The following is a 55,814-nucleotide window of genomic DNA, read 5'->3' as shown; positions in this document are numbered from 1 at the left end:
AACGTCTCGGCCCACGTCGACACCTTCGCGCGCGACCACCTCCCGCCGCCCGAAGAGTGGCCTGAACTCCGGTTCGACCTGCCGGAGCTGCACTACCCCGATCGGCTGAACTGCGCCGCCGAGCTGCTGGACCACGCCGCCCCGGGCCGCCCTGTCTTCCACACCCCTGCCGGGCCTTCGTGGACGTACGGCGATCTGCGCGCCCGCGTCGACCGCATCGCCCATGTCCTGACGGGGGACCTCGGCATCCTCCCCGGCAACCGCGTCCTGCTGCGCGGCCCGACCACTCCCTGGCTCGTGGCCTGCTGGCTGGCGGTGCTGAAGGCGGGCGGGGTCGCGGTCACGGTGCTGGCCCAGCAGCGGCCGCACGAGCTGGAAGTCATCTGTGACATGGCGCTGATCCGGCACGCCCTGTGCGACATACGGGCCGTCGACGACCTCGCCAAGGCCGAGATACCGGGCCTGCGGATCACGACATACGGCGGCGACGCCCCCGACGACCTGCTGCACCGCCCGGCGCCCGGCACCCCGTATCCCACCGTCGCCACCGCGGCCGACGATGTCGCGCTGATCGCGTTCACCTCGGGCACGACCGGCCGACCCAAGGGCTGCATGCACTTCCACCGGGATGTGCTCGCCATAGCCGACACCTTCGCCAAGCATGTGCTGCACACCCGCGCGGACGACGTCTTCGCGGGCAGTCCCCCGCTCGGCTTCACCTTCGGGCTCGGCGGGCTTGTGGTCTTCCCGATGCGGGCCGGCGCCAGTGCGCTCCTGCTCGAACAGGCCCATCCCCGGCAGCTGTTGGCGGCGGTCGCCGAGCACCGGGTCTCCGTGCTGTTCACCGCGCCGACGGCCTACCGCGCGATGCTCGACGAACTCGACGCCCACGACACCTCGTCCCTGCGCCGCTGTGTCTCGGCCGGCGAGAACCTGCCCGCCGCCACCTGGCAGGCCTGGCACGAGCGGACCGGGCTGCGGATCATCAACGGCATCGGCGCCACCGAGCTGCTGCACATCTTCATCTCCGCGGCCGACGAGCAGATCAGGCCCGGCACGACGGGCGTGCCCGTACCCGGCTGGCAGGCGCGCGTGCAGGACGAGAGCGGACGGCCCGTGCCGGACGGCCGGCCGGGGCTGCTCGCGGTGCGCGGGCCCGTCGGCTGCCGCTACCTCAGCGACCCGCGCCAGCGTGTCTATGTGCGGGACGGCTGGAACGTCACCGGTGACACATACGTCCGCGAGAGCGACGGCTACTTCCGCTATGTCGCCCGCGCGGACGACATGATCATCTCGGCCGGGTACAACATCGCCGGGCCAGAGGTGGAGGACGCCCTGCTGCGCCATCCGGACGTGGTGGAGGCGGCCGTCGTGGGACGGCCCGACGAGGCGCGCGGGCAGGTCGTCGTGGCGTACGTCGTCCTCACCGAGGGCGCCGGGCGGGATGCCGAATCGCTGCGCGCCTTCGTCAAGTCCGAGCTGGCGCCGTACAAGTGTCCCCGCGAGATCGTCTTCCTGGACGCCCTGCCCCGCACGGCGACCGGCAAGCTGCAGCGCTTCAGACTCCGCACCGAAGGTGACCAGCACTGATGCCGAAGACCTAAGATGATCAACGTGTCCGACCAGCATGCACCACGGTCTCTCATCGTCACGCTCTACGGCGCGTACGGCCGCTTCGCGCCGGGCCCCGTGCCCGTCGCCGAACTGATCCGGCTGCTGGCCGCGGTCGGCGTGGACGCACCCTCGGTGCGCTCGTCGGTCTCCCGCCTCAAACGCCGTGGGCTGCTGCTGCCGGCCCGTACGGCGCAGGGCGCGGCCGGGTACGAACTGTCGCCGGGCGCCCGCCAGTTGCTCGACGACGGCGACCGGCGCATCTACGCCACCGCACCGCCCGAGGACGAGGGCTGGGTGCTCGCCGTGTTCTCGGTGCCGGAGTCGGAGCGGCAGAAGCGGCATGTGCTGCGCTCGCGGCTGGCGGGGCTGGGGTTCGGCACGGCGGCACCCGGGGTGTGGATCGCTCCCGCCCGGCTGTACGAGGAGACCCGGCACACCCTCGAACGGCTGCACCTCGACCCGTACGTCGACCTGTTCCGCGGCGAGCACCTCGGGTTCGCGGCGACCGAGGAGGCGGTGGCCCGCTGGTGGGACCTGGCCGCGATCGCCAAGGAGCACGAGGCGTTCCTCGACCGGCACGCGCCCGTGCTGCACGAGTGGGAGCACCGGGCGGACACCCCTCCCGAGGAGGCGTACCGCGACTACCTCCTCGCCCTCGACTCCTGGCGCCACCTCCCCTACACCGATCCCGGCCTGCCCGCCCGCCTCCTCCCCGAGGACTGGCCCGGCGCCCGCTCGGCCGCGGTCTTCCGGGAGCTGCATGCGCGGCTGAGGGACGCGGGGGCCGGGTTCGCGGGCGTGTGACCACCACGGCCGAGGCGGGCCGCGGGGCTCGGCGAGCAACCGTCCGGCGCACCGGGCCGCCGAGCGCGGGCAGGACGACCGACGCCCGTCTCCTCGGCGCACGTCAGAGGGCCCGAGGGGCGCCGAGTGAGGGTCCTCCACTTCGGTGCTCGCGCGCAACGGCGTGCTCAGTCCGGTCCCGGTCGTCGCGCCGTACGTGATGAGGGGCGGCCGGCCTCGAGGCGGTGCACCCGCCCCGGTGCGCCCTCAGGTCTCCAGCGTCAGACGGGGCTTGGGGGCGTCCGTGCGGCCGGTCCGGGGGCGGCGGCTGCCCGCCCGGTAGGGGGCCGGCCAGACGGCGCCGGGGCCTTCGTAGCCCTGCTCGGCTGCCGCGTGCAGGGTCCAGTGCGGGTCGTAGAGGTGGGGGCGGGCGAGGGCGCAGAGGTCCGTACGCCCGGCCAGGATCAGGGAGTTGACGTCGTCCCAGGAGGAGATCGCGCCGACCGCGATCACCGGGAGGCCGGTGGTGTGGCGGATGCGGTCGGCGTACGGCGTCTGGTACGAGCGCCCGAACTCCGGGTGGTCGTCGGCCACGACCTGCCCGGTCGAGACGTCGATGGCGTCGACGCCGTGCGCGGCGAAGGCGCGGGCGATCTCGACGGCGTCCTCGGCGGTCGTACCGCCCTCGGCCCAGTCGGTGGCCGAGATACGGACGGTCATGGGTTTCTCCTCGGGCCACACACCCCGTACCGCGTCGAAGACCTCCAGCGGGAAGCGGAGTCGTTTCTCCAGCGAGCCGCCGTAGGCGTCGGTGCGGCGGTTGGTGAGCGGGGAGAGGAAGCCGGAGAGCAGATAGCCGTGGGCGCAGTGGAGTTCGAGGAGGTCGAAGCCCGCGCGGGCGGCCCGCCAGGCGGCGGAGGTGAACTGCTCGCGGATATCGGTGAGTTGGGCGCGGGTCAGCTCACGCGGGGTCTGGCTGCCCGGCTTGTACGGCAGCGGGGATGCGGCCACCAGGGGCCAGTTGCCGTCGGGCAGTGGTTCGTCCATGCCCTCCCACATCAGCCTGGTCGAGCCCTTGCGGCCGGAGTGGCCGAGCTGCACGCCGATCGCGGTGCCCGGCGACTGGGCGTGCACGAACTCGGTGATCCGCTTCCAGGACTCGGCCTGCCGTCCGGTGTAGAGGCCGGCGCAACCGGGGGTGATCCGGCCCTCCGCGCTGACGCACACCATCTCGGTCATCACCAGGCCGGCGCCGCCGAGCGCCCGTGCGCCCAGATGGACGAGGTGGAAGTCGCCGGGGACGCCGTCGGCCGCCGAGTACATGTCCATGGGCGAGACGACGACCCGGTTGCGCAGGGTCAGACCGCGCAGCCGGAACGGGGTGAACATGGGCGGCGTACCGGGCGGGCAGCCGAACTCGCGCTCCACGGCTCCGGTGAAGCGGGCGTCGCGCAGCCGCAGGTTGTCGTGGGTGACACGGCGGCTGCGGGTGAGCAGGTTGAAGGCGAACTGGCGGGGCGGCTGGTCGAGGTACAGCCCCAGGTTCTCGAACCACTCCAGGCTGGCGCGGGCCGCACGCTGGGTGGAGGCGACGACGGGTTTGCGTTCCTTCTCGTAGGCCGCGAGCGCCTCGGCCGGTGTGGGCTGTTCCTCCAGGCAGGCGGCGAGTGCGAGGGCGTCCTCGACGGCCAGCTTGGTGCCGGAGCCGATGGAGAAGTGGGCGGTGTGGGCGGCGTCGCCGAGCAGGACCACGTTGCCGTGGGACCAGCGCTCGTTGACGACCGTGCGGAAGGTGGTCCACACCGACTTGTTGGAGCGGAGGGGGCGGCCGCGGAGCGCCTCCGCGAAGATCTTGGCGCAGCGTTCGACGGACTCCGTCTCGTCGAGCTCCTCGAAACCGGCGGCGCGCCACACGTCCTCGTGCATCTCCACGATCACGGTGGAGGCGTCGGGGGCGTACGGGTAGCCGTGCAGCTGCATTACGCCGTGCTCGGTCTCGGCGATGTCGAAGCGGAAGGCGTCGAAGGCGAAGTCCGCGGCGAGCCAGATGTAGCGGCAGCGGTGGGTGGCCACCTGCGGGCGGAACACATCGGCGTAGGCCTCGCGGGTGGTGCTGTTGACTCCGTCGGCGGCGATGACCAGGTCGTACGACTGCGCCAGCCAGTCGGGGTACGGGGCTTCCGAACGAAAGCGCAGCTCGACGCCCAGGTCCCGGCAGCGGTCGTGCAGTATCTCCAGGAGGCGTTTCCTGCCGAGCGCGGCGAAACCGTGTCCTGAGGAGGTCTGGCGGTTGTTTCGGTGGACGATGTGGATGTCGTCCCAGCGGACGAAGTGCTTCTGGAGGGCCTCGTAGACGACGGGGTCGGCGTGTTCGATGCCGCCGAGGGTTTCGTCGGAGAGGACCACTCCGAAGCCGAAGGTGTCGTCGGGGGCGTTGCGTTCCCACACGGTGATGTCGCGCTGCGGGTCGAGCCGTTTCAGCAGGGCGGCGGCGTACAGTCCGCCGGGGCCTCCGCCGATGATCGCGACACGCATGGCAGCCTCACCTCCCCTGCCACTTCGGCGGCCGCTTCTCGGTGAACGCCGCATGGAACTCCGCGTAGTCCTCACCGTTCATCAGCAGCGCCTGGGTCGAGGCGTCCAGTTCGACCGATGCCGCGAGTGGCATGTCCAGCTCGGCTGTGAGCAGGGCCTTCGTCTGGGCATACGCCAGCGCCGGGCCGTCGGCCAGGCGGCGGGCGAGTTCCCGGGCTGCCTCGTCCGCGCGGCCCTCGTCGGTCAGTTCGCTGATCAGGCCGATGCGTTCCGCCTCGGGGGCGCGGACCGGTTCGCCCAGCATCAGCAGGCGGGTGGCGTGGCCAAGGCCCACGACCCTCGGCAGCAGATATGCCGCACCCATGTCGCCGCCGGACAGGCCCACCCTGGTGAACAAAAACGCGAACCGGGCGGACGGGTCAGCGACGCGGAAGTCCGCCGCCAGGGCGAGGACCGCCCCGGCGCCCGCCGCCACCCCGTGCACCGCCGCGATCACCGGGAACGGGCACTCCCGTATCGCCCGTACGGTCTGGCCGGTCATCCGGTTGAAGTCGAGGAGCTGGGCGGTGTCCATGGACAGGGTCGCGCCGATGATCTCGTCGACGTCGCCGCCCGAGCAGAAGCCGCGGCCCTCGCCGGCCAGGACCAGCGCCCGTACGGACCGCTCGCGGGAGAGTTCGGCGAGCAGGTCGCGCAGGTCGGCGTAGGCCCCGAAGGTCAGCGCGTTGAGTTTCTCGGGGCGGGCGAGGGTGACCGTGGCGACCCCGTCGGCGTGCTCCACGCGCAGATGCCGCCAGTCGGAGGTGCGGGCGGCGGAGCCGGTGAAGGGACTCATGACGTGCGGCCTCCTCGGGGGGCGGGCACTGCCTCACTGAGCTCTACCCTTCGAAGCTATCACCCATCCGTGACTGTCGTCACGAGGGCGCGATAGAGCTGTCCTGATCTGACCCGGCCCGGTCACATCCGTCACGGCTCGTCGACAGAGCGGCTACGACGGGAGCGGCGCCGCGAGGCAAGCCGTTGCTACGGGTATGCCGCCCGTCAGCGGGGCCGAAGGTCCCGCACGGTGCCCGTCGGGCCGCTCGCCGGGCGGCGCCGTACCATTCGTAAAAGTTGAAAGCAGGACAGCCTGCTCATGAACGGACCCGCCTTGTACGACCGCCCCTCGTCGTCCGCCGCCTCCTGGCGCATCGCACTGCCGCACTCCGCCGCGGCCGTGCCCGTGGCCCGTGCACTCGTGCGCACGGCGCTGGCCGAGCTGGAGCACGGGGCCGACTGCGACACCGCGGAACTGCTCACGGCGGAGCTGGTCGCGAACGCCGTGGAGCACACCGTCGTCGGGGACTCCCCCATAGAGCTCGTGGTGGAGCTGCTGCCGAGCGGCTGCCAGGTCGAGGTGCACGACCCGGACCCGGTGCCGCCGTTCGATCTCACCTGGCCGGGCGCGGAGATGCCCGACTGCTGGCAGGAGCACGGGCGCGGACTGCTGCTGATCCGCGCGCTCAGCTCGTCCTGCGGTCACCGGCCGACGGAGTCGGGCAAGGCCGTGTGGTTCCGGCTGCCGGTGGTGCCCCGGCAGCGGCGTTCCGCCTGAGCACCGGGCCGGGTGTCACGCCAGGGTCGCGACCAGGACCGCCTTGATGGTGTGCATCCGGTTCTCGGCCTCGTCGAAGACCACGGAGTGCTCCGACTCGAACACCTCGTCGGTGACCTCCAGCTCCGTCAGACCGTGCCGCTCGTGGACCTCGCGGCCGACACGTGTGCCGAGGTCGTGGAAGGCCGGCAGACAGTGCATGAACTTCACGTCGGGGTTGCCGGTGGCGCGCAGCACGTCCATGGTCACGGCATAGGGGCCGAGCAGCGCTATGCGCTCGTCCCAGACCTCCTTGGGCTCCCCCATCGACACCCAGACGTCGGTGGCGACGAAGTCGGCGTGGCGCACACCCTCCTTCACGTCCTCGGTGAGCGTGACCTGGCCGCCGGAGGCGGCGGCGAGCTGCTGGGCCACCTCGACGATCGTCTCGTCCGGCCACAGCACCCGGGGCGCGACGATACGGACGTCCATACCGAGCAGGGCGCCCGTGACCAGGTAGGAGTTGCCCATGTTGTAGCGGGAGTCGCCGAGGTAGGCGAAGACCGTCTCGTTGAGCGGCTTGTCGCTGTGCTCGGTCATGGTGAGCACGTCGGCCAGCATCTGCGTGGGGTGCCACTCGTCGGTGAGGCCGTTGTAGACGGGGACCCCGGCGTATGCGGCCAGCTCCTCGACGACACCCTGACCGTGCCCGCGGTACTCGATCGCGTCGTACATCCGCCCCAGCACCCGGGCCGTGTCCTTCACCGACTCCTTGTGCCCGATCTGCGAGCCCGCCGGGTCGAGGTAGGTCGTCGAGGCGCCCTGGTCGGCGGCGGCCACCTCGAACGCGCAGCGCGTACGCGTCGAGGTCTTCTCGAAGATCAACGCGATGTTCCGGCCCCGCAGGTACTGCGTCTCGGTCCCGGCCTTCTTGGCGGCCTTCAGCTCGGCGGCCAGCTCGATCAGGCCGAGGAACTCCTGCTGGGAGAAGTCGAGCTCCTTGAGGAAGTGGCGGCCGGCGAGGGCGGTCGGGAGTGTCGCCATGGGGGCGCTCCAGGAAGTGCGGGGACGTATATCGCTGGAAGTCTATACGACGAATTGCATTTCTATACGGCACCCCGTTCGACGGGACAGCTCATACAGCGCGGGCCGCCCCTGCCCCGGCCCAGTTCGCTGCCGGGGATCTCGATGACCTCGATGCCCTGCTTGCGCAGATGGGTGTTGGTGGTGGCGTTGCGTTCGTAGGCGACGACGACGCCGGGCTCGACGGCGAGGACGTTGCAGCCGTCGTCCCACTGCTCGCGCTCGGCGGCATGCACGTCCTGGGTGGCGGTCAGGACCCGGATCTCGCTCAGACCGAGGGCGGCGGCGATCGCGCGGTGCATGTGCTCCGGCGGATGGTCGGTGACCTTGAGCTCCTTGTCGCCCGCGCCCGGCTCGATGGTGTACGAGCGGAGCATGCCGAGGCCCGCGTACTGGGTGAAGGTGTCGCCGTCGACCATCGTCATCACGGTGTCGAGGTGCATGAAGGCGCGGCGCTTCGGCATGTCGAGGGCCACGATCGACTGCGCGGAGCCCGCCTCGAACAGCTTGTGGGCCAGCATCTCGACCGCCTGCGGGGTGGTGCGCTCGCTCATGCCGATCAGGACGGCGCCGTTGCCGATGACCAGGACGTCCCCGCCCTCGATCGTGGACGGGTAGTCGGCCTGCCCCTCGGACCAGACGTGGAACGTTTCGTCGCGGAAGAGGGGGTGGTGCCGGTAGATCGCCTCGAAGTGCACCGTCTCGCGCTGGCGGGCAGGCCAGCGCATGGCGTTGACGGCGACACCGTCGTAGATCCAGGCGGAGGTGTCGCGGGTGAAGAGGTGGTTGGGGAGCGGCGCGAGGAGGAAGTCGTCGAGGTCCATGACATGGAAGCGGACGGAGGTGGGCTCCGTGTGGGCGTCCAGGAACTCGCGTTTGGTCATGCCGCCGACCAGGGCCTCCGCCAGCTCCTGCGCGGGGAGGGTCTCGAAGGCGGCTCTGAGGTGGTCGGTGGCGAGGACTCCGTACTCCTTCTCGTCGAAGACCCGGTCCAGGACGAGCGTTCTGGCCGCCGGGATCTCCAGGGCCTCGGTGAGCAGGTCGCCGAAGAGGTGGACGGCGACCCCGCGGTCGCGCAGGACGTCGGCGAAACCGTCGTGCTCGGCGCGGGCGCGGCGCACCCAGAGCACGTCGTCGAAGAGGAGGGCGTCCTTGTTGCTGGGGGTGAGCCTTTTCAGCTCTAGATCCGGCCGGTGGAGTATGACGCGGCGCAGCCGCCCAGCCTCGGAGTCGACATGCATTCCCATGCCTCCATCCTGACCACCGGGGGGCTTCTTGACCCATCGGTCGACGGTTTCTTCGCCTTCTTGTTCTCGTCCCCTTGACGATAAGCGCCTGCGGTGATTATCGTCGAACGGACGAGAACCGAGGGGGTTCGATGGCCGACATCACACGGCGTCTGGGCTGGCGCCATCTGCGGGGGGCGCCGACGGCGCACATCCGGCACCAGCGCGCGGGGAAGCTGCTGCACGACGGCCCGGGGCTCAGCTTCTGGTTCCGTGCGCTGACCGCGGCGCTCTCCGAAGTCCCGGTCGACGACCGGGAGCTGGCGATGACCTTCCATGCCCGTACCTCCGACTTCCAGGACGTGGCGGTGCAGGCCACCGTGACGTACCGGATCAGTGACCCGGCGCTCGCCGCCGCCCGGCTGGACTTCTCCGTCGACCCGGACACGGGGGTGTGGCGGGGTGCGCCGCTGGAGCAGCTGGGGACGCTGCTGACGGAGACGGCCCAGCAGCATGCGCTGGACGTCCTCGCTCGTACGTCACTGGCGTCGGCGCTGGTGGACGGGGTGGCGGCGGTGCGGGAGCGGGTCGCGGCCGGGCTGGGCGCCGAGCCGCGGCTGCCGGCGACCGGCATCGAGGTGGTCGCCGTCCGGGTGGTGGCGCTGCGTCCCGAGCCGGAGGTGGAGCGGGCCCTGCGCACGCCCGCCCGAGAGCAGATCCAGCAGGAGGCGGACCGGGCGACGTACGAGCGGCGGGCCGTGGCCGTCGAGCGGGAGCGGGCGATCGCCGAGAACGAACTGGCCAGCCAGATCGAACTCGCCCGCCGCGAGGAGCAGTTGGTCGAGCAACGCGGCACGAACGCCCGCCGGGAGGCCGAGGAACACGCGGCGGCGGACGCGGTACGGGCCGAGGCGGAGGCGGCGCGGACGGTGAAGCTGGCTCAGGCGGAGGCGGACCGCTCGCTTCGGCTGGCCGACGCGGAGGCCACGCGGTCCGTGCAGCTCGCGGACGCCGAGGCACGGCGTACCGAGCGGCTGGCGGAGGCGGAGGCGGCGCGGACGGTGCGGATGGCCGATGCCGAGGCGGTACGGTCCGTCCGGCTTGCGCGGGCCGAGGCCGAAGGGGCACGCGAGGTCGGGGAGGCGCGGGCTCAGGCGCAGGCGGCCTGGCTGCGGGTGCACGGAGAAGTGGACGTCGCGACCTTGCACGCCCTCGCCGGGACCCGGCTGGCGGAGAACCTGCCGAACATCGACAGCGTGACCATCTCGCCGGACGTACTGACGGGACTGCTCGCCCGGCTCGGCAACGGGGAACGGGCATGAAGACGGGAGCCGGACGGGCCGGCTTCCCCGACGCGAGGCCGCTCGACCTGCCATCGACCGCCTCGCCCAGGTTCCGCGACGCGAGCCCGGACGGGGGTCAGCCGCCGCCCGCCCCCCGGCCGACGGGGGCGCTCTCCTGGCCCGCCCGCGACGCGAGCCCGAGCGGGAGGCAGCCGGCGTCCGGCGCCCGGTCGGCAGGGGCCCTCCCCCGACCCGCCCCCAACACGGACCCGAATGCCGCGCAAGCACCATCCACCGCCCGGCCGACAGGAACCCTCCCCCGACCCGCCCGCGACGCGAGCACGAGCGGGAAGCAGCCGGCGTCCAGCGCCCGGCCGACAGGGGCCCTCCCCCGACCCGCCCGCGACGCGAGCCCGAGCGGCGGGCAGCCAGCGTCTGGCGCCCAGCCGACAGGGGCCCTCCCCCGACCCGCCCGCGACGCGAGCCCGAGCGGCGGGCAGCCAGCGTCTGGCGCCCGGTCGGCAGGGGCGCTCCCCCGACCCGCCCGCAGGGCGGACATGAGCGGCGGGCGGCCGGCGTCCACCGCCGGGCCGACAGGAATCCTCCCCCGACCCGCCCCCAACACGGACCCGAATGCCGCGCAAGCACCATCCACCGCCCGACCGACAGGAACCCTCCCCCGACCCGCCCGCGACGCGAGCCCGGGCGGCGGGCAGGCGGCGTCCGGCGCCCGGTTGACGGGGGCGCTCGCCCTGCCGGTCCTCTGCGTGGAGCGCGCCGCATGAGTCTCGCCCCGCGTGTGGTCCTCGTCCACCGGACCACGGAGTACGAGGAGCTGGTGGCCCACCACGGTACCCACGGACAGGCCGCCTTCTTCCTCTCCTCCCGGGGCCGGGACATCGCGGAGGTCGCCGAGCGGCACCGCCGCACCCGGCGTGCGCTCGCCGAGGTGACCGCGGCCATTCCGCTGACCTGGCGTCAGTCGCTGGTCGAGAGGGCCGACTTGGACCGTTTCCTGTTCGCGCCGGAGGACGTCGTGGTGGTCGTCGGGCAGGACGGGCTGGTGGCGAACGTCGCCAAGTACCTCGCCGGGCAGCCGGTGGTGGGCATCGACACGGACCCCGGGCGCAACCCGGGCGTCCTGGTGCGGCACGGGCCCGCGGACGCGGCGGCACTGCTGGCGACGGCCCGCACGAGCGCCGTGGACGAACTCACCATGGTCGAGGCCGTCGCCGACGACACACAGCGGATCGTCGCGCTCAACGAGATCTACCTGGGCGCCGCCGGACATCAGACGGCCAGGTACCGCCTGGGCCTCGAGGACGACGGGGGTGTCGTCGAGGCCCAGGCTTCGTCCGGGGTGCTGGTGGGGACGGGGACCGGCGCGACGGGATGGATCCGCTCGGTGTGGCAGGAGCGGGGCGCCGCCCAGAGGGCCCTGTCGCTGCCCCGCCCGACCGACGACCGGCTGCTGTGGTTCGTACGGGAGGCGTGGCCGTCACCGGCCACCGGGACGTCGCTGGTCGCGGGCGAGCTCGTGGACGCGGCCCGGCTCACCCTCACCGTCGAGTCCGAGCGGCTGATCGCCTTCGGCGACGGGATGGAGCAGGACGCGCTGCAGCTGACCTGGGGCCAGTCGGTGCGCGTGGGCGTGGCGGGCACCTCACTGCGCCTGGTCGGATAGCGGAACCTGCGTGGGTTCCTGAAGGGTGTCGAAGGTCGCGAGCAGATCGGGGTCGTCGAGCGTGCAGTGAGCCGCCACGCCCTTGTCTCGGAGCCACTCGTCCAGCTCCTCGACCGTGAGCCGGTGATCTCCACGCCTGCCCCGCCCCCCTCGAACTCCCCTGATTCGTCAGGTTGTTCAAGTTGGGCGGGGCAGCGCATGTGACACAAGGTTTCCTTGGCCCCTGTGTGAACACGGCTCACGATTGACTCAAAGCCGCGGGTCCACCGGCTCCGACTCCAGCGCCAGCACCCCGAACACGGCCTCGTGCACCCGCCACAGCGGCTCGCCCTCCGCCAGCCGGTCCAGGGCCTCCAGGCCCAGGGCGTACTCGCGGATCGCCAGCGACCGCTTGTGGTTCAGGAAGCGGCCGCGCAGCCGGACGAGGTTGTCGGGGCGCGTGTACTCCGGACCGTAGATGATCCGCAGGTACTCACGGCCCCGGCACTTGATGCCGGGCTGCACGAGCCGCCCCTCGGTGCTGCGCACCAGCGCGCCCAGCGGCTTGACGACCATGCCCTCGCCGCCGCGACCGGTCATCTCCAGCCACCAGTCGACGCCGGCCCGCACCGACTCCGGGTCACCGGTGTCGACGTAGAGCCGTCGGGTGGTCTGCAGCAGACCGCCGGAGTCGTGCTCGACGAGCCGGTCGAGCAGGGTGAGCTGCTCGTCGTGCGGCAGTCCGGCGAGGCTGCGGCCCTGGACGGCCAGGATCTGGAAGGGCGCGAGTCGTACGCCGTCCAGGCCCTCGGTCGTCCAGCAGTAGCGGCGGTACGCCTCCGTGAACGCGGCCGCGTTCGACGCCCGTTCCCGCTGGCGGGCCAGCAGGTCGGCCACCTCGACGCCCCGGGACGCGGCACCCTCCAGCGCGGCGAGCGCACCGGGGAACACCGCCCCGGAGGCGGCGCCGACGGCCGCGTACTGCGACCGCAGCAGCCCGGAGGCCTTCAGCGACCACGGCATCAGCTCGGCGTCGAGCAGCAGCCAGTCCGTGTCGAGTTCCTCCCACAGGCCGGCCTCGCCGATCGCCGTCCGCACGCGTCCGAGGATCTCCTCCGTCACCGACCCGTCGTCGAAGAACGGCCGTCCGGTACGGGTGTACAGCGCGCCCGTCGGACCGTCGACCCCGAACCGCTTGCGCGCCGCCTCCGCGTCCCGGCACACCAGGGCGACCGCCCGCGAGCCCATGTGCTTCTCCTCGCACACGACTCGCGCCACCCCGTCGGCGGCGTACTGGGCGAAGGCCTCGGCCGGGTGCTCCAGGTAGCCGTCGACGTGGCTGGTCGCCGCCGGCGCCATGGTCGGCGGGAGGTACGGCAGCAGCCGCGGGTCGACGGCGAAACGGCTCATGACCTCCAGGGCCGCGGCCGCGTTCTCCTCGCGGACGGCGACCCGGCCCGAGTGCCGGGTCTCCACGACCCGCCGCCCGTACACGTCGTTCAGGTCCAGCGGCCGGCCGTCGTGCCCGCCGGGTGCCTCGGTCCGCAGCGGGCGCGTCGGCTCGTACCAGACCTGCTCCGCCGGTACGTCGACCAGCTCACGCTCCGGCCAGCGCAGCGCGGTGAGCTTGCCGCCGAAGACGGCGCCGGTGTCCAGGCAGATGGTGTTGTTGAGCCAGGTCGCCTCGGGGACCGGTGTGTGGCCGTAGACGACCGCGGCCCGGCCCCGGTAGTCCTCCGCCCACGGATAGCGCACCGGCAGCCCGAACTCGTCGGTCTCGCCGGTGGTGTCGCCGTACAGCGCGTGCGAGCGGACCCGGCCGGAGGTGCGGCCGTGGTACTTCTCGGGCAGACCGGCGTGGCAGACCACCAGCCGGCCGCCGTCGAGGACGTAGTGGCTGACCAGCCCGTCGATGAACTCCCTCACCTGCGCGCGGAACTCGTCGCTCTCGCCCTCCATCTGCTCGATGGTCTCGGCCAGGCCGTGGGTGTGCTGGACCTTGCGTCCCTTGAGATACCGGCCGTACTTGTTCTCGTGGTTGCCGGGTACGCACAGCGCGTTGCCGGACGTGACCATGGACATCACGCGGCGCAGCACGCCCGGGCTGTCCGGGCCGCGGTCGACGAGGTCGCCGACGAAGACGGCCGTACGGCCCTCGGCGTGCACGCCGTCGACGTAGCCCAGCTTGCCGAGCAGCGACTCCAGTTCCGAGGCGCAGCCGTGGATGTCGCCGATGATGTCGAAGGGGCCGGTGAGGTGGGTCAGGTCGTTGAAGCGCTTCTCGGTGACGACGGTGGCGCTCTCGATGTCCTCGACCCCGCGCAGGACGTGCACCTTGCGGAAGCCCTCGCGCTCCAAGTGCCGTACGGAACGGCGGAGTTCACGGATGTGCCGCTGGATCACCCGGCGTGGCATGTCGGCCCGGTCGGTGCGGGCCGCGTTGCGCTCGGCGCACACCTCCTCCGGGACGTCCAGCACGATGGCGATGGGCAGTACGTCGTACTGCCTGGCCAGGTCGATCAGCTGACGACGGGCGTCCTGCTGCACGCTGGTCGCGTCGACGACGGTACGGCGGCCGGCCGCCAGGCGCTTGCCGGCGATGTAGTGCAGGACGTCGAAGGCGTCCTTCGTCGCGCTCTGGTCGTTCTCGTCGTCGGAGACCAGGCCGCGGCAGAAGTCGGAGGAGATCACCTCGGTCGGCTTGAAGTGCCGGCGGGCGAAGGTGGACTTGCCGGAGCCGGAGGCGCCGACGAGGACGACGAGGGAGAGGTCGGTGACGGGCAGGACGCGCCCCTTGGTCCGGTTCTCGGTCATGCCGCCTTCGCCTCCTTCTCGGTCCTCATACGGAAAACAGCCATCTGGGTCGGCGGTCCGACCTCCGGGTCGTCGGGGCCGACGGGCACGAACTCCACGTCGTACCCGTGCCGTCCGGCCACCGTCCCGGCCCAGGTACGGAACTCCTCCCGCGTCCACTCGAAGCGGTGGTCGCCGTGCCGGACGTGGCCGGCCGGGAGGGACTCCCAGCGGACGTTGTACTCGACGTTGGGGGTCGTCACCAGGACGGTCCTCGGGCGGGCCGAGCCGAACACCGCGTACTCCAGGGCGGGCAGCCGCGGCAGGTCGAGGTGCTCGATCACCTCGCTGAGCACCGCGGCGTCGTACCCCTTGAGCCGGTTGTCGGTGTACGCGAGCGAGCCCTGGAAGAGCTTGACGCGCGCGGCCTGCCGCTCTCCCATGCGGTCCAGCTTCAGGCGCCGGGAGGCGATGGTCAGCGCGCGCATCGACACGTCGACGCCGACGATCTCGGTGAACCGCGGGTCCTTGAGCAGCGCCTGCACCAACTGGCCCTGTCCGCAGCCGAGGTCGAGCACCCGGGCGGCGCCGGACGCGCCGAGCGCGGTGATGATCGCCTCGCGTCGCTGCACGGCGAGCGGGGTGGGCTTCTCCTCCGTCTCGGTCTCCGCCTCGACGGCGTTGTCGATGTCCTCGACCTCGCTGTCGTCCGCCTCGGCGAGCCGCACCAGCTCCAGGCGCTCCATCGCCTCGCGCGTCAGCGACCAGCGGCGCGAGAGGTAACGGCTGGTGATCAGCTTCTGCTCCGGGTGCTCGGACAGCCAGCCCTCACCGGCCCGCAGCAGCTTGTCGACCTCGTCGGGGGCCACCCAGTAGTGCTTGGCGTCGTCGAGGACCGGCAGCAGGACGTAGAGGTGGCGCAGGGCCTCGGCGAGGGTGAGGGTCTCGCCCTCCAGGACGAGCCGCACATATCGCGAGTCGCCCCACTCGGGGAACTCGGTGTCCAGCGCCACCGGTTCGACGGTGACGGTCCAGCCCAGCGGCTCGAAGAGACGTCGTACGAGCTCAGGGCCGCCGCGGGCGGGCAGCGCGGGCACCTCGACGCGCAGGGGCAGCGGCTGGGCCGCGCGCTCGGGGCGGGCGTTGCACACGCCTCGCATGGCGCTGGAGAAGACCGCGCTCAGCGCCACCGCGAGCAGCGAGGAGGCCGCGTACGGGCGGTCGTTGACGTACTGCGCGAGCGCCGCGTCGGGCGCCCCGCCGCGTCCCTTGCCCTTCCCCCGGCGCACCAGCGCCACCGCGTCGACCTCCAGCAGCAGCGCCGCCGTGCAGCGCTCGGCATCGGCCTCGGGGTAGAGGACGTGCGCCGTGCCGTAGGAGGTGGAGAACGCCTGCGCCTTGTCAGGGTGCTTGTGGAGCAGGTAGCCGAGGTCGGTGGCCGGTGAGGCGGCGGTGCCGCGCGTGGAGATCGTCAGGAACACATGTCCGAGTCTCCCGGCTGTACCCGACTGTGACCACTGGTTTTCCCGTCCGGCGCATGCCTCACTGCGGCAGTGCGGTGAGGACGTCCGTCGCCCGGTCGAGCAGGTACTGCAGCGGTTCGGCGGTCCACGGGCCGCGCCCGGCGATGAGTTGTCCGGCGTGGTGGCCGAGGTCCTCGGCGCTGAGCCAGCTCGGGCTGTCCGCGCCCATGGCGGCGCGCGGGCGGGTGCGGATCGGACCGATGACGAGTTCGTGGATGCGCGGGCCCCTGCCGCCGAGTTCGGCGGTCAGCGTGCGCAGCAGGGACTTCTTGGCGGCGTTGGTGGCGCCCACGAGGGCGTTGCCCGGATACGGGATCTCGGCGCTGAAGCCGGTGAGATGGACCAGGGCGCCGTCAGGGACGAGCAGTGGGGTGACCGCGCGCAGCGCCCGGAAGTGGCTGGTGAGGTTGTCGGCGACCATGGCGTCCCAGACCTCGTCGGACACGTCGAGGAGGGCGGTGCGCCCGGGCGGTCCCCAGTTGCCGATGGCGAGCACGGCGCCGTCGAACCGGCCGTACTCCTGGGCGAGTTCGGCGCGTACGGCGGTGCTGTCGGGGTCCGACACGTCGATGACGTGGGTGCGCAGGACGCCGGGCCCGGTGTCGCCCGCGTAGTCCGCGAGGAGGCGCAGCCGGACCCCGTCCCGGCCGGCCGCGACCAGGGTGGCACCCAGCTTCAGCAGCGCCCGCGTCATGCCCTCCCCTATGCCGCCGGTCGCGCCGACGACGAGCACCTGCCGGCCGCGCAGGAACGGCTCTCCGAACTCCGCGAACCCCGGTGAACGACTGGTCATTGGCCCGAGCGTAGTCCCGCGGAGCGATAATGACCAGATGTACATTAGGGGCGTGAGCAAGGAGAACACGGCCTCCGGGCCGCTGGGCACCGCCCCGGCCCGGAAGCGGGTACGGGCCCCCGAGGCACATCGGGAGGCGATCCTCGCCGCGGCACGTGCCGCTTTCGCCGAGCGGGGGTACGCGCGCGCCACCATCCGGGAGATCGCCGGCCGGGCCGGGGTCACCCACGGCCTGGTCATGCGCCACTTCGGCTCGAAGGAGCGTCTGTTCCTGGCCGCCGTGCCCGGCACCCGGGACCTGCCGGAGCTGGTGCCCGGGCCGCCCGGCACACTGCCCGACCGGATCGCCCGGGCCTTCGTCGAGCGCATGGAGCGCGCCGACGGCAGCGATCCGTTCCTCGCGCTGATCCGCAGCGCCGCCTCCGACGAGGGCGCGGCGACCGCGCTGTACACGGCGATGCGGGACAGCAGCATGGCGGCGTACCGCACGGTGCTGACCGGGCCGGACGCGGACGAGCGCATCGACCTGGTCGGTGTGCAGCTCATCGGGGTCGCCGTCAGCCGGTACGTGCTGCGCAGCGGGCCGGTGGCGGAGATGGCACCGGAGCGGCTGGTGCGGTATCTGACGCGGGCCCTGCGCTGCGCGCTGGAGCCGCTCGACGAAGCGGACGTGCCCGGTGAAGCCGAAGAGTCCGATGAAGCCCACCGAGGGAGATCCCCGTCATGACGTCCACGCTGCCCCCGGTGCCGCAGTCCCTGGCCGGGCGGATCGTCGTGCCGGACGACGCACGGTACGAGCGGGTACGGCACTGCTATGTGCACCGGGGCTCCCCCGCCGCGGTGCTGCTGCCCGAGACCGCGCAGGAGACCGCCGAGGCGCTGAGGTACGCGCGTGCGCTGGGCTCGGTGGTCTCGGTGCGCAGCGGCGGGCACGGCATCAGCGGCCGCTCGACCAACGACGGAGGTGTCGTCGTCGACGTGTCGCGCCTGAACGGGGTGCGGGTCCTGGACCGGGCCCGGCGGCGGATACGGATCGGGGCGGGCGCCCGCTGGGGGCGGGTGGCGCAGGCCCTCGAGCCGCACGGGCTCGCCATCGGCTCCGGGGACACCGGTGACGTGGGAGTGGGCGGGCTGATCACGGCGGGCGGCATCGGCTGGTTCGCGCGACTGCACGGGATGACCGTCGACCATGTCACGGCGGTCGAACTCGTCCTGGCCGACGGCGAGTCGGTGCGGGCGGACAGCGCGCGGGACCCAGATCTGCTGTGGGCGGTGCGCGGCGCCGGCGGCAACTTCGGCGTCGTCACCGCGGTGGAGCTGGAGGCGTACGAGACGGGTGACGTGGTCTTCGCCGAACTCGTCTTCGACGCGCGGGACGCGGCCGCGCTGATCGAGGAGTGGGGCGCGGTCCTGGAGGCGGCGCCCCGCGAGCTGACCAGCTTCCTGACCTTCATGCCCGCCGGGCCAGGCCGTCCGTGTCTGGCCCATGTCTCCGCCGTGTACGCGGGCGAACACAGCGCCGCCGAGCGGGTGCTGACCCCGCTGCTCCGGGTGGGGCCGCTGCTGCGGCAGCGGGCGGTGCTCGCGCCGTACTCGGGTCTGGTGCCGGTGAGCGGCGCTCCGCACCACGGTCAGCAGCAGCTCGGCGCCACCCGCTCCGGCCTGCTGGACCACCTCACTGCGGACGCGGCGCGGGCGGTGGCGGGCGCCCTGGAGTCCGGGCAGGTGCTGATGGAGCAGTTCCGCTCGGTGGGCGGGGCGGTCAACGACCTGGATCCGGCGGCGACCGCCTACGCCCACCGCACCCAGAACTTCTCGCTGCTCTCCGCGACCGTCCCGGAGCTGGAGCAGGAGCTCGACGCGCACTGGGCCGAGCTCGCCCCGCACCTGAACGGCATGTACCTCAGCTTCGACACCCGGCGCACCCCGGACGTGCTCCGCGAGGCGTTCCCCGAGCCGGCCCTGACCCGGTTGCGCGAGCTCAAGGACCGGTACGACCCGGAGAACGTCTTCGACCGCAACTTCCCGCTGCGGTAAGGGATTTCAGGCAGCCCCGTGGGTCCGGGCGGCCTCCAGCGCCGCCTGGTACGACGCGGCGGCCATCTCCTGGAACTGGGCGAGCCGCGGCACATGCGCCGACTTGGTCAGCTCGGCGTGCAGGAAGGTGAGGTCGGACGCGAGGCCGACCATGCCGAGGGCCGCCTTGAGATACCGCTCCTGGTGGTCGCTGTCGTGGCGGGGCGTGCCGGGGCCGTAGGCACCGCCGCGCGCCGAGGCCACGACGACCTTCTTGCCCGAGAGCGGGCCCTGGCCGGTGGCCGGGTCGGCGATCAGCGGGGCGATCAGGACCCGGTCGAACCACGCCTTGAAGGTCGACGGCACCGAGAAGTTGTACATCGGCACACCGAGCAGGATGGTGTCGGCGGCGAGAAGCTCCTCGATCAGCGGCCAGGTCACCGCCCAACTCGCCTTCTCCTCGGGCGTCCGCGCCGCGTCCCGGGCGACCGTGAGGTCGCGCACGCCCTCCGTCTCCAGGCGGTGCATCACCCCGATCTGCGCGTCGTCGACATGCGGAACGTGGTCGGCGGCCAGGTCGCGGTAGACGTAGGTGCCCTCGGGGTTGGCCTTGCGCCAGGCCTCGGCGAACTCGCCCGAGATCTGGCGGGAGACGGAACCCGCGCGCGGGCTTGAGTCGAGGTGGAGCAGCGTCGGCATGGTGGAGTTCCCCTGTCTGATCAGGTCGTTCGGGTCGGGCCGAGAGCCGTGGTCCGGGTCGGGCCGAGCTCCATTGAAAGTCCCGGCGAAACCGTTGTCCCGTAATCTGGCGTGACAGTTCGTAACCGGAAGCGTTAGCGAGGATGACGGTGCTGGACGTACGGAAACTGGTACTGCTGCGCGAGGTCGGCGTCCGTGGATCCATCGCCGCGGCCGCGCAGGCCCTCAACTACACCCGTTCCGCGGTCTCCCAGCAGCTCTCCGCCCTGGAGGCGGAGACCGGCACCGCCCTGCTGGACCGCGGCAGCAGGCGGGCCGAACTCACCCCGGCCGGGCGGTTGCTGGTGTCACACACCGACCGGATCCTGGCCCAACTGGAGGCCGCCGAGGCCCAGTTGCGTCCCCGCGACGGGCGGATCAGCGGTGAGCTGCGGGTGGGCGTGCCCCTGCACGAGGGGCCCGCGCTGCTGGTACCGGCGCTGAACCGGCTGCGCCAGGACCATCCGGGGCTGCGCATCACCCTGCACGGAGTGGCCCCCGACGAGGGCCGGCAGACCGTGCGGCTCGGCCGGCTGGACGCCGTGCTGGCCGCCGGTTATCCGCAGGTGCCCGAGCCCCGGGTGCCCGGGCTGTACGAGGAGGAGGTGCTCAGCGACCGCCTCCGCCTCGTCGTCGCCCCCGGCCATCCGCTGGCCGCCGGTGAACGCCCGCGCCGTATCGAGGAGTTCGCCGGGGAACCATGGCTGCTCGACCGCACGTCGCGGCTCGGCCGGCTCGCCCTGCACGCCTGCGCCGGGGCCGGTTTCGTGCCCGACATCGTCTCCGACATCGGCGACATGCAGGCGGTGTTCGGGCTGGTCTCGCTGGGCTGGGGCGTGGCGCTCGTCCCCGACCTGGTGCCCGGCCGGCCGGGCCATCCGGTCGCCCGGGTCACGCTGGAGGGGCCCCCACTCTTTCGCCGCATCACCCTCGTGGTGCGCGAGGGCGCCCTGCAGACCCCGCCGGTGGCGGCGCTGCTGCCGGCCGTGCGGGAGGCAGCGGCGGAGCTGAGCAGGTCACTGACGGAACGTCAGGACCCGGCGTCCCAGTAGCGGGACCCCTCGCATCACGAAGCCGCCGGCCAACGCGGACAGCTCCCTGGAGACCGCGCCTCCGCCGCCGGCACCTCGTGCATCCGCCGTGGCGAGCCGCAGCCGGTGGTTGCCGATGTGCGCGTCGACGTCCAGGAGACGTGGTAGCGGCAGAGCCCCTGGCCGGTGGGCCAGGACTGGATCCAGGACCGGGCGACCGCGCGGACACGGAAGGTCTTCAGGACGTCGTGCGGCAGCGCGGGGCCGCCGTCCCCCAGGTCCAGAAGCAGCGAGGTGCGTTCGCGCGGCGAGCAGGCCAGGTGACGCCGACGCAGCACCACCGACACACACCGGGCCACCGCCCCAGCCCCCCGACCGAACCCGGCGGCGAGGATCCGTAACCCGTACGGCTCGGCGGCGGCCGGTGCCGCGATGGACGCCCGGCCGGGGATGCCGGCCGCGGCGGCCTCCCGGGCGGCCGCCGCGGTGGAGGCGGCCGTCCGGGTGCGGGCGCCGGGCAGTCGGCGCGCAGTCAGTCCTCGCACCGGCCGAGCGCGTGCGGATGGCTGAGCCCTTCGGTGACCGACGTGAGGCCCGTGCCCTCGGGGGCCGTCAGCGCGAACCGCACCGGCACCTCGACCTGGGCGTTGATGTGCGTGTCCGCGGCGGCCGGCTGGTCCATGGTGGCGGATAGGCCCCCGCGCACCGAGTTCTCCAGGGCACCACGGCCGCCTCCAGCGCGTCCGGGGCGGTGGGGAACGGACGGTGCGGACCCAGCCGCCCGGGGGGACCACCGACAGCAGCGTGCGGCCGCCTGCGCGAAGGTCCCCTCGGGGCCGAGACAGCCGTAGGTCGTCGACGGCCGTCAGCTCTCGATGACGCGGTGGAAGGCGACGGTGTCGAAGATGTCCTCCATCCGCACGGCACGGCCCTCGCGCAGCACCCAGGAGTGGACGAACGGCTGGGTCTCGGTGTGGCCGCGCAGCGAGGTGATGTCCCGGTGGCCGAAGACGACCACCCGCTCGCCCTCGCGGACGAACTCCTCGGGGTGCAGCTTCATCCCGCCCAGCACGGTCGGTACGTGCGCCAGGAACTCCTTGACGCCGGCGTGCCCGTGCTTGGTGCCGCCGAGGCCGTACTCGTTCATGCCCTCGGGGTGCACCCACTCGATGTCCGGGTCGAAGGCGTCGAGCAGCGCGCCCACGTCCCGGGCGGCGAAGGCAGCGTAGGCGGCGTGGATCGGGGCCAGCGGATCGGTGCTGTCGGTCATGTGTGTCACCCCTTGAGGTGTTCGGGATACAGGGCGGCCAGGGTCCGTCGGATGCCCTCGCGCCAGGGCACCTTGCAGGGGCCGGTGAGGGAGCGGCGCAGGGTGGGGTCGAACTGATAGGTCTCGCGGGTGACCTCGCTCGGGACGAGGTTCGCCGTCACCCCGGTGAGCTCCTCCAGATACCGCACGCAGTCGGTGACGCCGACCGGCTCGTCGCCGCCCCAGTTGGTCAGGGTCACCGGGACGCTCGCCGCGTTCCACAGGTGCGGGACCTGCTCGACGAGGTCGTCGGTGTACAGCAGGGAGCACCAGTTCTGGCCCTCCACGGGGACCGGGATGGGCTCGCCGGCGAGCATCCGCTTGAAGTAGAGCATCGGGACACCGCCGTAACCGCCGGGCCCGTAGGCGATGTTGAGGCGGGCGATGACGGTGGGCAGGCCGAGCGTCTGGGCGAAGGCACGGACCGTGCCCTCGGCAGCGATCTTGACGACCGGGTAGGCGGGCAGCCAGTCGGCCCTGCCGTCCAGCGGGTCGGTCTCGGTGTACTTGTGGTCGAGGGTCTGCCGGGCGTAGAGGGCGCCCGTGGAGACGTACAGGAACGCCTCGGCGGTACGGCAGTGGGTCATCAGGCGGCCCGCCGCGACCGAGTTGACCTCGACGGCGGCGTTGAAGTCGCCGTCCTCGCCGCGCCGGACGGCCGAGTGGAAGACATGGGTGAAGTCCTCCGGCAGGCCCTTGAGGGAGCCCTCGCCGGTGTCGTCCATGTCCCAGCGGAAGGTGCGGATGCCGTGCCGGGTGAGGTCCTCCTCGGCGCCGGGGCTGCCGAAGCGGCCCAGTGCCCATACCTCGTTGCCCTGGGCGAGGGCTTTGGCCACCGGTCCGGCGACCTGTCCGGTCGCGCCGGTGACCAGGATCTTCTTGCCGTTCACTGGATGCTCTCCTGGGGAGTGGTAGAGGTCAGGCGTCGCCGAGGGCGCGGTCGAGTTCCTTGCGGAGGATGGACTGGAAGGCCGCCACATGCTGCGGGCCCATCAGGGTGTAGTGCTCACCGGGCACATCGATGTAACGGTTCTCCTCGGTGGTGTGCTCGTCCCAGCGGCGCAGCTCGTTCTCCAGCCAGTCCTCCTTGGTGCCGCGCAGCGGGATGGCGTAGAAGACGCTCATCGAGCGGACCTTGCCGCTGGGCGCGTAGCTGCGGCCCAGGTCGGTGAGGCTGTCGGCCAGTTCGGCCCAGGCCTTGAACTTCTCGAAGGTCAGGTCGAGTTCGGCGAGCCGGTCTTCGGGCGCGTGGTCGATGAAGTACGCCAGCTGCTCGTCCTTCGGCAACGGCCGCAGCAGGTCCGGGAGTTCCAGGGACTGCTTCTTGTCGATGAGCTCAAGGAAGAACGCCAGGTTGGCGGCGGTCTCGACGAAGTCCAGTTCGTCCATGCGGTACTTGATGTGCGGGGGCAGGTTGAAGCTGCCGACGAAGTCGACGCGTTCGCCCTGGCCCTGGAGCACCTTGGCGATCTCGAAGGCGACGGCACCGCCGTAGGAGTATCCGGCGACGGCGTACGGGCCGTGCGGCCGGCGCTCGCGGATCGCCCGTACGTAGGTGTCGACCATCTCGGCGAAGCTGGTGAAGGGCGTCTCGCCGGGGTTGAAGCCGCGGGCGCGCAGGGCGTAGAAGGGCCGGTCGCCGACGAAGTACTTGGCGAGGTTGACGAAGACGAGGACCTCGCCGACGCCGGGGTGGACGCAGAACAGCGGTGTCTTGTCACCGCTGACCTGCATGGGCACGATCGGGTCGTACTCCTGCTCGCCGCTCGCGGCACCGTCGAGGTGGGCGGCGAGGGCACGCACGGTCGGGGACCGCAGCACGGTGATGATCTGGAGGTCGGCGGCGCCGAGGCGCCGGGCCACCAGCGAGCGCAGCCGCAGGATGTCCAGCGAGGTGCCGCCGAGGTCGAAGAAGTTGGCGGTGGCGCTCAGCCGCTCCGGGTCGGTGTCGAACATCTCGGCGTAGATGCCGGCGAGGACCTTCTCGGTGTCGCCCTCGGGCGCGTTGTAGCCGCCGAGCCGGCGCAGCACCAGGTCGTCGACGGCGGCCCGGATCTCGTCGTACACCCCCGTCTCCAGGCGCCTGCGCATCAGGGAGCGCTGGATCTTGCCCAGGCTGGTCTTGGGGAAGGCGTCCTCGGGCAGGGGCAGGATGAGGGCGGGCCTGAAGCCCCAGTGCATGACGACGCTGCTGCGGACGGCGGTCAGCACCCGGTAGAGGGCGAGTTCGTCGCCGGCCGCGCACTCCGGGTGGAAGGCGATGACCAGTTGCTCGGTGTCGCTGCCGGGGGCGCGGGTGGGGAAGGCGGCGACATAGGAGCGGGCCACGTCGTCAAGGCCTTCGAGGACCGACTCGATGTCGTGGCTGAAGTAGTTGACGCCATTGACGATGATGCTGTCCTTGCTGCGCCCGACCAGGGTGAGCCGGCCGTCGTCGATGCGACCGAGGTCGCCGCTGCGGAACCAGCCGTCGGGGGTGAAGGCGTCCCGGGTGGCCTGCTCGTTGTTGTAGTAACCGGCCGTGATCATCGGGCCGTTGAGCTGGAGTTCGCCCACCTCGCCCTCGCCCAGCTCGTGGTGGTCCTCCTCGTCGGCGATCCGGATGCGCAGCCCCTCGACGGGCCGGCCCAGGTTGGCGAACTCCTGGCCCTGGTCGGCCGCCGGGAACTCTGTGGAGTAGATGCTGCCGGCGCAGGTCTCCGACATGCCGAAGGCGGGCCAGAGGGCGTCGGCGCGCAGTCCATGGGCGGCGAAGCGGCTGAGGAACGTCTCGCCGGTGGTGCGGACGACGGCCTCGCCGCCGCTGATGATGTGCCGCAGCCGGGACAGGTCGAGGGCCTCACCCTCCCCCTCGTCGAGCCGGTCGGCCTGCGCATTGATCAGCCCCAGCAGGAAGTTGGGCGTGAAGGTCATGGTGACGCCGAAGCGGGAGACGATCCGCAGGAAGTTCAGCGGCTCCTGGAGGATGACGGGCGCCTCCACGTGCAGCTGGGTGCTGCCGGCGTACAGCGGGAGCATGTGGCACTCCAGCAGGGCGGCGACGTGGTCGAAGGAGACCCAGTTGAGGGTGGTGTCCTCGGCGGTCAGCCGGTGGTAGCCGTTCTTGCCGGCCATGGAGGCGAGCAGGTTGGCGTGCGAGAGCATCACGGCCTTGGAGTTGCCGGTGGAGCCGGAGGTCAGCACCAGGACGGCGGTGTCCTTGGGGTCGGCCTCGTGGCAGGTGCCGTCGGGCGTCTCGGCGTACAGCCGCTCCAGGGCGGCCACCGACAGGCCCTCGGTGCGCGGGAGTTCGGCGGCGAGGGTCTCGCTGGTGACGATCAGCGGGTGGTCGAGGAGGGTGTCGACATGGGCGAGCTGGGCGGCCCAGCGCTCCGGGTCGCCGCCGAGCGCGGCCATCGGGCAGGGTATGAAGCCGCCCAGCTGGCAGGCCCAGAACGCGGCGAGGAACTCCTTCGGCCTCTCGAGGAGCAGCACGACCTTGTCCCCGACGGCGAGACCCTGCCCGCGCAGGCCACCGAGCACGGAGCGGGCCGCGTCGAGGAGTTCGGAATAGCTCTGGAAGGGCACGTCGGGGTCGGTCGCGCCCCGGGGGTAGCGCAGCCCTGATGCCGGGTGGTTCCGGGCGGCGTCGCGCAGCAGATCCACGATGGTCCGTGTGGTCGAAACGGCTGTGGTCATGTCGATGCCTTCTCTTCCTGTCGCGTCGGCGGCCGGGTTGTGGTGGCCGTTGACGGGTGGGGCACGGATGACGGCCACGGGTGGTGACCGCGACGCCGTGGCGATACGGCGGGTCGAATGGCATGCGGGGGCCCGTACTCAACGGCGCGCAACGCACCGTTCAATCGGGGAGGCCGGGCCGCGAAAATCTCCGGAAAAGCACACCGGAACAGCGCACGCGCAGGCTACGACGGAACCCCGACAAGAGAGATCGAGCGTTCCGGAACACTGGGCAAGTACCTGTACATCGTCCCCCACCGACCAGGTCAGCGCCGAGAGCCACGACGCCGGGGCTCTGAATACCCGCCGAGAATAGAAACCGGCACACCGGCTTGTCAAAGGACCTGGGAATGCGGAAGAAAAAACCGCAAGGGGCGGGAGAGTGCAGCACCGGCAACTCAATCCCGCATTTCTGCAACTCGCCCGTTACATTACGGCCCAGAAGGCCCTGAATTGCGTCGGAGCAATTTTTCCTTACGGGCGGGGTAAGCAATCAAGACGCGTCCGGAAAGGGAACCGCCCCGACCCTGAGGCCGGGGCGGAGGGCCGGGCGGCTACGACAGCTGTGCCTGTACCCGGGACGAGATCAGCTCCAGGTGGTCCAGGTCGGCGAGGTCGAGGACCTGGAGGTAGAAGCGGCTTGAGCCGGTCTCCGCATAGCGGCCGATCTTGTCGGCGACCTCGGCCGGGGTGCCCGCCAGGCCGTTGGCCTTCAGCTCGTCGACCTCGCGGCCGATCGCCGCGGCCCGGCGGGCCACCTCCTGGTCGTCCTTGCCCACGCAGACGACCAGGGCGTTGGAGTAGACGAGGTCCTCGGGCCGCCGGCCGGCCTCCTCGGCGGCGGCACGGACCCGCGCGAACTGGCGCTCGCTGTCCTCGATCGAGGCGAAGGGCATGTTGAACTCGTCGGCGTACCGTGCGGCCAGCCGCGGGGTACGGGTCGCGCCGTGACCGCCGACCAGGACGGGGATCTTCTCCTGGGCCGGCTTGGGCAGCGCTGGCGAGTCGGTGAGGTCGTAGTACGTGCCGTGGAAGTCGAAGGTGTCGCCGACCTTGGTCTGCCACAGGCCCGTGACGATCTCGAGCTGCTCCTCCAGCCGGCCGATCTTCTCCTTCGGGAACGGGATGCCGTACGCCTTGTGCTCCTCCTCGAACCAGCCTGCGCCGAGGCCGAGTTCCACGCGGCCGCCGGACATCTGGTCGACCTGCGCGACCTGGATGGCGAGCACGCCGGGGAGGCGGAAGGTGCCGGCGGTCATGAGGGTGCCCAGGCGGATGCGCTTGGTCTCGCGGGCCAGTCCGGCGAGGGTGATCCAGGCGTCGGTGGGGCCGGGCAGGCCGTCCACGGAGCCCATGCGGAGAAAGTGGTCGGAGCGGAAGAAGGCGTCGAACCCGAGGTCCTCGGTGGCCTTGGCCACCGCGAGCAGCGTGTCGTAGGAGGCCCCCTGCTGGGGCTCGGTGAAGATGCGAAGATCCATACCTCCATCCTGCACGCCACGGTGCCGGTCAACCCCACCGGTCCCTCCGGGCACTCCCGTCCACGGTCGGGTGAAAATCCGGGGTCGCCCGGCTGGGGGCAACCCTGGGCCAGTGACCGGTTCTGGTGGTGGTCGTTGGCTCGTGCGGAGCCGGACCGCCCGGCGCCCGCGCCGGCGGCCGTCGCCGGGATGTCACCCGATCGGCCTCCTGGCGGGGGCCTGGGGCCGAGGAGGCCGTCATGTCCGAAGAGTCCGTGCCGCAGCAGGGCGGCGGCACCGGCCGGCCGAAGGGCCTGCTGCAGCAGATGGAGGAGCTGATGGCGGCGCTGAACGCGGACCTGTCGGCCCTGGACGCGGATCTGCAGTCCGCGGGACGGGGCGCGGAGGAGAGCGAGGCGGGCTGAGGCCCCGTCCCTAGCCGGCCTCCCTCTCGGGTAACACCTCCTCCCGGTCCGCGAGTCTGCGCAGCATCTCCCGGACCCGGTCCCTGGACTCGTCCGCCGCGTCGATGGCCTCCATGCACTGCCAGTAGGTGCTCTCGTCGTCCGCGGCGCAGGCGAGTCCCACCAGGGCGATGCCCACCTCGCCCAGGAGGCCGCCGAGGCAGAGAAGGGCCTGGCGGGCGTCGCCGAGGTCGGTGAGCTGGGCCGCGCGCAGGTCCTCGGTGGCGAGGTGCGGGTTGTCGAGGACTCCGCAGCCGCGGCCCGCCAGCTCCGTCAACCCCAGTGCCTCGCCGCGCAGTTCGGGCGGGCCGGAGACCGCGAGGCGGCTGCCTATCGCCTGCGCCAGTGCCTGCGCCTGCCACACCTCGGTCATGGTCTCCGGAGCGCCGCCGCTCCCTGCAAGGGCACGTCTGCTCGTCACGATGAGCCGCACAGCGTCCATGCCGCTGCCCCCGTCTGTCTGGACGCGCTGCCCGCACGTCCACCCGAACTCCGCTGTCCACTACCCAGAGTGAGGGCGTGCGGGACGAAAAGCCAGAGGAAGACCGAAATCTGTGGACAACAAATCGATTTCGGACCGGTTGTTGACTCCGGAGAGTGAAAGTGGACTGAACCACTCCCGACGGCCGCCCTGTTCGGCTACGGCGCCGGGAACCTCCGTTCGTTGCGGTCGATCTTCGCGTCCAGCGCCGCGAGCGGGTCGATGTCCAGTACGTCGCACAGCTGCAGCAAGTAGGCGAGGACGTCCGCGACTTCGTCCGTGACGCGGTGCGCGGTGTCCGGGTCGTCCATGACGCGGGCGGACTCCTCCGGTGTCAACCACTGGAAGATCTCGACCAGTTCGGAGGCCTCCACGCTGAGTGCGGCGACGAGGTTCTTGGGGGTGTGGTACTGCCGCCAGTCGCGGGCGGCGGCGAAGTCGGCCAGTCTGCGCTGCAGTTTCGCCACGTCGAGATGATCTGTCACGGCTCCAGGTGTACCACCGTGACGGGCTCCGGCCCGGCCACTCCGGCGGCCCAGGAGGCGTCACTGACCGCGGCCACGACGCGGATGTGGCCGCGGCCGGCCGTCCGCAGGGCCAGCCGCAGCAGTTCCCTTCGCTGCCGTGGGTCCAGTGAGCGGTCGAAGCCGTCGGCGAGGACGGTGAGCGTCTGCATGGCCGCGGGCACCTCGCCTGCGGTGTCCACCTCCAGGACGCCCGGCCCGGTCAGCAGGACCAGCGCGAGGGCGAGGTATCTGAGCTCGCCGTCACCCAGGCGCCGCAGAGCCGTCCGGAAACCGTCGCCGCGGTCGAGGAGTGCCTGCACGGTCCCGTCGCCCAGCGGCTCGGCGAGCACGTCGGTCACCGGCCCCGCGCATCCGGCGCGCACCGCGTCGACGAGCTGCGCGTGCCGTCGCGCGCACTCGGCGCGGGTGCGCCACAGCACGTCGGCGAGGTTGTCGCAGCCGCCGAGGAGCAGACCGGAGCCGAGCGGGGCCGGGGCCCGCATCCGGCCGGGGCGCGGATCGCAGGCGAAGACGGACCGCAGGGCGACGACCATCTGTTCGGCGGCGGCGAGCACCCGGCGCTGCCCGTCGGTCTTTCCGGCCACGCGCAGCGGCAGCAGTGCGGTGCCGAGCCGGTCGTCGGGCAGTGGTGCCCGCGTCACCGGTGCCGAACCCGCGGTGTGCCAGGCGGCCTGCACGGTACGGCGGGAGGGGTCGCGCAGGGCTGTCTCCAGGAGCACAAGACCGCCCGCGGTCAACCGCTCGCCCACGATGCGCAGTTCGGGTTCGGCCTGCACGGCGACGTCGAGCCTGACCGGCCCCTCGGGCCCGTCGGCCGTACAGCCGATACGGAACCCGCGCCGCCGCTGCGCGTCGGGCCGCGCCCGCTGCGGGACACAGTCGGCCGCGTCCGGAAACACCTCCCCGACCTCGGCACCACCGCCGAGCCGGGCCAGCGCCCGGTAGGCCCGCAGCGCGCTCGTCTTCCCGCAGCCGCTGCCCCCGGCGAAGAGGGTGACCGGCCCGAGCTCGAACCCGGCCCGCCGGTGCCCGGCGAAGGCGGACAGCCGCAGTTCGGTGACACAGGGGCGGTCCGGACGGGCGAGGTCCGCGACGGTGCGGACCGGGGACTGTAAAACCTTGGCCTCCGGCGCGCGGGTCTGCGGCCCGGCCGTCCTCCTGCGGGCAGCCGGCACCGACGGCGTCGGGACGCCTGGCCCGGAGGCCGCCGGGGTGGACGGGTCACATGCGTCCCGCGCGGACGGGGCAGGGTCGCTTGTTCCGGAGGATGTGCCGGTGTCGGGCTCGGGCGGCAGGCACGCCTGCGTGCCGGACGCCCCGCTCACGGTTCGGTCGGAGGGCCCGCACGGTACAGATGACACGGTCATGATCCGGACCGTAGGGCTCCGCCCGGAAGACGAACCGTTACGGCGTCGGGAGCTTCCTACGATCGGGGGACCACGGTCAGGAGCCGGCCACTCCGGCGCTCTCCACCAGGTCCGTGACCTCGGTGTCCGCGGGGGCCAGCAGGAAGACGTTGCGGTCGACGCGGTGCATGCCGCTCGCGAGACCGAAGACGACTCCGGTGCTGAAGTCGAGGACACGCTTGGCGACATCGGCCTCGGCACCGCTCAGGTCGAGCAGGACGGGGACCCCGGCCATCAGGGTCTCGGCGACCTCGCGCGCATCGGCGAAGACATTGACTCTGAGGACCACGAAGCGGCGGCGGGTCTCGGTCAGCGCTTCCGGGTGGGCGCGGTGGTCCACCGCCGACGGCCAGGCGTCGTGTCCCCGCAGCGGCACGACCTGGGCGAGCCCCTCCCACTGTTCATCGGTGACGTCGTGGCTGTTCACCGGCTCCCCCCGAACTGACTCGCACTCATTGCCTGCACCAGCCAATTCTTACGCCAAGTCACCCGTTCGGCCCAACAGCGACACGGTCCGCGACCGTCACAACCGTTTCGCGGCGACGAGAACCGGTCAGGTATGGACCGGTTCCTGCCCGAACGGGGCTTCTTACCCGTCTCACACCGGACTCTTCACCTCCGGCCACGTACTGCTCACCGGGCGCGACTACCGTCCCCAGACGTGCACTTGGCAGAAACCCAGCTGGTGACACCCGGCCGGCGGACGCAGTCGGCGGTGTCCGCCACACCGGAACCCCCCGCGCAGTGGCACCGCGTACTGACGCTGCTCGCGAACGTCAGCCTGTTCATCGGCACGCGCGCGGTGTGGACGCAGGCGGCCAGTCACCGGCCGGCCGTGGCCGCCGCCATCTCGGTGTGTTACGCCTCGATCCTGGTCTGCGGGGTGCTGACGCTCGTGGTGCGCCGGGCCCGGTCGCTCGCGCGGCTCGACGCGGTCGTACTGGTGACCGCCGTGGTCCTCGCCCTGTGCGCATGGGCCATGAACCACGGCGGCTCGGACGAGGCGGTGCTGACCACCCAGGCCGCCAAGGAGCTGGTCGCAGGCCACCACGTCTACGGGCACCCGTGGCCCTGGCTCTTCCGGAAGGGCATCGCCCTCACCACGACCTTCGACGGCGGCTACGACTACACCTACGGCTATCCCCCGCTCGCCCCGCTGCTCACCGCGCCCCTGCTGTGGATCGGCCACGGCGGCGCCCCGGCGACGGCGGTCAGCACGGGCGCGCTGATCGTCGGCACGGTGGTGCTGTGGCGGATGCTGCCGGTGCAGTGGCGGTCGGCGGCGACCATGGCGTGTCTGGGCTTCGGGTTTCTGCCGACCTACGCCCGTGAGGGCTATCCGGCGATCACCGCGCTGGCCCTGCTGATCCCGGTGGTGGTGCGCTGGCCGCGGATCGGACAGGGCGGACGGCTCGGGGCGGCCGGTGTGGCGCGGGCGGCTTGTCTGGGTGCCGCGTGTGCCGCACAGCAACTGCCCTGGTTCCTTACGCCGTTCCTGCTGGCCGGCATCTACGCGGTGCGCCGCGGTGAGCTGGGCGGACGGGCCGCGACGCTGGTGGTGGCGCGGATCGCCGGGGTCGCCGCGACCGTGTGGCTGCTGATCAACACGTACTTCATCGTGAGCGAGCCGGGCACCTGGGGCGGCGGTATCGCGCTGCCCCTGACCCAGGGGGCGACACTGCACGGGCAGGGCCTCGTGGGTGTGTCGCTGTACTTCACGAACGGCAGCGACCGGGTGGACTGGTACGGGCACGCGAGCATGCTGCTGGCGGCGGCCCTGCTCGGGCTGATGATCCTGTTCCTGCGCCGGCTGGGGCCGGCCGCGACCGTGCTGCCCTGGTGCGCCTTCTATCTGGCGACCCGGTCCCAGGACGGCTACTACCTGATGATGACGCCGCTGTGGCTGGCGGCCGCCGTCACCGCACCGCCGTCCGAGTTCGCGCGGGCCTGGCAGCCGCGCCCGCGTCCGCTGACGGGCCCCCACCGGCGCCCGGCGCTGGTCGCGACGGCCGCACTGCTGGTGGCCCCGGCGCTGGTGAGCGCCGTCATGGCGGTTACCGGGAAGCCGCCGCTCAGGATGGAGATCGCCTCCGTGCGCCGGACGGCGGCGGACGCGAACGTCCTCACCCGGCTGAGCCTGCGGGTCACCAACAAGGACGACAGCGCCCTGGAACCGCACTTCATGCTCACCGTCGGCCAGGGTCTGCGGCAGTACTGGACGGTCCTCAAGGGACCGGCCACCCTGCCCGCGCACGCCACGGCCGACTATGTGATCCGGCCGCCGGACCACGGGAAGTTCACCCTGCCGGGACCGAAGGCCCGGCTCCGGCTGCGGGTCTTCACACCCACACCGCAGACGCTGTCCAGCATGGACCTCCACCTGCGGGTGGGCGGTACCGGCGGGCGGGCCGGCCGGGCCGGCTGACGAGCGTCAGGCCGCCGTACGCACGAAGCGGAGGGTGGCGGCGACCGTGGTCAGACCGCGGATCATGCCCAGCTGGTTCCAGCCCAGGCCGAACTCGCCGCGGTCCACGGTGAACTCGGTGTCCAGCGTGAGCGCGTCGGCGTCCGCACCGGCCAGGCGCGCGGTGAGGGTCTGCGGGCGGCTGATGCCGCGCACGGTCAGCTGACCGGAGACCTCGACGGTGTCACCGGCGCCGGGCTTCGCGCTGCGGACGGCGAAGGTGATCTCGGGGTGGTTCTCGGTGTCGAAGAAGTCGGCGGAGCGCAGGTGCTCGTCCCGCTTCTTGTTCTTGGTGTCGAGGGTGGCGGCGTCCAGGGTCAGGGTGCCGGTGGCGGAGCCGTCGGGCTGCACCTCGCCCTGTCCGCCGACGGCGCCGAAGGTGCCCTTGACGGTGACGAGGCCCCACATCGTCTTGTGGCGCAGGGCGACGGTGGAAGCGGCGGCGTCGAGCTGCCAGACACCGGTTTCGACGGCGACGGTCATGATCTTCTCCAGTGAGCAGTGAGCGGGGATCCGGTGGATCTGGGGTTCTGGGGATCTGGGGATCTGGGGGAAAGCAAGTGATTCAAATTTGGATGACTACGACCGTAGACCATTATCCAAATCTGAACAACCCCCCGGTCCAAAATTGAACAACAGGTAGACTCGACACCATGGCCGACCCCGAGGAGCACCCCACCGACCTGCCCGAATGCCCGTCCGCACAGGGTGGCGGACTGCTGCCCAAGGAGCTGCGGGCCTGGATGGTGATGCTGGGGGCCGTGGGGGCGGTGGAGCAGGAACTGCGGTCGGTGGTGAAGGAGCGCCTCGACGTCTCGCACGACGAGTTCCTGATCCTGTGCCTGCTCGCCGAGCAGCCCAGGGCTGGTCTGCGCATGACGCGGATCGCGGAACTCCTCGGCCGCCCCAAGACCCGGCTCACGTACCAGATCGCCTGTCTCCAGCACGCCGGGCTGGTCACCCGCAAGTCGGTCTGCGGGGACAAGAGGGGCATCGAGGTGGCCCTCACCGACAAGGCCCGCCGCCTCCTGGAGGAGGCCTCCGGCACCCTCGCCTCGACGGTCACCCGGGCCCTGACCCACGTCATGGGCCCGGACCAGCACGAGGCGATGTGCGGCCTGCTGCCCGAACTGGCCAAAGACGCCGCACGCGCCCAGGAGGCCGCAGTCGCCCAGGAGGCCGCGCTCGCCCAGGAGTCCGAGGAGGCGTAGCGCGGGGTGACCCGCCCGCTCCTGGGTACTCGGCGGTCCCGCGCCGGCGATCGCAGGAGGGCTCCATGGGCGCACTCGACCTGCCCGAACCCGTCGTCCGCAGCGGAGCCGCGCCGCCGGTCGACGCGGCGGGGCTGGAGGCCGCGTTGCGCGAGAGGGTCGACGGCGAAGTCCGCTTCGACGCCGGGAGCCGGGCCGCGTACTCCACCGACGCCTCGAACTTCCGGCAGACCCCGATCGGCGTCGTCGTGCCCCGCACCCCGGAGGCGGCCGCGGAGGCGGTGGCCGTCGCGCGCGCGTACGATGCGCCCGTCCTGTCGCGCGGAGGCGGGACCAGCCTCGCCGGGCAGTGCACCAACGCGGGCGTGGTGATCGACTGGTCGAAGTACTGCCACCGGCTCGAGTCCGTGGACCCCGACGCCCGCACCTGCATCGTCCAGCCGGGCATCGTCCTCGACGAACTCAACCGGCAGCTCGCCCCGACCGGCCTGCGCTACGGCCCCGAACCCGCCACCCACATGAACTGCACCATCGGCGGCATGATCGGCAACAACTCCTGCGGCGCCACCGCGCAGGCCACCGGCAAGGTCGTCGACAACATCGCCCGGCTGGAGGTGCTGCTCTACGACGGCACCCGCTTCTGGTGCGGCGAGACGAGCGACGAGGAGTACGCCGAGATCGAGCGGCAGGGTGATCTGCGGGCCGCCCTCTACCGGCAGTTGCGCGCCCTGCGGGACCGGTACGGCGACGAGGTCCGCCGCCGCTACCCGGACATCCCGCGCCGGGTCTCCGGCTACAACCTGGACTCGCTGCTGCCCGAGCACGGCTTCGACGTCGCGGGGCTGCTCGTCGGCAGCGAGTCGACGCTGGTCACCGTCCTGCGGGCGGAACTGGAGCTGGTGCCCGTGGTCAAGGAACGGACGCTGGTCGTCCTCGGGTTCCCGGAGATCTCCGTGGCCGCCGACGCCGTACCGGCGATCCTGCCGTACGAGCCGATGGCGCTGGAGGGGGTCGACGCGCCGCTCATCAAGGACGAGCGGATCAAGCGACTCAATCCGAAGGCCCTCGCCCAGATGCCCGAGGGCAACGCCTTCTTGATGGTGCAGTTCGGCGGGGACACGGTCGAGGAGGCGGACGAGCGGGCGCACCGGATGCTCGACGGGCTGCACGAGTCCGAGCACGAAGCCGAGGTCGCCTTCCTCGACGACCCCTCGCACGAGGAGGAGCTGTGGCAGGTGCGCGAGGCCGGCCTGGGCGCCACCGCGCACATCCCGGGCAGGCCCGACACCTTCGAGGGCTGGGAGGACTCGGCGGTGGCACCCGAGCGGCTCGGCGACTATCTGCGCCGACTGCGCCGCCTCTACGACGAGTTCGGGTATCTCAGCGACACCGGGCCCAGCCTCTACGGCCACTTCGGGCAGGGCTGTGTGCACACCCGGATCCCCTTCGACCTGTACTCGGCCGACGGGGTGGCGGCCTACCGGCGGTTCATGGAACGGGCGGCCGATCTGGTCGCCGAGTTCGGCGGGTCCTTCTCCGGGGAGCACGGGGACGGGCAGAGCCGCGGTGAGCTGCTGCCGCGGATGTTCGGCGAGGAACTGGTCGAGGCCTTCGGGCGGCTGAAGGCGGTCTTCGACCCGCTCGACCGGATGAACCCCGGCAAGGTCGTGGCACCGTACCGGCTGGACGAGAACCTGCGCCTGGGCGGCGACTGGGCCCCGTACGCCCCTCGTGACCTGCACTTCCGCTTCCCGGACGACGGGGGCTCCTTCGCCGAGGCTGCCAACCGGTGCGTCGGCGTGGGCAAGTGCCGGCAGCTGACCAACAAGGGCGGCTCGGTGATGTGCCCCTCCTACCAGGTGACCCGGGAGGAGGAGCACTCCACGCGGGGGCGGGCGCGGCTGCTGTTCGAGATGCTCGACGGGCACGGGGACAGCGCGATCCGCGACGGCTGGCGCTCGGAGGCGGTGCGGGACGCACTCGACCTCTGTCTGGCCTGCAAGGGATGCAAGAAGGACTGCCCTGCCGATGTGGACATGGCGACCTACAAGGCGGAGTTCCTGTCCCACCACTACGCGGGCCGGCCCTGGCGCAGGCCCCGCTCCGACCTGTCCATGGGCTGGCTGCCGGCCGTCGCGCAGGCCGTCGGCCGGGCCGGGCTCGGGCCGCTCGTCAACGCGCTCACCCACACCCCGCCGCTGTCCCGGGCGGCCGTGGCGGCGGCAGGCGTCGAGAACCGGGAGATACCGCTGTTCGCGGGGCAGACCCTTCAGCAGTGGTTCGCGGGCCGTGGTGAGACGTACGGCGACGGGTCGCGCGGGAGCGTCCTGCTGTGGCCGGACACGTTCACCAACTTCTTCCACCCGCATGTCGGGCGGGCGGCCGTGGAGGTGCTGGAGCACGCGGGCTGGCGGGTCGAGCTGCCCCGGGAACCGCTGTGCTGCGGGCTGACGTGGATCTCCACCGGTCAACTCGCCGTCGCCGAGCGGGTGTTGAGCCGCACGGTGCGCCGTCTCGCCGGGCATGTCCGGGCGGGCGGGCTGGTGGTGGGCCTGGAGCCGAGCTGCACCACCGTGTTCCGTTCGGACATGGGCGAGCTCTTCCCCGGCGACCGTGACGCGCGCAGGCTCCGCGACCGGACGGTGACGCTGGCCGAGCTGCTCACCGAGCACTCCCCCGGCTACCAGCCCCCGCAGGTGCCGGACCGTTCGGCGCGGGCGCTGGCGCAGGTGCACTGCCACCAGCACGCCGTGCTCGGCTGGGACGCCGACCGCGAACTGCTCGGCCGGGCCGGCGTGGACGCCGAGCAGCTGGAGTCCGGCTGCTGCGGGCTGGCCGGCAACTTCGGCTTCGAACGCGGCCACCTGGACGTCAGCGAGGCCTGCGCGGAACGCGTCCTGCTGCCCCGGCTGCGTGAGACCGACCCGGCGACGGTCCTGTTGGCCGACGGCTTCAGCTGCCGCACCCAGGTCCACGAGTTCGACAGCGGCGGCCACGAGGCGGTGCACCTCGCGGAACTGCTGGCCTCGGCGCTGCCCGACGCCGCGCACGGCAGCGCCTACGGCGTCGGCGCGGGTGTCCGGCCGGCCCCGCCGGGCCGCCGCGCCCAGTCCCTCGCCCTGGCCGGGGTCGGGCTGGGCGCGGCGGCCGCCGCGGCAGCGGTGACCCGCGTGCTGCGGCGGTGAGGACCGCGGTCAGGAGGCCTTGGCGGAGGAGCGGCCCCGGACGAGCGCGAACGCCGCTGCCGCCAGGCCCAGTACGCCCACGACCAGCCCGGCGACACCGAGTCCGCGGGCGGTGGAGTCGCTGCCGGCCGCGCTCGACGTGGAACCGGCGGTGCTCTTGGGCGCCGCCGACGGGGCCGAGGCGCTGCCCTCCTCCGCGCCCTTGGCGGTCAGCTTGAGGACGGGTGCCGGGCTCTCCGGCTCGTCCGCACCGGGCTGCGCCACGTCGATCCAGCGGACGGTCTTCCCGTCCGAGTACGTCTGCAGGGTCTTGAAGGTCAACTGGTCGGTGTCGTCGGGCAGTTGACCGAAGGCGACGGTGAAGTCCTGGTACTGGCCGGCCCCGATCCTGCCGCCCGTCCAGGTGATCTCGGAGACGGCGTCGGTGATGGTGCCGTCGTCCGTCTTGACGGGCGTCTTCAGCCTGGTGTTGGTGACCTTCGCCGTCCAGCCGTTCTGCGGCGGCGAGACGAGCACGCCGAGGACGGGGTGGTCGGTGGGCAGGAACACCTGCACTTTGGTGGTGCTCGCGGTGTCCTCCTCGTTGGGCACGCGGAAGGTGAGAACGCCGTCCGTGGCGCCCTTCGCATAGCTCTCGGGGTGGACGGTGACGTGCGCGGAGGCGATTCCCGCGGCGGCCAGGAGCCCCGCGGCGGTCAGCGCGGTGACGGTGCCGGCGCGGCGCAGGGCGGTGCGTGCAGTGGACATGGGTGAGCTGATCTCCGTACTGAGGAAGGGATGTCGAGGTCAGATCGCGTACGACATCCCCGGCGGCGGACCGCGCCGCTGCACCGCGTGCCGCAGCAGCAGCCGTCGCAGCGGCCGCGGGCCGTCGGCACCCAGGCGTACGGCGTCCGGCGCGGCCGGCAGGGTCCCCGCCCCGCCGCGCACCCGCCACCAGGCAGCGAGGCCAGGTACGAGCGTGGCGGCCCGCCGCAGCAGCGACCACAGCGCGGCCTCACCGCGCCACAGCCACCAGGTCAGCACCACCGCGGCGCCGACGTGGGCGGCGGTGGCGTGCGGGGTCAGGGCGTGCGAGTGGCCCATGTGCATGGCGCCCATGTCCTGCATGCCGTACATGCCGCGCATGAGCATCATGGGGTGCGGGCGTACGGCGTCGAAGGCGAGGTGCAGTCCGCCCTGGGCCGTGAGCGTCCCCACGCCGATCGCGGCCAGCGAGCGCTCCCGGGCACCCAGCAGACAGCCGGCCCCGAAGACCGGTACGAACCCCGAGGCCTGCACCCACACGGGCGGTGCCGTCCCGGTCGCCAGCGCGTGTCCTCCGGCGGCGAGCAGCACGCACAGTGCGGCGAACACCGCCGCGCGCAGCGCGCGTACCGAAGGAGACGCCGTCATGGCGCCCGATCCTGCCATGCGCCTGGGTGGCTCGGCCCGGCGGATCCCCGAGCGCACAGGTGCAGACTGAAGGCCCATGAAGCAGTGCCGGGCAAAGGCGGTGACGGGGTGACGGCCGGACTGCGCATCCGTATCGACGGCGTCGACCTGCCGGGTCGTGCGTGCGGGCCCGACGGTGAGATGCCGTCGTACCAGGACATCCATGTGGCCGTGCAGCGCCGTGACCGGCCGGGGGAGCTTCTCGATCCGCAGCCCGGCGACGCCGTGTCCGTGAGCTGGACGCTGGAGTGCACGGTCACAGGTACGGACGTCAAGGGGCCGTATGTTCAAGGGCGTCCGGGCGGGCGCTTCGTCTATCTGTCCTGGGGGACGGTCGACGACTCCGGTGCCTTCGGCATGTTCCGGCGCGCCAAGCTGATGCTCGGCGCCGTGCCGGCCGAGGTGCTGGGCGCCGCCGTGCGCGAAGGGCTGCTGGTGGGGCGGCTGCGGCTGACCGACGCCCGCGGAAACCCGCTGTGCGCACGGGTGGTGCCGCCGCAGATCGCCTGGAGCGCGGAACAGGGGTGAGGGCCCGGGGCCCACGGCGGTCTGCGTACCATGGGCGCCGTGACAGCCCTTGCACAGCATCGCGATGCGCCGGCAAGCGCTCCGCGGGCTGTGCGGAGCGCTGCGCCGGCGGAGCCGCACATGGATACCGCCCCGCGCCCCTTCAGGGCGCTGCCGAGCCATGGGGGCCTTCGCTCGGTCTTCTTGATGCTCGGGCTGCTCGCCGGGCTGCTCGCCATGCACGGCCTGGCGCCCGGCGGTGGTGTCATGGAGCACTCCGCCGCACGGCACATGACGGCGGCGGTCGCGCTGCACGGCGACTGTGCGGGCGACGACTGCGGTGGCGGCCATGCCCAGCACGCCGACCAGACCTGTGCGTCCGGTGCCCTGAGCGGCGGGCCCACGCTGCCCGCGCTCGTCGCCGACCCGGTGGCCGTGCCCGCGCCGTCCGACACCCCTTGCCCCTACGCGGGCACGGCCCCGGACGGTGCACGCGCGCCGCCCTCGCTGGCGGAACTACAGCTCCTGCGGATCTAGACACCACGTGGCACCGCGCCCACGCACGACGGGCGACGCGGTGCGCCTCGGCACGTCCGGATCCCTTTCCCGCAGCAACGCAGGAGTTCCAGTATGCGCAACACCCGTACCTCCATGGCCCGTCGCACCGCCCTGATGGCCGCGACCGTCACCGCCGGGCTCGTCCTCGCCGCCTGCGGCGGCAGCAGCGACAGCGGGAGCAGCGGCCACGACAGCTCCGGCTCGTCCTCGTCCTCGCCTTCGTCGAGCACCGCCGCTCACAACGCGCAGGACGTGTCCTTCGCGCAGGGCATGATCCCGCACCACCAGCAGGCCCTGGAGATGGCGAAGCTGGCCGCCGGCCGGGCCTCGTCCGCCAAGGTGAAGGATCTCGCCGCGCGCATCGAGAAGGCGCAGGACCCGGAGATCCGCACCATGAGCGGCTGGCTGAAGTCCTGGGGCCAGAGCGTGCCCTCGGCGATGCCCGGCATGGACCACTCGGCCCACTCCGGCATGGCCGGAATGATGGACAGCAAGGACATGGACCAGCTGGAGAAGGCTTCCGGCACGGAGTTCGACACCATGTTCCTGACCATGATGATCGAACACCACAAGGGCGCCGTGCAGATGGCCGGCACGGAGAAGTCAAAGGGCGCCTACGCCCCCGCCACCACCATGGCTGACGCCATCATCACCGGTCAGACCGCCGAGATCACAGAGATGAACAAGCTCCTCGGCAAGAGCTGACACCCCTTGGGGGGAGGGACCGCTGCCGGTCCCTCCCCCGCCCTGGAGGGGCGCGGGGCTGTATCCATATGCGGCTCCGCCGCGGGGCGCGACCAGCCACGACGGCGCAGCAGACAAAGACGCACCGCGCCCCCCACGGAGCTCACCGCACAAGCGCCGCCAGCACCTCCGCGCAGATGGCCATGGCGGTCTCCGCCGGCGTGCGCGCCCCGATGTCCAGCCCGATCGGCCCATGGATCCGCCCGAGCTGCTCCTCGTCCAGGCCCGCCTCCATCAGCCCGGCGGCGCGCCGCTCCTGCGTAGGGCGGGAGCCCAGCGCACCGACGTACGGGATGCCGGAGGTCAGCGCGGTGTGCAGAGTGGGCACGTCCACGTCGGGCTCATGGCTCAGCATGATCAGACAGGCGGCGGCCGGATGCGCGACGAGTAGCTTGCCCGCGTCCCCGGCGGCAGACGTCACCGTGGCCTGCCAGCCGAGCAACCCGGCCTGGGCGAAGAGGAGTTCGGCGAGTTCGCCGCCGCCGACGATGACGAGATGCGGTACGGCGGGGCAGGTCTCGACGAGGCAGAGTCCGGCCTCGGTCGCGTGCACCTCGCGCCCGGCGCGGTGGCGGGCGAGCAGGTCGCGGGCGCTGGCGGCGGCCTGGGGCGGCACGTCCGGGCCGTCGGCCCTGTCGTCCGGGGTCACGACGGCGCTGACGGCATGCGTACGCCGTTCGTCCAGCCAGGTGACCAGCGCCGCGTCGGCGCCCGCACCGAGCAGCTCCCACCAGCGGCCCGGCACGGCGGCCAGCGGCTGGAGAAGGATCTCGGCCCGGCCCCCGCAGGTCAGTCCGGCCTGCTTCACACCCTCGTCGTGCACGGCCACCTCGACCACCCGGGCGGTGTGTCCGGGCGGCAGCGAGGTCGCCTCGGCGACCAGCTGCCGGTCGAAGGCGCCCCGGTAGAGCCGGCCGTGGCAGTGCCCGTCCTCGTCGACGAGGATCGCGTCGGCCGGATGCCGTGGCCCGAAGCCCCGCTCGCTGAGCGGCCGCGCGAGGACCGCCGCACGGCCCCGCGCCGCCCACTGTGCTGCCGTACCGGCCAGTTCACGCATGGATCCAGCGTAGTCCGCAGGCCAGTACACGTCCCTGACGCAGCGCCTCTCGCTCGCGAGCTGTTTGACGTACGCCGCCGCGCCCGCCTCGTCCAGGCCGCCGGGCACGACGGCGATGTCGCGCAGGGCCTGGTCGACGTCCTTGGCCATGCTGCCGACCCCGATGGCCGCCGGCAGCACCGGGACCAGGGTGGTCGCGGCGAGCAGGCCGTGGGCGGCGACGACCGGCACGGGCAGGTGCCGTTCGGCGGGTGTCGTCGCCTCGGTGGTGGCGGGGGCCGCGCGGTACACGGGGATCCGGCGGGCGGGCAGGGTGAAGCCCAGCGGGGCGACGGCGACGGGCACGCCGAAGGACGTCCGGGCCGGCGCAGGCCGCCACGGGAGATCCAGCGGACCAGGAGGACGAATCCGCCGAGGGCGGTGACGATCCAGGCGACGGGAGCGGCGATGTCCATGTCCGGCACCGGTGGCTCGGACCCAGTGGTTCTGGTCAGGGCGTCGTACGGGTGCTGCGGTGGCCCTCCGCCCGCACGGATTCGACGGCGCCCCGGACGCCGTAGCGGCAGGCCGCTTGCCGCCCAGGTATCCGGAGACGCCGAGGGCGGCCAGGGCGACGGCGGAGAGTGTCAGCTGCCCGTTGCCGACACTCTGCCCTCCCGCGTAGCCGTCGCCCTGACGCCAGGCGAAACCGGCCGCGTACGCCGCGGTCCAGGAAACGGCCGGTCGACGATCTTGGAGGCGATGTCGAAGACCAGGCCCCACATCCAGGCCCCGATCGGCACGGTGACCAGGATCCACCTCGCCCGAGAGGCATTTCACCAACAAGTGTTGGTCTTATTCGCGCGGGGGTCAACCGTGGACGCCGAGTACTCCGGATCGGAGTTACCGTGAGCCCGTGACCTCCGGCTCCGATCCCATCGCCGCGCTCGCCGTCCTCGGCGACGAGTCACGGCGACGGCTGCTGGACTTCGTACGGCGGGCCCGGCGGCCGGTGACCCGGGAGGAGGCCTCGGCGGCGGTCGGGATCTCCCGCAAGCTGGCGGCCTTCCACCTCGACAAGCTGGTGGCATCGGGCCTGTTGCAGTCCCGGCACGGCGGCCACGGCCCGCGCCGGGTCGGCCGCGCCCCGAAGGTGTACGAGCCGACCCCGCACACCCTCTCCCTGAGCCTCCCCCCGCGCCGCCACGAACTGCTGGCCTCGCTTCTGACCGAGGCCCTGACGGCGCAGAAACAGGGGGAGAGCGCGCGGGAGGCGGCTTTGCGCGTGGCCGCGGAAAGGGGCGAGGCCGTGGGCGCCCAGGCCCGTTCCGGCGACATCATGGCCACCCTGGAATCGCTCGGATTCGAGCCGGCCGAGGAGGGAGCGGGCCGCACGGTGCTGCACAACTGCCCCTTCCATCCGGTCGCCGCCCAGGCGCCGGATCTGATCTGCGGCATGAACCAGGCCTTCCTGAGCGGCTGTCTCGCCGCGTCCGGCCATCCCGAGACGACTGCCGTGCTGACCCCGCAACCCGGTATCTGCTGCGTCGAGTTGCACACCGATCGATAAGAACCGGCAGGAGTCGACAGGGAAATGCCGTGCGCGTTCGAATTCACGGTCCCTTCGTTTTCTCCACGGAATACCACCTGAATGCAATGCGTGCATTGGGGCGGGGAGGTCCGTTCTCACAGTGACCCCCCGATCGGAAATGAGGCAACGAAACGACCGATTAACTGACGCGTAGCGGACGGGAATCGTCACACCGATGCACTCCTGGTCACCGCCGTTCACGCACAGCGTCAGGAGGGACCATGTCCTTCTTTGCCAGGGGGGCCTGGCCAGCAGACCATCGCGACGAGATCGTCGCGGGCGCGCTCGTCGCGGCCGTCGTCGTGGTCCTCGGATACGCCTCGGGCATCGGCGCCCAGGCTCCGGCGACCGTCGACACCGCGTCCCCGCCGGCGTCCGAGGCCTCTCCCCAACCGCACCAACCCACGGCCCGCTCCGCAACCGGACCTCCCGACACCGCCGTCGGGAATTACGGCTCCGGCTCTGCGGGCGGCTATTGGCCGGGCGGCAACGACGCCGGAATTCCCGCACCGGGCGGCACGCCACCCACAGGCGGGGAAAACAGCCACGATCACGGTTCGGGCGGATCGGGCGGCGGACATACCAACGGCCCCTCGCCCTCCCCCACTCCGACCCCCACGCCCTCGGACCACTGCGAGGAGGGTGAAGTCCGCCTCGTACAGCCGCTGTTGAACGGCGTGGCCACTCCGGTCACCGGCCTGCTGGACGGGCTCCTGACCCCGGCCTCCGCGAGTCCCTCGCCCGCCCCGTCCCCGTCGTCGTCGACCGGCACCCTCTCCTCGCTGTGCGTCGGTGTCGCCGCCTCGCCCTCGGTCGTCCCGGAGGTGCTCCCGTGAGACGCCGTGCCCCGTCCCTGCTCGCCCTGCTCCTGACCGCGCTCGCGGCCCTGCTGCTCGCGGCGCCCCCCGCCTCGGCCCACACGGAGCTGGACTCCTCCGCGCCGAAGGACGGCGCCCGGCTCCCGCACACCCCCGCCACCGTGCGGCTCACCTTCAGCGAGCCGGTCGAACCGGCCGACGTGCACATCAAGGCGGCCGGCAAGCGGCTGACCGTGTCGCGTGGCGACCACGGCGACGACACCGTCGAGGTCACCGTCCCGGAGATCCCGGCGCGGGAACAGAGCAAGGACCGGGGCGATCTGACCCTGGTCTGGCAGGTACTTGACATGGAGGACGGGCATCTCACGTCCGGGACGCTCTCCTTCCGCCTCACCGCGAAGGCGGCCTCCTCGGCCCAGGCAGCGGCGGTCCCGGAACCGTCCGAGGCGGTGCACTCCGCCTGGGTCGCCGCCCGCTGGACCGGCTATCTCTCGCTCGCCCTGTTCGTCGGCGGCCTCGCGTTTCTCGCGCTGCTCTGGCCGCAGGGGGCGTGGGACCGCCGTACCCGCCGCGTCCTCACGCTCTCCTGGGCCGCCGGTCTCGCGGCGGGTCTGCTCGCGCCCGGACTCCAGGGCGCGTACGGGACGATGGGCACGCTCGGCGACGTGTTCCGGCCCGGCACCTATACGGACCTGTTGACCACCGAGGTCGGCGTCGTGGCCGCCTGCCGGGTGCTGATGTGGGTGCTCGCCGCCATCGCGCTGGCCGCCCTGCTGCAGGGCGGGGACCGGGCCGCACGGTCGCCCGGCTGGCGCGTCGGCGCGCTCGCCGTCGGCCTCGGACTGCTGCGGACGACGAGCATGACCGGCCACAACTCCGAGGGCACGCACCCCGGTTGGGGTGCGGTGGCCGACCTGGTCCATCTGCTCGGCGTCTCGGTGTGGCTCGGCGGTCTGACGGTGCTGCTGCTCGGGGTGCTGCCCCGGCGCCGGCCCGACGAGCTGTCGGCCGTCGTGACCGGGTACTCCCGGCTCGCCGGGGTGTCGGTCGCGGCGATCGTGGCGGCGGGGGCGGTGCTGACCTGGCAGGTGGTCGGGTCGTTCGACGCCCTGTTCCACACCGGCTACGGGCGGCTGCTGCTGGTCAAACTCGCCGTACTGGCCGCGGTGTTGCTGATCGCCCGGCGCAGCCGCGGCTGGGTGCGGACGCGGCTCGACATCGCCGTACTGCTGCGCGGCGACCGAACCACCGTGCGGCCCTTCGTCCACTCGGTCGCGGCCGAGACGGGGCTCGTCCTCGTCGTACTCGCCGCGACGAGTCTGCTGGTCACGTCCGCCCCCGGCCGCTGACCCGCACCCCTGTCCCACCCCTCTCCCCTCACCAGGGAACTCACAAGGGAGAAGCACCACCATGCACACAGAGGAAACCACCGCACCCGCGCCGCACCACGGGCGTTCCCGTGCGGGCAACCGGGTGCTGCTGGCCACCGGCCTCGGCGCCGGTCTCGCCGCCGTCGCCGGCCTGGGCCTGCTCCAGGCGTCCGCCGGGGCCGCGGCCCCGCAGACCGCCGCCCCGGCGGCCGAGGCCAAGTCGATGTCGGACATGGACCACTCGTCCGGCAAGGCCGCGGCGGCCGACCACACCATCGAGATCAAGAACTACAAGTTCGCCCAGCCGAAACTGACGGTGAAGGTCGGCGACACGGTGAAGTGGGTCAACGAGGACTCCGCCCCGCACACCGTCACCACCACCAGCGGCCCGGCCAAGTTCGACTCCGGAACCCTGCAGAAGGGCGACAGCTGGTCGTACACCTTCACCAAGGCCGGTACGTACGAGTACTACTGCGCGGTCCACCCGGACATGACGGCGTCCATCACCGTGGTCGCGAACAGCGGCGGCGGCTCGGGCGGCTCCACCGGCGGCTCGACCGGAGGATCCACCGGCGGCTCGACGGGCGGTTCCACCGGCGGCTCCACGGGTGGCTCCACCGGCGGCTCCACGGGCGGTTCGACCGGTGGGGGCAGCAGCTCCGGCGGTACCGGCGGCGGGGGCGACGGCGACTGCGTCAGCGTCCAGCAGGTCCTGCTGCCGATCCTGCAGCACATCGACAAGGCCCACCTGGAGCAGTCCCCGGGCCGGCAGGTCCAGGACGCGCTCAAGCTGGACAGCTACCTCAAGATGCACACCGTCTGGCTGGAGTCGATCCTCACCCCCGCGGTGAACGGCACCGGCAGCGTCGCCGACGACACCCTCGGGGTGCTCCTGCAGCACATCAACAAGGCGCATCTGGAGGAGTCACCGGGCCAGCAGCTCGCGGACATCCTCAACCCCGACGCCTACGTGAAGATGCACACGGTCTGGGCCGAGCACCTGCTCGCTCCCACCGAGAACTACCTCACCAACTCCTGCTGAACCAACTCCTGCTGGCTTCCCGAAGCAGGACGCGGCGGGCCGGCCGAGTCGCAGTCGGCCGGCCCGCCGCTCGCTCCATTCTCCCCGCCCGTCACTCCGCTCGCCCATCGAGGTGCCGAGATGACCACCGAGACCCGTCCCACCGCCGTCCTGCCCCCGCCCCGCCCGGGCCCCGACTGGCTGCCCGACCCCGGCACCTACGGGGCCGCCCCGGACCGCTGCATCGTCGAACTGACCGCACACCTGGGCCCGTTGACCACCCTGCGCCGCCGGCTCACCGCCCTGGACGCGACCCTCACCGTGGCGCCCGACTCCGACGACTGTGTGCTGAGCCTGGAGCTGGCGGGCCGGGCGCTGGGCGGCAGGGTGCTCACCTTCGTCAGTACCAGCCTCACTCCCACGGACGAGGCCAGCCGGCTGCACGTCCCCGGCGAACTGGCCCTGGCCGGCGATCCGGCCCCGGCCCTGTTCGGCTTCCGTGTCGTCGAGCGCACCGCCGACCGGCTCCTGGTCCTCGGCACGCTCCGGCTGCCGTACCGCCCCCTGCGCCGTACGACCGGTCTCAGCCTGCCCCGCATCCGCCCCGCAGACCGCATCCGGCTGCTCGTAGCCGCGGAGTTCACATGCCCCGTCTGACCGCCCTCCTCGGCGCCCTCTTCCTGGCGGGTGCCGCGCTGGTCCTGCCCGCCCCCGCGGTGCAGGCAGCCGCCGGCCACCAAGTCCTCATGTCCGGCTACGCGTTCTCGCCCCGCGCCCTGACCATCACCGCCGGGGACACGGTCACCTGGACCAACCAGGACCAAGCGCCGCATGACGTCGAGACCACCTCCGGCCCCGCCTCCGTGCACTCCCCGATGCTCAACAAGGGCGGCAGCTGGAGCCACACGTTCACCACGCCGGGGACCTACGGCTACCTCTGCACCGTCCATCCGGGCATGACGGCCCGGCTCGTCGTGGAGCCGGCCGCCGCGCCGGCGCCCACCGTCCATCAGCACCAGCACCCGACGGCCGCCGCACCCGCCACCCGGTCCGCCGGCGCGATGCCGTCGTCCCTGCACCAGGGCCACAGCGCCGAGGCCGCCGCCCCCGGAGGCGCCAGGACGCCGTCCCCCTCCCCCACGGCCGCGACATCCGCCCCCGCGGTGGCTCAGCCCGCCGTGGACGACACCGCCTCGGCCACCCGTCCCCTCAGCCCCCTCCTTCTCCTCACCGGCGTCGTCGCGGGCGTGGCCGTCCTGTGCCTGCTCCTGGTCGGGTCCCGCTCGGCCGCCGCCGCGTCCCGGAACGAGGAGCCGGGCAGGAGCTGACCTCGCACCGGGCCCGGCCTCACGCCCGGCGCAGCACCACCAGCACGACCAGCAGCACGGTCGCGCCCGCGCTCGTCCCGCGGGCGACGACCGCCGTCAGCGGAAGGTGGCGCTCGGCGGTCCGTCCGCCCCGGGAGTGCCGCCCCGAGCTGGGCAGCCGGCGCAGCAGCATCATGAACCCGAACGCGGCGACCACCAGCACCACGGCACAGGCCGCCCAGGCCGTGCCCCGGACCGCGCCCGCGAGATGGGCCGTCCAGCAGAGCAGCCCGGTGACGGCCAGCGCGACATGCCCCACGACGAGCCACAGCGGCAGCCGCGTCACCCCCGGCGTGCGCTGCTGCCGCAGGCCGCCGTGGCGGATCCACACCGAGGCCAGACAGCCGCCGAGCCCCGCGGTCAGCAGCCACGCACACAGAACGAAGACACCCACGCGCTCCAGCACAGCGCAGCGAACCGGCGCAGGCCGGACATCCATTCACTGATTCACCCGTAGGCATGCACAGTGGTGCGATCCCCTTGCCAGCCCTTGATCTGCGGGGATTCCCCCGGACGTCATCGACCGGCCACCAAACCTGTCTCGTTCGTTTTCTTGAATCATTCGTGTTTGTGCGGGTAGCTTGGGTCCCATGACTTCACCCCAGACTCCGACCACCGCCGAGGAGCTGCGCGGTGCCGGCCTGCGGGTGACGGCCGCCCGCGTCGCGCTGCTCGAGACCGTCCGCGAGGGTGACCACCTCGGCGTCGAGGCGATCGCCTCGGGTGTGCGGGACCGTGTGGGCCACATATCCCTGCAAGCCGTGTACGAGGCGCTGCACGCGCTGACCACGGCCGGACTCGTACGCCGCATCGAGCCGCCGGGCAGCCCGGCCCGGTTCGAGGGCAGGGTCGGGGACAACCACCACCACCTGGTGTGCCGCTCGTGCGGTGCCGTCCTGGACGTCGACTGCGCGGTCGGTCATGCCCCCTGTCTCACCGCTTCGGACGACCGAGGCTTCGCGATCGACGAGGCCGAGGTCATCTACTGGGGCCTGTGCCCCGACTGTTCCACCGCTCGCACGGCCTGAGCACCAACTCCGGAAGGATTCTTATGTCTGAGAACAACGCCGCTGAAGCGAAGTGCCCGGTGGCGCACGATCGCGCCCTGCACCCGACCCAGGGCGGAGGAAACCGCCAGTGGTGGCCGGAGCGGCTCAACCTGAAGATCCTTGCCAAGAACCCTGCCGTGGCCAACCCCCTCGGTGAGGAGTTCGACTACGCCGAGGCGTTCAAGAGCCTCGACCTGCCGGCCGTGAAACAGGACATCGCCGAGATCCTGACGGACTCCAAGGACTGGTGGCCGGCCGACTTCGGGCACTACGGCCCGTTCATGATCCGTATGGCCTGGCACAGCGCGGGCACCTACCGCATCAGCGACGGCCGCGGCGGCGCGGGCGCCGGTCAGCAGCGCTTCGCCCCGCTGAACAGCTGGCCGGACAACGGCAACCTGGACAAGGCCCGCCGTCTGCTGTGGCCGGTGAAGAAGAAGTACGGCAAGAGCCTGTCCTGGGCCGACCTCATGATCCTCGCGGGCAACGTGGCGCTGGAGTCCATGGGCTTCACGACCTTCGGCTTCGGCGGTGGCCGTGAGGACGTATGGGAGTCGGAGGAGGACGTCTACTGGGGTCCCGAGAAGGTCTGGCTCGACGACCAGCGCTACACCGGCGACCGTGAGCTGGAGAGCCCGCTCGGCGCGGTCCAGATGGGTCTGATCTACGTCAACCCGGAGGGCCCGAACGGCAACCCGGACCCGATCGCCGCGGCCCGCGACATCCGTGAGACCTTCCACCGGATGGCGATGAACGACGAGGAGACCGTCGCCCTCATCGCCGGTGGTCACACCTTCGGCAAGACCCACGGCGCGGGCCCGGCCGACCACGTCGGCGCCGACCCCGAGGCCGCCCCGATCGAGGCCCAGGGCCTCGGCTGGAAGAGCACCTACGGCTCCGGCAAGGCCGGCGACGCGATCACCTCCGGCCTGGAGGTCACCTGGACCGCCACGCCGACCCAGTGGAGCAACGGCTTCTTCAAGAACCTCTTCGAGTACGAGTACGAGCTCACCGAGAGCCCGGCCGGCGCGAAGCAGTGGGTCGCCAAGGACGCCGAGGCGATCATCCCCGACGCCCACGACGCGTCGAAGAAGAAGCTCCCGACGATGCTCACCACCGACCTCTCGCTGCGCTTCGACCCGATCTACGGGCCGATCTCGCGCCGCTTCTACGAGAACCCGGAGGAGTTCGCGGACGCCTTCGCCCGCGCCTGGTACAAGCTGACCCACCGTGACATGGGTCCGAAGTCGCTGTACCTCGGCCCGGAGGTCCCGGCGGAGACCCTGCTGTGGCAGGACCCGCTGCCGGAGGCGGAGGGCGAGCCCATCGACGCCGCCGATGTCGCTGCGCTCAAGGCCAAGCTGCTGGAGTCGGGTCTGTCCGTGGCGCAGCTGGTGTCCACCGCGTGGGCGTCGGCCTCGACGTACCGCAACAGCGACAAGCGCGGCGGTGCCAACGGCGCCCGTATCCGTCTGCAGCCGCAGGCCGGCTGGGACGTCAACGAGCCCGACCAGCTCGCTCAGGTCCTGCGCGTCCTCGAGGGCATCCAGGCGGAGTTCAACACCGGCGCCAAGAAGGTCTCCCTGGCCGACCTGATCGTCCTCGGTGGTGCCGCCGCCGTGGAGAAGGCCGCCAAGGACGCCGGTCACGACATCGAGGTGCCCTTCACCCCGGGTCGTGTGGACGCCACGGAGGAGCACACCGACGCGGAGTCCTTCGCCGCGCTGGAGCCCACCGCCGACGGCTTCCGCAACTACCTGGGCAAGGGCAACCGCCTGCCGACCGAGTACCTGCTGCTCGACAAGGCCAACCTGCTGGGCCTGAGCGCCCCCGAGCTGACCGTCCTCGTCGGCGGTCTGCGCGTCCTCGGCGCCAACTACCAGCAGTCCGCGCACGGCGTCTTCACGGACACCCCGGGCAAGCTGACGAACGACTTCTTCGTCAACCTGCTCGACCTGGGCCACACGTGGACGCCGGTCTCCGAGGACCAGACGGTCTTCGAGTGCCGTGACGACGCGACCGGCGAGGTCAAGTGGACCGGCACCCGTGCCGACCTGGTCTTCGGCTCGAACTCCGAGCTGCGTGCGCTCGCCGAGGTCTACGCGGCCGACGACGCGAAGGAGAAGTTCGTGAACGACTTCGTCGCGGCGTGGGTCAAGGTGTCGAACGCGGACCGCTTCGACATCGCCTGATCCGCACGGTCACCGGGCTCGGTCACTGAGCTCGGTCACCGAGCAGGCCACTGACGTCCGGGCCGTCCCTCAGGGGGGCGGCCCGGACGTCGCCTTTTCCGCCAGTACGGCGCCGCTTGCAGCGTGCGCGCCCGGCCGCATGACGGCCCAGTGCGCGCGCCTGCGTAAGGTGAACCCGTGATGGTCACGCAGCCCGCCCCGAGCACGGCCGGGGCCCGCCACCGCGGAGTGGTGCGGCCCGCCGTGCTGGTCGCGGTGCTGCTCGGGCTGTTCCTCATGCACGGCGGCCCGGCCGCGGCCGACGGCGGCTGCCATGGGGGCATGGCGAACACGGCGGTCACGCAAACGGTCCCGGACACGATGGCGGCGCACTCGGCCGAGCACTCCAGGACCGCGGACGACAAGGCGACCACGCGCGCCGACGAGACCATGCGGGGCGCGCTGTGCCTGGCCACCCCGCCCCGCTCGGCGATCCCGCTGCCGCCGCTCGCCGTGGCCGCCCTGGTCCTCCCGGCCGCCGTCCTGTCACCACGGGCCCCGCGGGCGTACATGGGCACCCGGCACAGGGGACCACCCACGGGCGGACGCGAACTACTCCTCCAGGCGTGCGTCGCACGGACGTGACGAGACCTCCGGGCACCGGCTCACCGCCGGGCTCCGACACAGGTCCCGTTCGTCACTCGCGCCACATCGCGGCGCCCACCTGGAAAGACCCTTCATGTCCAAGCGCTCTCGAACGTCCCGCCGCCTCCTCATGACGGCTGCCACCACCTCGGTACTCGCCCTGGCACTGGCCGCCTGCGGCTCCGGCTCCGGCTCCGGCTCCGGCTCCGGCTCCGGCCACAGCTCGTCCATGCCCGGCATGAACCACGGCAACGCGCCGTCCCCCTCCGCACCGGCCGACGCCATGGAGTCGATGCCCGGGATGGACACCGCCGCCACCGGCAACGGACTGGCCGCCGCCCGGGACGGCTACCGCATGGCCTCCCCCACCACCGGCCTCCCCGCCGGCCGGTCGGCCGACTACCGCTTCACCGTCACCGGCCCGGACGGCAAGCCGGTCACCGGCTTCACCGTCGACCAGACCAAGCGGATGCACTTCTACGCCATCCGCAACGACCTCACCGGCTTCCAGCACCTGCACCCGACCATGGCGAAGAACGGCACCTGGACCGCGCCACTGGCCGCGCTGAGGCCGGGCACCTGGCGGCTGTACACCTCGTTCACCCCGGCCACCGGCTCCGGCAAGGGCAAGGACCTCGTCCTCAGCCGCACCGTGAAGGTGTCCGGCATGCCGATGACCACGTCGCTGCCCAAGGCGTCCGGCACCACCACCGTCGACGGCTACACGATCGCGGTGAAGGGCGACCTGAAGGCCGGCACGGCTCGCCGGCTCACCGCCACCGTCACCAAGAACGGCAAGCCGGTCACCGACCTCCAGCCCTACCTGGACACCTACGCCCACCTCACCGCCTTCCACCAGGGCGACCTCTCCTTCGCCCACCTCCACCCGGAGACCAGGGTGGACGGCGACCACGGCGGGCCCGCGCTCACCTTCCACGCCGAGTTCGCCCAGTCCGGAAACTGGCGGCTCTTCCTGCAGTTCCAGACCGACGGCAAGCTGCACACCGCAGCGCTCACCCTCCGCGTGAACTGACCGCCGAACGCCGGGCCGTCCCCGCTGGAGGGACGGCCCGGCCGGGGCGGGCTAACGGCCCTTACCGCGTCCGCGATGAGCCCGTCCATCCGGCCGGCCCGGTGCATCGCACGCAGCACGGCAGGCCTCGGGCAGAGAAACACCAGTCAGGGGCCTGATCCACTTTCGCGGATCAGGCCCCTGACTGGTTTGCGAGGTGTCTGCATGCCAGCCGGGTGTTATCTTCACGGCCGGCCAGACACCGGTGTGCTTCCCTCAGCGGACCAACCCACGGACCGTCAGCCACAGCCCGTGCTCCACCGGTTGGTCTCGCCACAGGTCCGCACCCTCCGGCGGCTCCCGTCGCTCAGTCTCCGTCGACATGCGGACGGTCCGGGATCCTCACGTCCCGCACCGACATCACCCCAGCATGAGACGTGGCGAGAAGCCCCGTTCCAGGACGCGACCTAGAAGGCTCTGTCGTTGCAGCCCATGGACGAGCCGATGTGAGAGTTCTGCCCACCCGCGTTGCCCTCGCCGTTGAGCGCGTTGCCCAGCGCGCCGTTGAGGACGCCGACCTGGCCGAGGACGTCGACATTCAGGTCGTGCGACCTGCAGTGGGCGCTCTGCAGGACGTTGCCGCCGTGCCCGTCGCCCCCGTCGGCGGTGGCGGTGCCGGCGTTCAGGAGTCCGACGCCACCGAGGGCGACGGCCAGGACGACAGCCTTGCGAAGCTTGCGCATGACATCTCCGATGGAGTGAGGTGGGTGCGATCCGTGAGAGATCGACTTCTTACAGTTACCAGACGATAGTATGAAGAATGGTGATATGGGCGGTATGACGCGCCGGGATTCGCGACCCCCGAGGAAGCACCCCGGACAACTGCATGCCCCTCCCGCACCGCCCACTGACCCTCCGTCAGGTCGCCCGCACCGCGAGGCGCGATCAGTGCACGACCTTGACCGAGCGCCTCCACCGGCTGCGCCGTACGACCTGACAGGCCACCTGACGTGCCATCAGAAAGCGTCAAATGAGCGTCATTTCAGCGTCACGACATCGCCCGTAACGCCCACACCACACATAACGTCCTTCAGGGAGCATCGCCGACGGCCGACTCGGGGCGCCGCACGGCTGTGAACACAAGGCTCACGAACGGCCGGGAACTTGCGATGGAGCCGGCCGGCTCACCGCGGACGCACACTTCGAAGTTGGCCATCATGGCCATGTCCTCGTGCTCGGGCGGACGTCGACCGTGTCCTTCCAGCCGGCGTCGGTGGGCTCGGATGCCCGGCCGCCACGCGACAGGACCTGGAAGTGGGCCAGGTGCAGATGCAGCGGGTGGTGGAAGTCGCTGATGAACCGCCAGCGCTCCTGCATCCTTTCCTTGCGTGCGATGTGGAAGCGCATGACCTGGTGCATGCGGCTGTCCGCCAGGGTGTTGACGAGGGTCACGTGGCTGCCCACCGGGCCGTCGGTGAAGTCCACGACGACGTCGAAGCGTTCCGCCGGCGCCATGGAGATGCCGTCCAGACGCTGTGGGGCGGCCGGCAGGCCGCCGTCGCCACCGATCTGCGTGAAGGGCAGTGTTCCACCGTCTTCCCGTCGCAGCACCAGGTGGTAGCGGCGGGGGGTGGAGGCGTTCAGCAGCCGCGAGCGGTGCCGGGTCGCAGAGATCTCGGCCCCGGGCCAGCGGGCGCCGTTCACCAGCTGTACGTCGCCGAGGACGCCGTCCATGAACCTCAGCGCACCCAAGCCCGACTAGGTGCACCGCGAAGGCGTACTGCGTCTCGCTCCGCACATCGGCGGCCAGACCGTCGGCGGCGTTCTGTATCTGCTGAAGCCGGCCGACGACGTCAGCTTCCAACACACCGACGGCCATCGGTCCTGACGCCGATTGCAGTGACCGCCCTTCGGCCTGCCGAAGGGCGGTCACTGTCGTGGCTGGGTGGCTCTCGTTCAGCCGCTCCGGATTCCGGCCCGCCATGATGGGGCACGGTGTCGCCTTGGATGCGGCCGTGTGCGTGGAATCCAGCTCCTTCCTCAGGGCGAAGGACGAGTCGATCCGGTTGCGCCTACAGGGGCTCGGTGAGGGCCGGGGTCTGGCCGTCGGGCCAGGTGTACAGCGGGCCGGTGACGTTCATGAAGTCGCTGGACATGACACCGCGGCCGAGGAGCTGGCGACCAGGGGCGAGGCACCCTTCGGTGGAGCCGGAGCGGTACTCCCCCGGGCGTGGATTCCCAGGCGTTGGGCGAGGCGTTCTGCGAGGACGTCGCGCAACGCTTCGGCATCGGACGCGGATCGTTCCCATGCTGGCGTGTTCCATCCGATGAACCATGACGAGAGCAGTGCCCCCGGTGGTGCATTCACAGCGGTACTCCAATGTTCAATGAACCGGACCCCCGCGTCGCCAGGGGCAGCTCAGCGGCGCCAGGGACCACGCGGGCGGTCAGCGCAATCGGGAGAGGTGGCGGCCCAGATCGTTGGCCACCTCTGGTCCGTAGGTCGAACGGCATAGCGCCGTCAACTCCTCACCGCTCAACTGGTACTCCTGGGGACCCGGCACACGCAGGACGCTCGCTGCCACCGCACAGCCGAGCTGGGCGCCCCGCGTCGAAGTGAGGCCCCACGCGAGTGCCGCGATGAAGCCGGCGCGGAATCCGTCACCCACCCCGGTGGGGTCTTCGGGTTCAGTGACGGGCACGGCCGAGACCTCGACAGCACACTCACCCTGTCGTTGGACCCGGCAGCCCTTCTCACCCAAGGTCGTTACCCAGGTGCCGACTCTGGCCAGCACGTCGGCAGTCGTCCAGCCTGTCTTGCGCAGCAGCAGAGTGCTCTCGTACGAGTTCGTGAAGAGGTGGTCGGCACCCGTGACCAGGTCTCTGATCGCGTCGCCTTGAAGCCGTGCGAGCTGCTGGGACGGATCGGCGACAAAGGTCAAACCCGCCGCACGGCAGTCACGGGTGTGTCGCAGCATGGCTTCCGGATCGTTCGCTCCAATCAGTACGAGATCCAGACCCCCGACGTGTTCCGACACCACACCCAGGTCGATTGCCGGCGCCTCACTCATCGCGCCGGCATAGAAGGAGGCGATCTGGTTGCCGTCGTCGTCCGTCGTGCAGAGAAACCGCGCGGTGTGTTTGGCCCGCGACACATGGATCGAGCGCGTGTCCACCCCGTGTTGACGGAGCCATGCGTCGTACTCCTCGAAGTCTCGGCCCACGGCGCCGACCAGTACGGGCCGTAGGCCGAACTGTCCGAGGCCGAAGGCGATGTTCGAGGCGACCCCGCCTCGGCGTACATGCAGATCATCCACGAGAAAGGAGAGCGACACGTGATCGAGCTCGTCCGGCACGAGCTGATCGGTGAACCGCCCGGGGAAACGCATCAGATGGTCGGTGGCGATGGAGCCGGTGACCGCTATGCGCACATCACACCCCCCGCGGCGTTGCGCAGGGCCTCCACGCGGTCGGTCTTCTCCCAGGTGAAGTCGGGCAGCTCGCGGCCGAAGTGGCCGTAGGCCGCCGTCTGGGCGTAGATCGGGCGGAGCAGGTCGAGGTCGCGGATGATCGCGGCCGGGCGGAGGTCGAAGACCTCGTCGATCGCCTTCTCGAT

At 71.8% G+C, this 55,814-nt stretch carries 52 protein-coding genes and 1 pseudogene (1 of these 53 running past the window's edge); 26 read left to right on the top strand and 27 right to left on the bottom strand.

The window, feature by feature from the left end; translation table 11 throughout:
- Both ACWC1K_RS06310 and ACWC1K_RS06305 read left to right on the top strand, forming a co-directional pair.
- Positions 1-1,590: the 3' portion of an AMP-binding protein gene (locus tag ACWC1K_RS06310; RefSeq protein WP_450829094.1), read on the top strand. 3 nt of this gene lie to the left of the window's left edge; the window shows 1,590 of its 1,593 coding nt (coding positions 4-1,593); its start codon lies off the left edge, out of view; the stop codon is at positions 1,588-1,590.
- Between the two features lie 15 nt (positions 1,591-1,605).
- A complete protein-coding gene (locus ACWC1K_RS06305; protein WP_450829093.1) occupies positions 1,606-2,418 on the top strand; it encodes a PaaX family transcriptional regulator in 813 nt (270 codons plus the stop codon).
- A 246-nt stretch (positions 2,419-2,664) separates the two neighbouring features.
- Here ACWC1K_RS06305 and ACWC1K_RS06300 read toward each other — a convergent pair whose 3' ends face one another.
- Positions 2,665-4,932, bottom strand: coding sequence for a bifunctional salicylyl-CoA 5-hydroxylase/oxidoreductase (locus ACWC1K_RS06300; RefSeq protein ID WP_450829092.1), 2,268 nt, complete (start codon positions 4,930-4,932; stop codon positions 2,665-2,667).
- 7 nt (positions 4,933-4,939) lie between these two features.
- The gene (locus tag ACWC1K_RS06295) at positions 4,940-5,767 is read right to left on the bottom strand and encodes an enoyl-CoA hydratase family protein (protein ID WP_450829091.1); all 828 of its coding nucleotides are present in this window, start codon (positions 5,765-5,767) and stop codon (positions 4,940-4,942) included.
- A gap of 300 nt (positions 5,768-6,067) precedes the next feature.
- On the opposite strand from ACWC1K_RS06295, the gene ACWC1K_RS06290 reads away from it, so the two are divergent.
- A complete protein-coding gene (locus ACWC1K_RS06290) occupies positions 6,068-6,526 on the top strand; it encodes an ATP-binding protein (RefSeq protein WP_450829090.1) in 459 nt (152 codons plus the stop codon).
- A 15-nt stretch (positions 6,527-6,541) separates the two neighbouring features.
- Here the strand turns inward: ACWC1K_RS06290 and argF are convergent, their stop codons facing one another.
- Both argF and ACWC1K_RS06280 read right to left on the bottom strand, forming a co-directional pair.
- The gene (gene argF, locus ACWC1K_RS06285) at positions 6,542-7,549 is read right to left on the bottom strand and encodes an ornithine carbamoyltransferase (RefSeq protein ID WP_450829089.1); all 1,008 of its coding nucleotides are present in this window, start codon (positions 7,547-7,549) and stop codon (positions 6,542-6,544) included.
- A gap of 62 nt (positions 7,550-7,611) precedes the next feature.
- Positions 7,612-8,835, bottom strand: a complete 1,224-nt coding sequence (locus ACWC1K_RS06280) for an arginine deiminase (protein ID WP_450829088.1) — start codon at positions 8,833-8,835, stop codon at positions 7,612-7,614.
- 131 nt (positions 8,836-8,966) lie between these two features.
- Between ACWC1K_RS06280 and ACWC1K_RS06275 the strand changes: the two genes are divergently transcribed.
- Positions 8,967-10,136, top strand: coding sequence for an SPFH domain-containing protein (locus tag ACWC1K_RS06275; RefSeq protein ID WP_450829087.1), 1,170 nt, complete (start codon positions 8,967-8,969; stop codon positions 10,134-10,136).
- A 742-nt stretch (positions 10,137-10,878) separates the two neighbouring features.
- Positions 10,879-11,781 carry a hypothetical protein gene (locus ACWC1K_RS06270; RefSeq protein WP_450829086.1) on the top strand — a complete coding sequence of 301 codons (903 nt, stop codon included), beginning with the start codon at positions 10,879-10,881 and terminating at the stop codon, positions 11,779-11,781.
- A 249-nt stretch (positions 11,782-12,030) separates the two neighbouring features.
- Here the strand turns inward: ACWC1K_RS06270 and ACWC1K_RS06265 are convergent, their stop codons facing one another.
- The 3 genes from ACWC1K_RS06265 to ACWC1K_RS06255 all read right to left on the bottom strand — a co-directional run bounded on the left by ACWC1K_RS06265 (position 12,031) and on the right by ACWC1K_RS06255 (position 16,869).
- Positions 12,031-14,574, bottom strand: coding sequence for a polynucleotide kinase-phosphatase (locus ACWC1K_RS06265; RefSeq protein ID WP_450829085.1), 2,544 nt, complete (start codon positions 14,572-14,574; stop codon positions 12,031-12,033).
- The gene (locus ACWC1K_RS06260) at positions 14,571-16,034 is read right to left on the bottom strand and encodes a 3' terminal RNA ribose 2'-O-methyltransferase Hen1 (RefSeq protein WP_450829084.1); all 1,464 of its coding nucleotides are present in this window, start codon (positions 16,032-16,034) and stop codon (positions 14,571-14,573) included. Before ACWC1K_RS06260 ends, ACWC1K_RS06265 begins: the two co-directional genes overlap by 4 nt.
- A gap of 61 nt (positions 16,035-16,095) precedes the next feature.
- Complete coding sequence (locus ACWC1K_RS06255) at positions 16,096-16,869, bottom strand: SDR family NAD(P)-dependent oxidoreductase (protein WP_450829083.1); 774 nt, start codon at positions 16,867-16,869, stop codon at positions 16,096-16,098.
- A gap of 52 nt (positions 16,870-16,921) precedes the next feature.
- Between ACWC1K_RS06255 and ACWC1K_RS06250 the strand changes: the two genes are divergently transcribed.
- Positions 16,922-17,596, top strand: coding sequence for a TetR/AcrR family transcriptional regulator (locus tag ACWC1K_RS06250; RefSeq protein WP_450829082.1), 675 nt, complete (start codon positions 16,922-16,924; stop codon positions 17,594-17,596).
- Positions 17,593-18,906 carry an FAD-binding oxidoreductase gene (locus ACWC1K_RS06245; protein ID WP_450829081.1) on the top strand — a complete coding sequence of 438 codons (1,314 nt, stop codon included), beginning with the start codon at positions 17,593-17,595 and terminating at the stop codon, positions 18,904-18,906. Before ACWC1K_RS06250 ends, ACWC1K_RS06245 begins: the two co-directional genes overlap by 4 nt.
- Before the next feature lie 6 nt (positions 18,907-18,912).
- Here ACWC1K_RS06245 and ACWC1K_RS06240 read toward each other — a convergent pair whose 3' ends face one another.
- Entirely contained in the window at positions 18,913-19,584 is a 672-nt protein-coding gene (locus ACWC1K_RS06240; RefSeq protein ID WP_450829080.1) for an FMN-dependent NADH-azoreductase, read from the bottom strand.
- A 143-nt stretch (positions 19,585-19,727) separates the two neighbouring features.
- Here ACWC1K_RS06240 and ACWC1K_RS06235 point away from each other — a divergent pair, with 143 nt between their 5' ends.
- A complete protein-coding gene (locus tag ACWC1K_RS06235; protein ID WP_450829079.1) occupies positions 19,728-20,675 on the top strand; it encodes a LysR family transcriptional regulator in 948 nt (315 codons plus the stop codon).
- A 14-nt stretch (positions 20,676-20,689) separates the two neighbouring features.
- On the opposite strand, the gene ACWC1K_RS06230 is transcribed toward ACWC1K_RS06235, so the two are convergent.
- The 6 genes and pseudogenes from ACWC1K_RS06230 to ACWC1K_RS06205 all read right to left on the bottom strand — a co-directional run bounded on the left by ACWC1K_RS06230 (position 20,690) and on the right by ACWC1K_RS06205 (position 27,158).
- Positions 20,690-21,199: a prephenate dehydratase domain-containing protein gene (locus ACWC1K_RS06230; RefSeq protein WP_450829078.1), complete on the bottom strand. Its 510-nt coding sequence runs from the start codon at positions 21,197-21,199 to the stop codon at positions 20,690-20,692.
- Positions 21,187-21,441: pseudogene (locus tag ACWC1K_RS06225) on the bottom strand (prephenate dehydratase domain-containing protein); the annotation flags it as partial. The gene ACWC1K_RS06230 and the pseudogene ACWC1K_RS06225, both read right to left, overlap by 13 nt.
- A 78-nt stretch (positions 21,442-21,519) precedes the next feature.
- Positions 21,520-21,924, bottom strand: coding sequence for a nuclear transport factor 2 family protein (locus tag ACWC1K_RS06220; protein ID WP_450829077.1), 405 nt, complete (start codon positions 21,922-21,924; stop codon positions 21,520-21,522).
- Positions 21,925-21,929: 5 nt separating this feature from the next.
- A complete protein-coding gene (locus ACWC1K_RS06215; protein ID WP_450829076.1) occupies positions 21,930-22,853 on the bottom strand; it encodes an NAD-dependent epimerase/dehydratase family protein in 924 nt (307 codons plus the stop codon).
- A gap of 28 nt (positions 22,854-22,881) precedes the next feature.
- Positions 22,882-25,641, bottom strand: a complete 2,760-nt coding sequence (locus tag ACWC1K_RS06210) for an alpha/beta fold hydrolase (RefSeq protein WP_450829075.1) — start codon at positions 25,639-25,641, stop codon at positions 22,882-22,884.
- A gap of 593 nt (positions 25,642-26,234) precedes the next feature.
- Positions 26,235-27,158 (bottom strand): LLM class F420-dependent oxidoreductase, encoded by a 924-nt coding sequence (locus tag ACWC1K_RS06205; protein WP_450829074.1) that lies wholly within the window; start codon positions 27,156-27,158, stop codon positions 26,235-26,237.
- 239 nt (positions 27,159-27,397) lie between these two features.
- On the opposite strand from ACWC1K_RS06205, the gene ACWC1K_RS06200 reads away from it, so the two are divergent.
- Entirely contained in the window at positions 27,398-27,562 is a 165-nt protein-coding gene (locus tag ACWC1K_RS06200; RefSeq protein ID WP_181922541.1) for a hypothetical protein, read from the top strand.
- Between the two features lie 10 nt (positions 27,563-27,572).
- On the opposite strand, the gene ACWC1K_RS06195 is transcribed toward ACWC1K_RS06200, so the two are convergent.
- The 4 genes from ACWC1K_RS06195 to ACWC1K_RS06180 all read right to left on the bottom strand — a co-directional run bounded on the left by ACWC1K_RS06195 (position 27,573) and on the right by ACWC1K_RS06180 (position 30,442).
- Positions 27,573-28,043, bottom strand: a complete 471-nt coding sequence (locus tag ACWC1K_RS06195) for a DUF6099 family protein (protein ID WP_351467876.1) — start codon at positions 28,041-28,043, stop codon at positions 27,573-27,575.
- Between the two features lie 197 nt (positions 28,044-28,240).
- Positions 28,241-28,567, bottom strand: coding sequence for a nucleotide pyrophosphohydrolase (locus ACWC1K_RS06190; RefSeq protein WP_344401805.1), 327 nt, complete (start codon positions 28,565-28,567; stop codon positions 28,241-28,243).
- Positions 28,564-29,976 (bottom strand): ATP-binding protein, encoded by a 1,413-nt coding sequence (locus ACWC1K_RS06185; protein ID WP_450829073.1) that lies wholly within the window; start codon positions 29,974-29,976, stop codon positions 28,564-28,566. The genes ACWC1K_RS06190 and ACWC1K_RS06185 overlap by 4 nt, the downstream gene beginning before the upstream one ends.
- 76 nt (positions 29,977-30,052) lie before the next feature.
- On the bottom strand, positions 30,053-30,442 hold the full coding sequence (locus tag ACWC1K_RS06180; protein ID WP_450829072.1) for a cell division protein SepF: 390 nt from the start codon (positions 30,440-30,442) through the stop codon (positions 30,053-30,055).
- 234 nt (positions 30,443-30,676) lie between these two features.
- Between ACWC1K_RS06180 and ACWC1K_RS06175 the strand changes: the two genes are divergently transcribed.
- Positions 30,677-32,440, top strand: coding sequence for a hypothetical protein (locus ACWC1K_RS06175; RefSeq protein WP_450829071.1), 1,764 nt, complete (start codon positions 30,677-30,679; stop codon positions 32,438-32,440).
- A 6-nt stretch (positions 32,441-32,446) separates the two neighbouring features.
- Here the strand turns inward: ACWC1K_RS06175 and ACWC1K_RS06170 are convergent, their stop codons facing one another.
- Positions 32,447-32,962 (bottom strand): YceI family protein, encoded by a 516-nt coding sequence (locus ACWC1K_RS06170; protein WP_450829070.1) that lies wholly within the window; start codon positions 32,960-32,962, stop codon positions 32,447-32,449.
- 170 nt (positions 32,963-33,132) lie between these two features.
- On the opposite strand from ACWC1K_RS06170, the gene ACWC1K_RS06165 reads away from it, so the two are divergent.
- Entirely contained in the window at positions 33,133-33,690 is a 558-nt protein-coding gene (locus tag ACWC1K_RS06165) for a MarR family winged helix-turn-helix transcriptional regulator (RefSeq protein WP_450829069.1), read from the top strand.
- Positions 33,691-33,755: 65 nt separating this feature from the next.
- Complete coding sequence (locus ACWC1K_RS06160) at positions 33,756-36,875, top strand: FAD-binding and (Fe-S)-binding domain-containing protein (RefSeq protein ID WP_450829068.1); 3,120 nt, start codon at positions 33,756-33,758, stop codon at positions 36,873-36,875.
- Between the two features lie 9 nt (positions 36,876-36,884).
- On the opposite strand, the gene ACWC1K_RS06155 is transcribed toward ACWC1K_RS06160, so the two are convergent.
- On the bottom strand, positions 36,885-37,622 hold the full coding sequence (locus ACWC1K_RS06155) for a YcnI family copper-binding membrane protein (RefSeq protein ID WP_450829067.1): 738 nt from the start codon (positions 37,620-37,622) through the stop codon (positions 36,885-36,887).
- Between the two features lie 39 nt (positions 37,623-37,661).
- Positions 37,662-38,270, bottom strand: a complete 609-nt coding sequence (locus ACWC1K_RS06150) for a hypothetical protein (protein WP_450829066.1) — start codon at positions 38,268-38,270, stop codon at positions 37,662-37,664.
- Between the two features lie 108 nt (positions 38,271-38,378).
- On the opposite strand from ACWC1K_RS06150, the gene ACWC1K_RS06145 reads away from it, so the two are divergent.
- The 3 genes from ACWC1K_RS06145 to ACWC1K_RS06135 all read left to right on the top strand — a co-directional run bounded on the left by ACWC1K_RS06145 (position 38,379) and on the right by ACWC1K_RS06135 (position 40,079).
- Positions 38,379-38,837, top strand: a complete 459-nt coding sequence (locus ACWC1K_RS06145) for a DUF5990 family protein (protein WP_450829065.1) — start codon at positions 38,379-38,381, stop codon at positions 38,835-38,837.
- A gap of 120 nt (positions 38,838-38,957) precedes the next feature.
- Positions 38,958-39,353, top strand: a complete 396-nt coding sequence (locus ACWC1K_RS06140) for a DUF6153 family protein (RefSeq protein WP_450829064.1) — start codon at positions 38,958-38,960, stop codon at positions 39,351-39,353.
- 93 nt (positions 39,354-39,446) lie between these two features.
- Positions 39,447-40,079: a DUF305 domain-containing protein gene (locus ACWC1K_RS06135; RefSeq protein WP_450829063.1), complete on the top strand. Its 633-nt coding sequence runs from the start codon at positions 39,447-39,449 to the stop codon at positions 40,077-40,079.
- Positions 40,080-40,221: 142 nt separating this feature from the next.
- Here ACWC1K_RS06135 and ACWC1K_RS06130 read toward each other — a convergent pair whose 3' ends face one another.
- Positions 40,222-41,520, bottom strand: coding sequence for an XdhC family protein (locus tag ACWC1K_RS06130; protein ID WP_450829062.1), 1,299 nt, complete (start codon positions 41,518-41,520; stop codon positions 40,222-40,224).
- A gap of 550 nt (positions 41,521-42,070) precedes the next feature.
- Between ACWC1K_RS06130 and ACWC1K_RS06125 the strand changes: the two genes are divergently transcribed.
- The 6 genes from ACWC1K_RS06125 (at position 42,071) to ACWC1K_RS06100 (ending at position 47,282) form a co-directional block, all read left to right on the top strand.
- The gene (locus ACWC1K_RS06125; RefSeq protein ID WP_450829061.1) at positions 42,071-42,724 is read left to right on the top strand and encodes a helix-turn-helix transcriptional regulator; all 654 of its coding nucleotides are present in this window, start codon (positions 42,071-42,073) and stop codon (positions 42,722-42,724) included.
- Positions 42,725-42,966: 242 nt separating this feature from the next.
- Complete coding sequence (locus ACWC1K_RS06120; protein WP_450829060.1) at positions 42,967-43,581, top strand: hypothetical protein; 615 nt, start codon at positions 42,967-42,969, stop codon at positions 43,579-43,581.
- Positions 43,578-44,912, top strand: coding sequence for a copper resistance CopC/CopD family protein (locus ACWC1K_RS06115; protein ID WP_450829059.1), 1,335 nt, complete (start codon positions 43,578-43,580; stop codon positions 44,910-44,912). Before ACWC1K_RS06120 ends, ACWC1K_RS06115 begins: the two co-directional genes overlap by 4 nt.
- Before the next feature lie 61 nt (positions 44,913-44,973).
- Complete coding sequence (locus tag ACWC1K_RS06110) at positions 44,974-45,975, top strand: cupredoxin domain-containing protein (RefSeq protein ID WP_450829058.1); 1,002 nt, start codon at positions 44,974-44,976, stop codon at positions 45,973-45,975.
- Between the two features lie 120 nt (positions 45,976-46,095).
- Positions 46,096-46,611 (top strand): hypothetical protein, encoded by a 516-nt coding sequence (locus ACWC1K_RS06105; protein ID WP_450829057.1) that lies wholly within the window; start codon positions 46,096-46,098, stop codon positions 46,609-46,611.
- Positions 46,599-47,282, top strand: coding sequence for a plastocyanin/azurin family copper-binding protein (locus ACWC1K_RS06100; protein ID WP_450829056.1), 684 nt, complete (start codon positions 46,599-46,601; stop codon positions 47,280-47,282). Before ACWC1K_RS06105 ends, ACWC1K_RS06100 begins: the two co-directional genes overlap by 13 nt.
- A gap of 19 nt (positions 47,283-47,301) precedes the next feature.
- On the opposite strand, the gene ACWC1K_RS06095 is transcribed toward ACWC1K_RS06100, so the two are convergent.
- Complete coding sequence (locus ACWC1K_RS06095) at positions 47,302-47,715, bottom strand: hypothetical protein (protein WP_450829055.1); 414 nt, start codon at positions 47,713-47,715, stop codon at positions 47,302-47,304.
- A 196-nt stretch (positions 47,716-47,911) separates the two neighbouring features.
- On the opposite strand from ACWC1K_RS06095, the gene ACWC1K_RS06090 reads away from it, so the two are divergent.
- From ACWC1K_RS06090 to ACWC1K_RS06075, 4 genes are all read left to right on the top strand, one after another.
- On the top strand, positions 47,912-48,349 hold the full coding sequence (locus ACWC1K_RS06090) for a Fur family transcriptional regulator (RefSeq protein ID WP_351467940.1): 438 nt from the start codon (positions 47,912-47,914) through the stop codon (positions 48,347-48,349).
- A 23-nt stretch (positions 48,350-48,372) separates the two neighbouring features.
- Positions 48,373-50,562 (top strand): catalase/peroxidase HPI, encoded by a 2,190-nt coding sequence (gene katG / locus ACWC1K_RS06085; RefSeq protein ID WP_450829054.1) that lies wholly within the window; start codon positions 48,373-48,375, stop codon positions 50,560-50,562.
- Positions 50,563-50,742: 180 nt separating this feature from the next.
- On the top strand, positions 50,743-51,186 hold the full coding sequence (locus tag ACWC1K_RS06080) for a hypothetical protein (protein WP_450829053.1): 444 nt from the start codon (positions 50,743-50,745) through the stop codon (positions 51,184-51,186).
- A gap of 94 nt (positions 51,187-51,280) precedes the next feature.
- A complete protein-coding gene (locus ACWC1K_RS06075; RefSeq protein ID WP_450829052.1) occupies positions 51,281-52,219 on the top strand; it encodes a hypothetical protein in 939 nt (312 codons plus the stop codon).
- A gap of 446 nt (positions 52,220-52,665) precedes the next feature.
- Here ACWC1K_RS06075 and ACWC1K_RS06070 read toward each other — a convergent pair whose 3' ends face one another.
- Both ACWC1K_RS06070 and ACWC1K_RS06065 read right to left on the bottom strand, forming a co-directional pair.
- Positions 52,666-52,941 (bottom strand): hypothetical protein, encoded by a 276-nt coding sequence (locus ACWC1K_RS06070; protein ID WP_351467952.1) that lies wholly within the window; start codon positions 52,939-52,941, stop codon positions 52,666-52,668.
- A 472-nt stretch (positions 52,942-53,413) separates the two neighbouring features.
- Positions 53,414-53,932: a multicopper oxidase domain-containing protein gene (locus ACWC1K_RS06065; RefSeq protein WP_450829051.1), complete on the bottom strand. Its 519-nt coding sequence runs from the start codon at positions 53,930-53,932 to the stop codon at positions 53,414-53,416.
- Between the two features lie 28 nt (positions 53,933-53,960).
- On the opposite strand from ACWC1K_RS06065, the gene ACWC1K_RS06060 reads away from it, so the two are divergent.
- Positions 53,961-54,086 carry a hypothetical protein gene (locus ACWC1K_RS06060; protein ID WP_450829050.1) on the top strand — a complete coding sequence of 42 codons (126 nt, stop codon included), beginning with the start codon at positions 53,961-53,963 and terminating at the stop codon, positions 54,084-54,086.
- A gap of 559 nt (positions 54,087-54,645) precedes the next feature.
- On the opposite strand, the gene ACWC1K_RS06055 is transcribed toward ACWC1K_RS06060, so the two are convergent.
- Together ACWC1K_RS06055 and ACWC1K_RS06050 are read right to left on the bottom strand one after the other, a co-directional pair.
- Positions 54,646-55,629, bottom strand: coding sequence for a carbohydrate kinase family protein (locus tag ACWC1K_RS06055; RefSeq protein WP_450829049.1), 984 nt, complete (start codon positions 55,627-55,629; stop codon positions 54,646-54,648).
- Positions 55,620-55,814, bottom strand: a 195-nt coding sequence (locus ACWC1K_RS06050; protein WP_450829048.1) for a methionine adenosyltransferase domain-containing protein, incomplete at its 5' end; no start/stop codon positions are given. The genes ACWC1K_RS06050 and ACWC1K_RS06055, both read right to left, overlap by 10 nt.

It is taken from the genome of Streptomyces sp. NPDC001492, from assembly GCF_053597275.1.
This window is presented reverse-complemented; position numbering and strand designations above follow the sequence as displayed.

Bases quoted from the DNA above. Each gene is read 5' to 3' on its own strand.
- ACWC1K_RS06305 (WP_450829093.1), top strand. From the start codon at position 1,606: ATGATCAACGTGTCCGACCAGCATGCACCACGGTCTCTCATCGTCACG.
- ACWC1K_RS06300 (WP_450829092.1), bottom strand. From the start codon at position 4,932: ATGCGTGTCGCGATCATCGGCGGAGGCCCCGGCGGACTGTACGCCGCC.
- ACWC1K_RS06295 (WP_450829091.1), bottom strand. From the start codon at position 5,767: ATGAGTCCCTTCACCGGCTCCGCCGCCCGCACCTCCGACTGGCGGCAT.
- ACWC1K_RS06290 (WP_450829090.1), top strand. From the start codon at position 6,068: ATGAACGGACCCGCCTTGTACGACCGCCCCTCGTCGTCCGCCGCCTCC.
- argF (WP_450829089.1), bottom strand. From the start codon at position 7,549: ATGGCGACACTCCCGACCGCCCTCGCCGGCCGCCACTTCCTCAAGGAG.
- ACWC1K_RS06280 (WP_450829088.1), bottom strand. From the start codon at position 8,835: ATGGGAATGCATGTCGACTCCGAGGCTGGGCGGCTGCGCCGCGTCATA.
- ACWC1K_RS06275 (WP_450829087.1), top strand. From the start codon at position 8,967: ATGGCCGACATCACACGGCGTCTGGGCTGGCGCCATCTGCGGGGGGCG.
- ACWC1K_RS06270 (WP_450829086.1), top strand. From the start codon at position 10,879: ATGAGTCTCGCCCCGCGTGTGGTCCTCGTCCACCGGACCACGGAGTAC.
- ACWC1K_RS06265 (WP_450829085.1), bottom strand. From the start codon at position 14,574: ATGACCGAGAACCGGACCAAGGGGCGCGTCCTGCCCGTCACCGACCTC.
- ACWC1K_RS06255 (WP_450829083.1), bottom strand. From the start codon at position 16,869: ATGACCAGTCGTTCACCGGGGTTCGCGGAGTTCGGAGAGCCGTTCCTG.
- ACWC1K_RS06245 (WP_450829081.1), top strand. From the start codon at position 17,593: ATGACGTCCACGCTGCCCCCGGTGCCGCAGTCCCTGGCCGGGCGGATC.
- ACWC1K_RS06240 (WP_450829080.1), bottom strand. From the start codon at position 19,584: ATGCCGACGCTGCTCCACCTCGACTCAAGCCCGCGCGCGGGTTCCGTC.
- ACWC1K_RS06235 (WP_450829079.1), top strand. From the start codon at position 19,728: ATGACGGTGCTGGACGTACGGAAACTGGTACTGCTGCGCGAGGTCGGC.
- ACWC1K_RS06220 (WP_450829077.1), bottom strand. From the start codon at position 21,924: ATGACCGACAGCACCGATCCGCTGGCCCCGATCCACGCCGCCTACGCT.
- ACWC1K_RS06210 (WP_450829075.1), bottom strand. From the start codon at position 25,641: ATGACCACAGCCGTTTCGACCACACGGACCATCGTGGATCTGCTGCGC.
- ACWC1K_RS06205 (WP_450829074.1), bottom strand. From the start codon at position 27,158: ATGGATCTTCGCATCTTCACCGAGCCCCAGCAGGGGGCCTCCTACGAC.
- ACWC1K_RS06200 (WP_181922541.1), top strand. From the start codon at position 27,398: ATGTCCGAAGAGTCCGTGCCGCAGCAGGGCGGCGGCACCGGCCGGCCG.
- ACWC1K_RS06195 (WP_351467876.1), bottom strand. From the start codon at position 28,043: ATGGACGCTGTGCGGCTCATCGTGACGAGCAGACGTGCCCTTGCAGGG.
- ACWC1K_RS06185 (WP_450829073.1), bottom strand. From the start codon at position 29,976: ATGACCGTGTCATCTGTACCGTGCGGGCCCTCCGACCGAACCGTGAGC.
- ACWC1K_RS06170 (WP_450829070.1), bottom strand. From the start codon at position 32,962: ATGACCGTCGCCGTCGAAACCGGTGTCTGGCAGCTCGACGCCGCCGCT.
- ACWC1K_RS06165 (WP_450829069.1), top strand. From the start codon at position 33,133: ATGGCCGACCCCGAGGAGCACCCCACCGACCTGCCCGAATGCCCGTCC.
- ACWC1K_RS06160 (WP_450829068.1), top strand. From the start codon at position 33,756: ATGGGCGCACTCGACCTGCCCGAACCCGTCGTCCGCAGCGGAGCCGCG.
- ACWC1K_RS06155 (WP_450829067.1), bottom strand. From the start codon at position 37,622: ATGTCCACTGCACGCACCGCCCTGCGCCGCGCCGGCACCGTCACCGCG.
- ACWC1K_RS06150 (WP_450829066.1), bottom strand. From the start codon at position 38,270: ATGACGGCGTCTCCTTCGGTACGCGCGCTGCGCGCGGCGGTGTTCGCC.
- ACWC1K_RS06140 (WP_450829064.1), top strand. From the start codon at position 38,958: ATGGATACCGCCCCGCGCCCCTTCAGGGCGCTGCCGAGCCATGGGGGC.
- ACWC1K_RS06135 (WP_450829063.1), top strand. From the start codon at position 39,447: ATGCGCAACACCCGTACCTCCATGGCCCGTCGCACCGCCCTGATGGCC.
- ACWC1K_RS06120 (WP_450829060.1), top strand. From the start codon at position 42,967: ATGTCCTTCTTTGCCAGGGGGGCCTGGCCAGCAGACCATCGCGACGAG.
- ACWC1K_RS06110 (WP_450829058.1), top strand. From the start codon at position 44,974: ATGCACACAGAGGAAACCACCGCACCCGCGCCGCACCACGGGCGTTCC.
- ACWC1K_RS06105 (WP_450829057.1), top strand. From the start codon at position 46,096: ATGACCACCGAGACCCGTCCCACCGCCGTCCTGCCCCCGCCCCGCCCG.
- ACWC1K_RS06100 (WP_450829056.1), top strand. From the start codon at position 46,599: ATGCCCCGTCTGACCGCCCTCCTCGGCGCCCTCTTCCTGGCGGGTGCC.
- ACWC1K_RS06090 (WP_351467940.1), top strand. From the start codon at position 47,912: ATGACTTCACCCCAGACTCCGACCACCGCCGAGGAGCTGCGCGGTGCC.
- katG (WP_450829054.1), top strand. From the start codon at position 48,373: ATGTCTGAGAACAACGCCGCTGAAGCGAAGTGCCCGGTGGCGCACGAT.
- ACWC1K_RS06080 (WP_450829053.1), top strand. From the start codon at position 50,743: ATGGTCACGCAGCCCGCCCCGAGCACGGCCGGGGCCCGCCACCGCGGA.
- ACWC1K_RS06075 (WP_450829052.1), top strand. From the start codon at position 51,281: ATGTCCAAGCGCTCTCGAACGTCCCGCCGCCTCCTCATGACGGCTGCC.
- ACWC1K_RS06070 (WP_351467952.1), bottom strand. From the start codon at position 52,941: ATGCGCAAGCTTCGCAAGGCTGTCGTCCTGGCCGTCGCCCTCGGTGGC.
- ACWC1K_RS06065 (WP_450829051.1), bottom strand. From the start codon at position 53,932: ATGGACGGCGTCCTCGGCGACGTACAGCTGGTGAACGGCGCCCGCTGG.